Source organism: Dyadobacter sp. HNCC25DJ185 (assembly GCF_056895195.1).
The window spans coordinates 576,715-620,449 of sequence record NZ_JBXHAR010000005.1; the positions used below are offsets into that span (position 1 = coordinate 576,715).

Genomic DNA, 43,735 nt, shown 5'->3' on the forward strand with positions numbered 1-43,735 from the left:
TATCCGCGCCGAGAGCAGCAGACAGCATCACGGAACGCTGGGCCTGGCCATCGCTTATCGACTTGTTCGCCTGCATAACCAAAACCTTACCGTCGAAAGTCAGGAGGGTTATGGGACAACGGTCAGTTTCGACATGGAGTATCCGCTCGTGGACCAGGATTCTCAGACGATCGGTTCCAGCACGCCTGGTGAAAGAACTCTTGTAGGTTACCGCGTTCTCGTAGTGGATGATGAACCTTTGAACATTCTGGTGATAAAAAGGCAGCTGGAACGTTGGTCAGTGATTGCAGATAGTTGTACGGATGGGGTGCAGGCAGTTGAGAAGGTTTCGGACGGCCATTACGACCTGATCCTGATGGACATCAACATGCCGAGAATGGATGGCTTTGAGGCGGCAAGAAGGATCCGGCAAATGGACGATCCTGCAAAGGCTGCGATACCGATAATGGCCGTCACCGCGTCGACGGAGGCAGTTGAGGAGGGTATCGGGCGGTCGCCCGATATCAACGACTATATACTTAAGCCATTGAAAACGGACGAGTTATGGCGAAAAATCTGCTTTTTCCTGGCGGACAAAACTTCTTAGCCTGTCTTCTGTAAGGCCAATTGAAACTCTGTGCCCCTTTCGGGATAGGACCTGACACTGACCCGACAGGCAATGGCCCGTGCCAGGTCGCGAACGAGATGCAGTCCAAGCCCATTTTTCCCTGAAATCGTAGCGTTATCGAAATACAAGATCTCTAGCTGCTGATCCGTAATCCCAGGACCATTGTCGGAGATGGTCAAAATCACCTCCCCGTTTTCATACTTTGCCTGCCATTGAATATGTCCGTTGGGATGGTTACGCACTGCCTTAACGGCGTTACTGGTCAGATTCTGCATGATCGTACGCAGAAAATCCTCATCGGTTGTCACTTTCAGGCCATCGGGCGCCAGATAACTAAACTTTACCTGGGTTGTCCCGGCGAAAAACCTTTGCAAATACTGAAAAAGTGCTTCGATCGGAACCTGCCTGACAACCGGCCTGAACTGCTCCATCTGACTTTTACTCCAAAGCAGCATTGACTCCATGTTATCAAGCAAGTCCTGCGCTGCTTCCGTGATCTTTTGCTGATGCGCAACGGCCTTGTCGGGCGGGAGCAGATCCGGACTATTGCGCTGCAGGTTCAGGAAGCTGATCAGGTTGGCTATCGGGCTGCGCAGGTCGTGGCTCAGAATGGCAAAAAAACGGGTCTTCACCTCGTTCGCCTCGCCCAGCTCCTGATTCAAACGGAGCAAAGTAACGTTGGTGCGTTGCCGGGTACGGCTTTGCTTATAAATTAAGGCCCCAATAACAAGCAAAAGGCCAACGCCGATGATCAGGGCCATTTGCTGGCGTTTCTGTCCGGCAATGGTTAGGTTATTGATCTGAAGCTGCCTGTCGCGCAGTTCGATTTCGCGTTGACTTTCCAGCCCGGCAATCTTGTTTTTAGCCCCCTGAGAGTACAGGGAATCCTGAACAGCCTGATATGCCCTGAAATTTTCATAAGCTCCTTTGTAATCTTTCATGAGCGCCTGAAGTTCCGCCAGATTTCCCCGGAAATGTGCCTGGTTGCTTACCTCGCCCCGGTCGGCGCTGATCCTGATGGCTTCTGTCAAAAACTTTTCCGCCAGTCGCAGTCGCGCGTTCCTGTCCCGAGGTATAACGGTAGAACTATCCGCGCCTGGATACCGTACCAGGTCCATATAAGCGATTCCCAGATTACCCAGATTAGCAACTGCGTCGGGATGATCAGGGTTGATCTGATTCCATAATTGACTGGCTTTGAGTGCATATGCTATTTTTTGTTTGAAATCATGCTGCATGGCAATCGAAAGGTTTCCGTACGTCTTCGCCAATCCATCCTTGTTGTCGACCTGCTGATGCAGGGCCAAGGCCTGAGTCCCATATGTCCGTGCCTTGGGCCAGTCGTGCATTTGTGTGTAAAGAGCGGCCATGCTGGTCATGGAGGCTGCTAATTCGCGGCGTGCATTGATGTCCGGATTATGTTGCTGTTGCCGCAATGCCAGAGACCTACGACCGAATTGAAGTGCCTTCGGGAAGTTCTGCTGAATCCGATATATTTCTGATATGTTGTCGAGGCACAAGCCGATGAGGTAGTTGTCCCCGGTAGCTTCGGCATATTTCAGGCCTTCGAAATAGTAGCGGGTGGCTGCGGCATAATTGGAACGTAGGTTGTGTTCGGTTGCTCCAATGTTGTTGGTGGTGCCAGCCAGATTCCAGTTGTCGCCCAGTTGCTTGTAGATGGCAATTGCTTTCCGATAATAATAAAGGCAAGAGTCGTAATTACCTTTTTCGCTGTAAGCACGGCCGATGTACGTGTTGAAAACACCTATACCCCGGGACCACTTCATGCGGGTTGTGTGCCGTAGCCCCGTCCGACTGTAACGCAGTGCTTCATCGACATTAACAAAAAAAAGTTCATCAACGATGACCCGGTACAATCTGGCCTTTAAGGTGTCGTCAGCTGTTTTTGGGAGTTCATGCAAGAGTGAATCGATCAGTGCCCGTCCCTGTTTCTGCGCGGGAGCAGGTGTTGCCAGTAGTACAGAGGCGAATAACAGAAATTGAAATCGAAAGTGCCACCCATCGTTTTTCCGAAGCAATGTCATAATCAAAGTATTAGAATCGCATATAGCCAGAAATCAGACTACTTAGTTTAGATTGACAGCACATTATCCGGCGCTGATAGAGTCCAGCGCGGAGCGGTAACTGCGACCCACCGGTAATATAAATTGCCGGGCATAGACATTGTGTGTATCAATGCGGTCAATATAATTCCGTTGCACAGCATAACTCCTGTGAACGCGCAAAAAAGACTGGAAAGGTTTGCGCTGTAACAGGTTTCCAATGGACGTCAGGACTGTGTACTGGCGTTCGGAAGTTACTATACGGGTATAGTCCCTCAAACCTTCCAAATAAATGATTTCATGAAAGTTCAGTTTGATCTGCTGGTGGCCGTCCTTGATAAACACAGTATCAGCACCCAAACTCAGGTCGAACAGCCGGGCCTTATTTTTTATTTCAAAAAAAAGCGCAACGCGTTTCATGGTATGACCAAACCGATCGGACCGGATGGGCTTGATCAGATAATCAAAGGCATCGACGGCAAAGCTGTCGGCGGCATAGTCAGGATAGGACGTGATAAATATGCAAACCGGGACCTGCATAAGTTTCATCCGCAATTCCAGCCCATTCAGACCCGGCATGTCAATGTCAAGCAACAGGACGTCCACACTCCGGTTTTGGAGGAAAAGCAAGGCTTCGGCAGCTGATTGAAACACCCCTACGATGTCCAGCGCAGCATATTGCCGGGCATGTGCCTGTACAGTCAGACGATCAATCTCATTGTCGTCGACAATGATGCAGGAATACAACTTCGTTAACATTGTTGCATGTAGTCAGTAACCAAATCAAGAGGACGTTTCCACCAAAATTAAACCTTTTACTCAAACCACGGTATTGTTTGTCGATTCAAAATGTCGTTTGTCGAGTGGTCGTTGCCTGGACCGATGAACTTGTGCAGTTTCGACCTGTCATCTTTGATATGGTCTCATGAAAAAACTCTTTCTTTTACTTCTGTTGGCCGGATGCAGCAGCCCGTCTGCCGATCCGGATAGTGATGACCCTGCCGACCCAGGGCCGCCAGGTACCACCAAGCTGGGCGACGGGCAGCCGGGCGTAGTGGGCTTATCCGGAATTGAAGCCTGGGATCAACTGGCCGGCGCCGAAAAGGAGCGGATAAAAAGCTGGAATACACTTTTCCTGCATCAGTCGGTTGGGCAGGATCTGGAGGAGGGGAGCAAAGCTAACGGCATTCCATTCGAATACTTCGGCGCGCAGGACCTGGTTGATAAAGGCGTACAGGGTAAAGGACTGCGCGGCGGTATTTTTGTCGATGTTGGTGGTATCTCCAATGGCAACCCGAACGAAAAGATGCGTGTTTTCGAGGAAGCCGCTTTACGGAGCAAAGCCACCCTGAAGATTGCGATCTTTAAATTTGGTTATGCGGACATCATGGACAGTAACCGGGAAGTTGTGAAGACCGCCTACAAAGCGTTTGTTGATAAACTGCGCCAACAGATTCCCGGGCTTAGGTTTGTCCATGTTACCCCTCCGCTTGTCTACACGACCTCTCCTGAAGAAGGAAACGCGGCGAAGGCCAACTTGGGCCAGTGGATGAAAGATACCTTCAAAAATACGGATGTGATTTTTGATTTACAGGCGATAGAAAGTCAAGATGGGGCCTGCCAACAGAATAATATACCCCGTATTTGTCCTGAAAACCGCGCCAGCGCCACAGATCCGTCAGAGATAAATGGCGTGGACAGTGACGGGCAGGGACATTTAGGAAAGCGAGCGGGGCAGCGTATCAGCAAGGCACTTTTGTATGCCATTTACCAGACCGGGAAATAACGCGTAATCATCACCAACCATTTCAACACATGCAGCGACGTAATTTTTTGTTCACCTCTGCGCTCACAAGCCTGATTTCCGGTTTGGGAGAGATAAGTGCTGCTCCGGAGACGCCCGGCAGCGATCCGCTGAAACCATTTTACCATCCTCCCCAGGAAAGATTGCAAGCTGGCCCGAGGGGACTAAACATCCGGACCAGGGTTCGGCACGGGCAGACCAACGGGCAGTTTTCTTGCGTGGAGTTTGCAATTGCCGCGAAAAAAATGGGGCCGGCACCGCATCTTCATCAAGAACTCGACGAATTGATGTATGTGTTGGAAGGGACCATAACGGTGTTGGTTGGGGATACAGAATACCAGGTACAGGCCGGCGGGTGGCACTTGCGGCCAAGGGGTATTGTACATACATTCTGGAATGCTACCGATAAACCAGCTATAGGCATCGATTGCTATTTCCAGCAACCCTTCGAAGATTACCTGGAAGCTTCTACGTATACGATTCCCGAATACGCAAAAACGCATGGATTAGCCATGAACTCGCCCGAAATTCAGGCTATGTACAAAAAATTGCATGAACAGTTTGGTATGATCGGCTATCCGGATAAAAGGCAGCCCATTATCGAAAAATATGGCTTGATTGCATAAAAAACTATTTTCCGATGTCCAGGGGTTTTCGATTTTTTCTGTTTTTGATCATGATGGCCATGGTCAGCTGGGGTGTTTATGAATGCAAATACTATTACAGCTACTATTCCGACCTGAAAGACCGTCCGTGGGCTTACAGCCGTGACGAACATGCGCAACTGCTGGTGGGCACCTGGCAGGGTGAATTCAGCGACCCAGATCATATCAACAAAACGATCAGGCTCACGATTGAGCCGCCCGTATCAGACGAAGAACGTGCCAGAAAAGCCGCGCGTATAGCGCGAAAACGGAGCGGGTTTGGCTCTCGGGCAGATAAAAAAAGGTTTGGGGGATTTGCGAGTGTGACCAGCGCACGCGGAAAGGAAGAATACGAAGTCAGTGGCCACGTCCGGACAGAAGACGGTCACCAACTCGGTACGGTCGATTTTTCAACCGTTGATGGCGTGCGTCCAATCCGAAATCATTTTTATCTGCACGAAGCCAGCGCAGGAGGCACCTGGCAGGGCGACGAAGTGATGCTCACCGTGAGTTTCACGTACATTACCGCTACCGGTGCCAGCCACTGGAGCAGCGCAGATCCGCGTTTCAACAAAAAAGTAACCATTCATCTTTTACGCATCAAACCATGAAAAAACTTTTGCCTTTCGTACCATTGTCGGCCGTCCTGCTGGGCAACTCGGGAGCTGGCTGCGGCGGTAAAAATACCAACGATCCACAGCCTGACCGTTTCACGAGCCTGATTGGTAGTTGGGAACTGAAAGAGGCGGAAATTTACACCCAGGATACCGGCCAGCCTGAACGTATGCTGGGCAAATCAAGTGAAGGGCTTGCGTTTATGTTTTATACTGACGGCAAATACGATGGCTGTGTTCTGCCCGGTTCGGAATGGGACAATGCAAGTCAGGGCGGCCAGACAGGAAGCTGGAATTGCACAACAGACAAGTCTGGTCGGTGGGCGTTGAAAGTAACCAAACTGGACGGGAAAAACATCGACGACGGCACGTTGACCTTAACCGCCCCAACGATGAAGGAGCTATTTATCCTGGAAAAACTATTTGTCAGCGCCGCCTCGGGTGGCTCTGCAAATGTAACGGTCCTCGTTGGTGAGACCCCAGCTACAACTGATAGCTACGGCAGCAAATCCTGGGCTGTTTATCACTTTGTCAAAAAATAGCCATGAAGCAAGCCCGTATTTTTTCTTTGCTTTCCGCACTCCTGCTGTTGTTTTCGATTTCCTGCTCGCGTCATGAACCGGCGCCCGCTGATTCAATGGCAGATACCCAGTGGTACGGTACATTTTCATATGCGGGTGAAACGATCACGCGGGTATTTACAATTCAGTTCAGCCAGAACAGCGATTTCATCTGGCAGGATTTAGAAGGGACGTACTCCGGTAAATGGTCGCGTATAGATAATGACGTTACGATCAGTTTCTCCGTCAATGGTATTCAGACCCGCTTTCAGCTTGAAGGAAATGATTTGCTAAGCAACCCCGCCAATCTGAATCATAACGCCTGGACAATCAAGCACCTGGCACGGATCGAAAACGAAACGGCATTAAAGATAGGCACGGTACTTCCCAAGACAAATTGGTCGGGGAGCCTGCAAATCGCGTTCGATGTAGATGCAGCCAATACCCTTCTTTTCAAACCTGGTACCAGTTACCATAGTGGCAGGGGGGATTATAGCACTTCGGGGCCGGTGATCCGGATTACCGGCGCGCACTGGGACGCTACCTATAACATCCTGTTTTTTGGAGTCTTCATCAGTGAGAAAACGTTGATCGGCAATTTTCAACAGAAAGGTTTTGCGCAGACGGCGTACAAGACCTTGACGAGCGAAGAGTTTTTTAGAAAATAGGGCAGTATCGGACGGCCTTCCCACCCTTGGTTGTTTCGCAATTTGTTGACTGGCAGACACGCCCTGAAAAGCAGGGAGAAGCAACCGATGCTGTTGCAGTTCAATTGATGAGAGCTAGGCATTGACAAGCCGTTGGAATAACGATTACTTTCTCAAATCGTGCGCTCTTACGCCATTGTAGGTGGTCATATGCGGAGAGGTTATTGTTTTCTCTCATCTCAATACCGTTATATGGCCCTTTTTAACGATACTCTCAGATCATTCTGACATTCATACAGTCCGCTGATCATGACGCGGATGACTGATGGTACCCCGAGCAGTGCCTGCCTGCAGTCGTTAACGGCGCTTCTGACTTTTTCTGAAGTGTACGGGAGAAACGCCTGTGGTCTTTCCAAACAAACGCGTGAAGTATTTGTCATCTTCAAAACCAAGCGAATAGGCGATCTGCCTGACATTCATTTCCGTGTAGTAGAGCAGGCGCTGTGCTTCTGCGATAACCTCCTGCTGGATGAAATAGGTCAGCGGGAACCCTGTTACGCTCTTCACCGTATCGTTGAGATAACTGACCGAGAAATTCATTTTTTCAGCATATGTTACCGGCTTCTTGATGGTTTTGAAATTTTGCTTTACCAGATGCCGGAACTTATTGGTAATTTCTATACTCCTGTGAGAATGGTTTTGCAGGAGCGTATCTTCCTGCGACTTGCACATCACGCAGATCTGATATATAAATGAGTCCAGAAGCGATCTGGTCAGTTGCGCGTGCAGGAGTGTGTCCTGGTGATTGTCAACCACCGAATGTAAGAGCTCAAATAATTTTGTAAACCATTCGCTCTCTTCCTTACCGAGTGTGATCAGCGCAACTTTTGCGCCCGATCCATCTATGGTCATCTTCGCGTTTTCATTGACCAGTTTCGCATCAAAAACCAGCATCCATCCGCTGCAGTTTTGGTAAGTATCCGATTGATGGATCTGCCCGGGATAGGAAACGAGTATCGATTTTTCACATATCCGCACCGGCTGGAAATCCAAATGAAAGTCCATGTGGCCATTTTCGATAAAGAAACAGCAATAATGGTCGTGGCGGTGCGGCTGCGACATTTCACTGGAATAATCTAAAAGAGGAGGGTGGGCAAAATTGAAAATGGCAACACCCGGATTTTGTTCACCTATTTCATCTAGGTGATACAGTGGAATTTTCTGTGACATGCTTCTAAATTAAGACCAAAACCCATGCGCGAAAATCCTGACGTGAAGTTTATCCATGTTTTTAAATACCTTTCTCAATCCAGATACCATTGGAATATGCCCGGCAATGTAAATCGAAGTAAAGTCCGTCCAATTTTCCTTTTCGACAAAATGGCGTAATGTATCCAGACTATCGGCATTAGGCCTTACGATAAATTCAAACTCAGGGTTATTGCGAATAAGTTCTTCTGGAAATACATGGCCTTTATGCAAAGAAACAACGGCCCTAAGTGGGTGTGTTGTTCTGTCTGTCAACTGTTTAAGCGCCAGAAAATGGCCCACCGCGCTGCCATCACCGAAGCATGCTATTTTTCCGGGCTTCGATGGCAGCCCGGCCGCTGGTGCAGGCGCAAATGTAACGCTATCGCCCACCTTCAGGTTTTTTGCCCATGAGCTTCCGTGGCCTTCGTGCCCCGTCTCGATCAACATTGTGCACATTCTTTTTTTGATATCCCAGCTTGCAGGGGAATAATCCCTATAATGGCCGGGCTCTGCTACCTTGATTTTCAGCCGCGGAATGGTCGTCCATTTTTCCATGTCCACACCGGGCAAATGAAGGTCAATTTCGTGCAGCGACCCGGATGTCCACATTCTGATGCCTGATACATACCCATTTTGCGCGAAAGCCCTGTCTATCAGTTTAAAAACTGCCTTTTTAACTCCATCAACCATGTAGCATTTGTTTAAGAGGTATTTTGTCACCTGTTCATTTCTAGTTCGTCAGCTCTTCGCACAGGAATCCCTGCCTGGTCACAAAATCGGCGATTTCCCTGGCAAGAATACAAGATCCTTCTACGCGCAGTATCTTGTCGCAATCCTCCAAGTCAAAACTGATTTTGAGACTTCTGCAAAACTTGGCCAATGCAGAGATGACGGACTTCGCCTCGACCACGTGGTTTACGTTTGTCTTGAAAACATTCACAACTATCTTATCGCCTGTTACCTGGGGAAATCGCTGGCTTTGAGAGATGCCGCTGGCTATGACCGATGACTTGACCATTTACATAAAGGGAATTTGATCCTGTAATAGAATTACCAAGACAAAGGTATCCGCCGCGACATATCCGGAAAAGTGCCGAAAGACAGGAAAGAGTGGACAATTCGCGGGAATTGTTGTCGGAGGATCGCGCGGACGGCAAGTGGATTTAATGTTCGCATTTTTCAGGCCAACACTTTTCCCGTCCTCAATAATCGCGCTAACTGAAAGCTTCGCAGTTCTCCCAGCATTAAGAACAGGGCTCAAAACGGATTTGCCAGCGCGGACAACCAGGTATTTGAGTAACGGTCTTTTTCAAACCCAGCACTCTGGCGGATATGGTTAGCACTAGTTTTAAAAGGTCGATATAAAATGTCCTCATTACAAGTAGTCTATTTATTTGTGAAAATCTGTGGCCGCAAAAGCGCATTTGTGGCCCACTACTCGACGAAAAGACCGCTAGCACCAATAATTTTCAAATTCTCCTTAGGCATGTTCTCCATTTGAATGTTTTTACCCAAAACTTGCCCAGTCAGCTTGATTGCGCTGAGCGTTACCTCCGAGCAGCCGTTGAAATAAAACATACTTTTGTTGCTGGATTGAGCGGGTAGGGTAGTCGTCCGGAAAATCGAATTATTGCTAAAAATCAGCCCCTGAGTACTTTTTGCAAACAAAACAGGATAGTCAAAGACTTTGAAGACATTGTTTTCGATCCTGATATTGAAATGAACCGGCTTTTTGGGATCCGCCACTTTATTCGAAGGGTTGATGGCAATCACGGCGTTCCCGGGTCCTCCCTGATAAGCGCAATCGACAAACTCATTGTTGCGGATCGTAATATCCCGCACGGGGCCGGATTCATACCAGCCTTCGGCATCGGCTTCAATCAGGATTGCGCTCATGCCAGTCCTGAAAAAAACATTGTTTTCAACCAGCGCTTTGCGGGGTGTGGTGAGCAGGATACCCCGCGTATTGGTTCTTGTAAAGTAGTTGCCCCTGATCAGCACTTCCGGAGTATAAGTCATATTTTCGACACAATCATGTGATTCGAGCGCATCAGGTACATTGCCCTCGAATGTCACCGCCATTTCCCGGCCGCTGAGCCGCTCCACTGATTTGACCTTACCTGTTTCAAAACGGATCATTGTGGCCGAATGCACAAAAGCCACGGTATCACCAGGGAAAAATGCATTGAATCCATAACTTTGCCCATGCATGAACCGTAGTTTCAAACGATCGGGCGCGAGCTTTTCGGTCATACGCAGATTGGTGCCATGCACATTAATCGGGTCATCGTGTGCCCCCGAAAACTGACATTCCTCGACGGTAATCTTTCCACGACAGCCTGAAAAATGCATAAAGTCAGCCGAGGACGCGATGATCCGTTTGGTTTCCGGACGGGGCGCGCAGATCACCCTTCGCATGGTGATGTTTTCGGTATACTGGCTCACGATACCCAGCCCATGCATGTAATGCATAGCAACATTTTCCAGCAGGATATTTTTACTTTCCAGAATAAACATACCCACCTGATCCCGAATAATATCTCTGACCGTCAGGATATTACCAGGTTTTGGCTTAAATTGTTCAGGTGTATCGAAATGCACCAGGTTGGGTCGGATCTCCGTGGCCTTGCTGTTCCCGAACGTCTTCCAATCGCTATATCGCATCGTTTTGATGGTGGTATCATACTCGACAGCGTGAAAATGCGTCGTTTTCCAACCTTCACCATGCCAGATCAGCTTGCCGCCTACAATTGAATACTTTGCGTCGGGATGGATTTCCAAATCCACACCTTTGCCGGTACATGCTACATAACGCATCTCCGACATGGTAGGCCTCTCAAAATCCTCTTCGATGTTTTGCAGCTTCACATTTTCGCAATGGTCCATTACGATTGTGGTCATTTTGCCATGGAAGACAAACAATGAACCGCTCCCATCGATTGTCAGATTTCTGGCATTTTTGAAAAGCATTCCAATCGTTTTGACCTTTGCAGAATCTTCTTGCTCGGTGGAGGTATTGGATACGAAATATTGAGCCCTGATTGCGCCGTCCGGCCAGAAATCGTAGCGGCCTTTGGGGAAAATCAGTTTGGAGTGATTGTCTTTGATGGTTTGATCAATGATCTTTTGAACGCGGGCAGTCACATTCTCATAAGTATCGGGTCTGACGCCAAAGTCGGCAACGGAAATCGTTTGGCTGTTTGCGGCCTGAACTGCAAGAAGGTAAGCCGCGACAAGGTTGAGGAGCCTGGAGAAGGAAATGATAAAAGGCATGAGTTTAGTAATAAAATGCGGCGTGATCAGTCTCATTTCAGACACTTTTCTCCGCAGGGATCTTAATCATAAAGACGTAAAAAAAGCACTCAACAAAACTGTTAAGTGCTTTTCTGAGCCCCCAGTCGGGATCGAACCAACGACCTACTGATTACAAGTCAGTTGCTCTACCAGCTGAGCTATGGAGGCCTTTTTTATTTTGATAACCCTGGTTATTCCGTTATCGTGGTGCAAAAGTAGCGCGAAGGATTATACAATGCAACAGTTTCAAAGTATTTTTTCCTCACTTTTTTCCCGATTTTATATAGCTTCCTGAATAATAGTGAGTTGATGTTTTAACTCATCCAGCTGATTCAGGGCACTATTGATCTTTCTTTCAAACTCTGCCTTCAAACGGTCCGAAGTTTTTGACTTGGCAAAAAACTCGATGTTATTCTGCCATAAAGCGATATCGTTTTCCAATTGGGTGATCTTCCGTCTGATATCGCTTTCCTTCCTGTATAAGGTCCGGTTGCTTTCTCCGTCACGAACTAACTCTACTTCGCTTTCCAGCACGGCCTGCTCTTTTTCTTTGGTAGAAAGCTGACCTATTGCGCTCACATAAGTGTTGATTGCCGCGATATAGCGCTTTTGAATTCCCTGCATGTCCTTTTTGGGAACAAACCCGATAGATGACCATTCGCTCTTAAATGCACTCAGCAGGTTCAGCGACGACTCATCTTTGCTCTTAGCTGCTGCTTCAATGCGGTCTATCAGATCGTTTTTGCGCTTCAGGTTAATTTCAAATTCCTCTTCTACCTCTTTGTTCTTAGCTCTTTTCTGATCAAAGTAGGCGTCGCATGCTTTTTTGAAACGATCGTAAATGGTATCCTTGTATTTCTCTGGTACCTGCCCGATTCCCTTCCACCTTTTCTGTAATTCAATCACTTTTTGGGTAGTGGCAGGATTGTCGTCACCTGTTGCCAGAATGGCTTCCGCTTCCACGCAAAGCTCGGTCTTCAACTCCAGATTTTGCTCTCTTTTAGATTCCAGCTGACGGAAAAATTCACCTTTGTTGTTGAAAAAGGTTTTCAGGGCTGCCCAAAACTTTTTGCTGAGTTCCTTTCCTTCTTCGCGGGGCATAATGCCCTTCAATGCAACCCATTGATCCTGGAAAGCCATAATGTCTTTGGTTTTGGCATTCCATTCTTTTATGCTTCCTGAATTGTAAGAGGTAAAGGGAACGATTGCTTCGTAAATTTTGAGCTTCTGGTCATAATTTTCCTGCATCGATTTCTTCTGCTCTGCAAACTGTCCTCTCTGAGCGTCATATAGGACATCCAAAGCTTCTTTGAAGCGCTGCCAAAGTTTTTCCTGGTCTTCTTTTGGAGCTGGACCTAAATGTTTATAATCTTCGAATATATGGTTGGCTTCATTCAGTATTTCCTTGGTCATCGGCCTGTTTGCCAATGACTTGCCAAGCTCTTCGACCTTTTCGCACAATTCCGCTTTTAAATCCGCATTACGGCGTCTGTCGAGTTCTTTTAATTCAAAATAGATATTTCTGTTGCTGAAATAGCGATCGATCAGCGCATTATAAGTTGCCCAAAGCGTTCCGTTGTGAGGAGAAGCGATATTTCCGGCCTGTTTCCAATCGTCCTGGATCTTTTTGAACTCCTCCCAACTTGATTTTAAACCGGATGCATCCGTCTCTTTTCCCTCATCATCCAAAAGAGCCCTCAGGCGCTGAAGCAAGGCTGTTTTTACATTGAAGTTCTTCTCCTTTTCTTTTTCCTGGCTTTGATAAAAGGAATTTTTCAAACCACGGATCTCCCGGCTTAACGAGTCAATTTTCTGCGTTTCTGCGTCATACTTGTACTCAAAACCTTCTTCGCCTCCCGTATCCGCAATGAAGGCTTTTAACGCAGCCTCTCTGTCACGCAGCTTGATTTGATCCAGGACAGGCCGGATCTCACGCGAAACTGCCTCGGCCTTTTTCAATAGGCCAGGTTTAAGCCCTTCACTCTGAATCGATAAAAGTTCGTTTTCCAACAAGTTAACCAGCTGCTCCTTTGATAGTTGGCTATAATCTACGTCCGAAGCTTCCTCCTCGTGCTCTTCTGTCAACTCGCTGTTAAGATCAATTTCGAGGGTGTCGACCGTCTTTTGTTCCAGGTCTTCCTGCTCTTCGCTCTTGACCCCTTCTTGTTGTTCTTGTGCCATCGTGATGCTTGTTTCGTACGTACGTCTCTTGTGGATTACAAATCTAATAATCTTTCCTCTGAAATGGCTACTTTTGAATTCCTAACATTGAACATATTCACGCAGAATGGACCATAATATTGCAAAAATCAGGCATGACTACCACTTAAAAGGCCTTCACGAAGGTGATTTAGCACCTGACCCATTGAAACAGTTTCGGTTATGGTTTGATGAGGCGGTGAATTCCGGAATCTCCGAAGCCAATGCGATGTTGCTGAGTACCGTTTCCAAAGGTCGGCCGTCGGCCCGTATTGTGCTGCTAAAAGACCTGGATGACCTGGGGTTCTCTTTTTTTACCAACTATGAAAGCAAAAAGGGGATGGAAATGGAGGCCAATCCGCAGGTAGCCCTGACATTTTTCTGGAAGGAGTTGGAGCGACAGGTTCGGATCGAAGGATCAATCACGAAAACGACTGAACAAGAATCAAATGAGTACTTTGCAATGCGACCAAGAGGTAGCCAGATTGGTACCTGGGTTTCTACGCAAAGCGAAGTAATCCCCAGCCGTCATTTCCTGGAAGAGAAGACCAAAGCTTTTGAAGCAAAATTTGAAGGAAAGGATGTGCCGAGGCCGCCTTACTGGGGAGGTTACCGCGTTATTCCGGATTACATTGAATTCTGGCAGGGAAGACCAAGCCGCCTGCACGACAGGCTGGCATATCTTAAGAGTGAGGCTGGAACTTGGAGCATTGAGAGGCTTTCCCCCTAAAACACCGTCCCCCTGAGAGGAACGGCGATCGCTTCTCCCAGGGGGACGTACTTATTGATTGTGCTGACAGATGACCCGCCATGCGCCAGAAATTTTAACGTTCGCTCATCGAGACGAATTCTCTCTTTGGTGCACCCACATAAATCTGACGCGGACGACCGATTGGTTCTTTGTTGGCGCGCATTTCTTTCCATTGCGCTATCCAGCCTGGTAAACGGCCAATTGCAAACATCACTGTGAACATATTGGTAGGAATGCCCAAAGCACGGTAAATGATACCTGAGTAGAAGTCCACATTCGGATAAAGCTTGCGAGCCACGAAGTATTCATCTTCGAGTGCCGCTTTTTCAAGGCTTTGTGCAATTTCCAGGACAGGGTCGTTGATCCCGAGCTTGTTCAATACATCATCAGCCGCCTTCTTAATGATGCGCGCCCTCGGGTCGAAATTCTTGTAAACCCGGTGGCCAAATCCGAACAAACGGAAACCGCTGCTCTTGTCTTTAGCCATGTTGATATATTTTTGCGTATCGCCGCCGTCGTTTTTGATTGCCTCGAGCATTTCGATCACTTCCTGGTTCGCGCCGCCATGGAGCGGCCCCCAAAGTGCACTGATACCGGACGAAATAGAGGAATAGATATTGGCGTGAGACGAACCAACCAGCCTCACCGTCGAGGTGGAGCAGTTTTGTTCGTGGTCGGCATGCAGGATCAATAACTTGTTCAGCGCCGCCGATACAACCGGATCTACGTGGTATTTGGCCACGGGCAGTGAAAACATCATGTTCAGGAAGTTCGAGCAATAATCCAGGTCGTTCTGAGGATAGTTGACCGGATGCCCCTGTGATTTTTTATACGACCAGGTCGCAATGGTTGGCAATTTGGACAACAGCCGGATGATATGCAGCTGCGTAACTTCCTCCGTATTTTGCTCCGTCGTGTCCGGATAAAACGAGCTCATTGCACTCACCAGGGATGACAGGACGCCCATTGGATGCGCATTTACCGGAAATCCTTCAAAAATCTTGCGCATGTCCTCGTTTACAAGTGTATGTGTCCGGATTTCATGCTCAAATTCAGCAAATTGCTTTTCAGTAGGAAGTTCTCCGTAAATCAGCAGATAGGCCACTTCCAGAAACGAGGCCTTTTCGGCCAGGTCTTCAATCGAATATCCTCTGTAGTTTAGTATGCCTTCTTCACCATCCAGAAAAGTGATGGCACTCTTGGTAGCGCCTGTATTTTTGTAACCTGCATCAATTGTTATGTATCCCGTTTGGTCACGTAATTTTGCAATATCTATCGCCTTTTCATGTTCACTTCCTTCAATTATGGGGAACTCGTACTTTTTACCATCAAGGGTCAATTCAGCTATTTGGGACATATAATTAAAAATAAAATTAAAAAGGTTAAAGACAAGATAGATGCAAATCAGGCCAGTTTAATGCAAAGATTTTCCGAGTTACTGATTTACTTATCCAACGAATTAATTTTGTGTTAAACCGGCCAGAATTAACCATTTTTCGAACCGACACAAGCCGCAATATCCTAAAAAAAGCGTGTACTTTCTATTATAATCTGTGTTTTATTTGTGAAAATTCCTTCCTTAAACAATAATATTTCATAATAGGAAGGAATAATGCTAATATTCTCCTGTTTTCCCGGTCGGTCCAAAACGCCTGTTCGTTGTGGGCTTAAATCTCAGGCTTTTGTCCATTTTCATGCGTTGGCTGCATCTCTTTCTGCGCCACTCCGGCTAGGATTCTTTTGAGGAAGTAACGTGCATACAGTCCTGTCAGGATCACTGGCAGCAAATGTGCCCCATAGATAAACGCTTTCCCTGTGATCTTATAAGCAAAGGAGGAAAATGTGATGTAAACGTACATGAACCACCCGATTGCAATCACGATTAGCAAGAGGTAGGCAGCCAATGCAGTCTTTTGCTTCAAAAACCTGTAAATCAATTCGCAGAGCAACAACGAAAACCCCACAACCAGCGCCACCGTCAGTACAGCCCGGGGGAAATTCCTGATATAGGTATGCTTGTAAACCAATACCCCGATTTTCCCGATCAAATTCGGATGCGCAAGCAGGTAGGCATCTGTAATACTTAAAACTAACAGCAATAATAAGCTGCTCAACTTCCTGTTCATTTTCGTATGACGTTTTTTTATTAGCAGTACTCTTACTTGATACCCGTCAATTTGTTTTTAAATTCCCTGTAACGGTCAATAATGGAGCCAATTTTCTTCACCTCATTCCACTCCTCTGGCAGCCAGTTGATTACCAGCCCTTCCTTTTCCATTTTACGAAAAAAGGTCATTTGGCGCTTCGCAAAACGGTGGATCTCGGCTTCCAGACGGTCTTTCATAAAGTCGTAGCCGATTTCTCCCATCAGATATTGGGTAACATATTTGTATTCAAGCCCGTAATAGATCAGCTGCTCAGAAGTCAGGCCGCTGCTTAAGAGCGATTTCACTTCCTCTGTCAAGCCGTTCTGAAGTCTGGTGTGCAGGCGTTTGCTGATACGCTCCCTTCTGACCCCGACCGGAGGGTTCAAGCCAAAAATAATCGCCTGATATTTTGGGGTTTCGGATGAAAACGAGCGCGACTCGCCGGGATTTTCCAACAGGAACGCCGCAATTTCTATGGCGCGGATCAGCCTCTTTCGGGTCGAAATGTCTGCCAATGCGTGATAGGGACTGTCAAACTCGCGAAACTTTTCTAAAAGCTCTTCTTTCGAAAGTGTTTCCAACTCGCTTCTCAGCTGTTCGTCGACTGGAATAGCAGCGTATGCGTGGCCTTTTAACAGTGCATAAATATAGAACCCGGTCCCTCCGCAGACAACAGGCACATGGCCATTTGTGGCAATGCATTCGTATGCTTTTTCAAAATCATGCTGAAAATGATTGACATTGTATTGGTCGCCAGCTTCCAGGATGTCGATCAAATGATATGGGATTACCTTTTCGCCGACAGTATATTCTTGCAGGTCCTTGCCTGTGCCAATATCCATTCCTTTGTAAACCTGCCGGGAATCGGCGCTGATAATTTCGCCGCGTAATTCGGCGGCAACTCGGGTGGCCAGATGCGTTTTTCCCGAAGCCGTGGGGCCTAGGATAATGAGTAAAGGCGGCCTGTCAGGCATCTGATCCATTAGTTTTAGCACTGGTTTTCCTCACAAACTTAATACTTCCCATATTGAAAACTTCCAGGTCGTGGTTGTCGGTAGCTTCATCGGTGCCTGGCTGCGGAGCGATTAAGCGGGATGATCTGACCAGATTAACCGGGTTGAGATAAAAGGGTTGCGGTGATTTGTACCCGCTCACTTCAAAACCCACTTTGGCATAACTGCTCCCTTCCGACCATTCGAGGTCGGCATAGGTCATGATATCATGCGGACTTTTGTCGGTGATGAAAGCGCGCAACAATTTATCCAGTCCTCCGATCACGTTCGTTCCCAGGAGACTTGCGAAGCGGACCAGTTCGAAGGACTTAACATCTTTACCTTCAACCCGAAAAATACGCGGGTAACTAAACGTCGCAACAGCTACCAGCAATTCGTCGGATGTGCGGTCTGCTGGAAAATCGATGTTCAATATTCTGAAATATTGTTTTGGTAAAAACAGGCCGAACTGCGTCTTCGAAGGGATGGAACCGTTCAGGTGATTGATGTCAAGAAACGCGGACGTAGTCGCTTTGTCAATTCGCCGGGCCTTTGTCAGTCTGGCGGGTATTTTTTGTGAAAAGCCCAATAACGCTAGAAACCTGGACTGAACAATCCGCTTTTTGGCTGTCCAATAATCTTCCCACAGCAGGATACATTTGATCTGGTCATTTCGGCTGCATTTAACCTGTTGAAAACAAACATCCAAAGCTTCCCTTGAGCCAAATACCTGCCATTCGGCAAGACCGACCAGCACAAGCGTCAGCACGGTCCCGCCATTGCCGGATACCTCCACCGACCAGGAAAAATTATTTCCCAGTCCAGCAGACCTGCATCGGAACCCTTTGGTAGCAAACCAATTGCATACTTCGTCGGGAAATTGGCTCTCGGACTTCAAAAACTGGATGTTAATTTGAGGCGGCAATTTATGGGCTGCGTTCCTCAGTAACAAAAAAAGATGCCGCCAGGATGGTTAATCTCCACGTTGCTGTGCGGCCTCCCAGCCAATCAATGCCTTTTTGCGAAGGCTCCCCCAACGGTATTCACCGAGTACACCTTCTTTGCGTATCACTCGGTGGCAGGGGATGAGATAAGCGATCGGGTTGTCGCCCACGGCGGTACCTACCGCTCGCACTGCTGAGGGATTGCCTATGCTTTTTGCAATCTGCTGGTAAGTGGTAACTGCACCCTTGGGAATACTGAGTAATGCTTCCCATACTTTCAACTGAAAATTAGTGCCCTGAACCAATATGGGCAACTTTTCGGGGGATTTCGAGGCAGGTCCGAAAATGCGTCCTATCAATTGTTCCGTCATTTCCTGATTTGGAGATATGCTCGCATAATGCCACTTCTTAGCTAGCTGGATTAACTGCTCGTCCTTCGAAGTTTCGTCAACGAAAGCCATCGCGCAGACTCCCCTGTCTGTTACCGCGATGAAGCAATGACCAAAAGGCGTTTCATGAATACCATAGCGAATGTCAAGTCCCTTTCCCGAGCTTTTGAATTCTTGTGGCGTAACTGCTTCGATCGTTGTAAAATGGTCGTAAACCCGGCTTTGGCTCGATAAGCCTGCGAGTTCTGCCAGTTCTGCCAGGTTGGATGATTCCTTGATCTTCTCCTTAAGATAACCTGCCGTAATGTATTGGAGAAATTTTTTGGGACTTACCCCGGCCCACTCTGTAAAAACCCGTTGAAAATGAAATTGGCTGATGCTTACTTCTTCGGCCACTTCAAACAGTGACGGCTGCTCTTTTGCGTTTGCGACTATGAATTCGATCGCCCTGGCAATTTTTTCGTAATTGTAAGTTTGCTGGTCCATTGGAATATTAATTTGTTGAACAAATTTGGCCCATATCTTGAACCTGTTCAACCTGAAACTTGCTCATCTACATCATCAGAAAGCGTTTCGCGCAGCACAAACCAATCGGGAGATATAATAATGGAAAGAGCTCCTCTCGGAGCTCTTTGCTATCGGATCAATAATCCTTTTTGCCGTCTTTTTTTGCCTTCTTATCGGCGCGCTTTTCTTTGAGGGATTTCTCGGGCTCCTTTTTGGTGCTTCCTTTATCAAGATTTTTACCTTTTGCCATGACTACTGAGTTTTGAGATTAGCGTTTTACAAATAAACTGAAATAGTAAGAAAATCTGTATCCTGCATGACCGAATTATTGGTTTTGCGTGATCCAGTCCATGATATGGTTCGCCCTGGCCCCGGACTCTCCACTGCTGGGGCACAGGCCTTCTCCACGCAGCTCCTTCACAATGGAGTCAATAAGCTGTTGCTGAACATGCTTGGGATATGGAATATGAAAAACCTCAGTACCTTCCGCAGTTTCCACTTTAATGTCGAATTTTTCGAAAAATGAAAAGGTAATGCGGCCTTTTGACCCGATGATTTGCGCCATATCCTCACGTTGCTCTTTATTGATCGTATAACACCAGCTGCCTTTGCCGAGAACACCCGATCCGAACTCGAAACTGGCCATGACAATATCGTCCGCCTCATACAATCCAGCCTGGTTCCTGGCAATTCCGGTTGCATATTTGACGGGGCCAAAAACGTATTCAAGGAAATCAAACTGGTGCGAAGCGAGATCATGGAAGTGCCCACCGCCGGAGATTTCGGGATTGACCCTCCAGCGTGGTTTGGGATTTTCGCCCACTTCCTCGTCGTAAGGCTGCCATTGGAGACAAATGTCCACAAACCTCACATCTCCGATCACCTTCTGATCGATCAGCTCTTTTACCTTTTTGAAATAATCCAGCGACCTGCGATAATAGGCTACAAAAACAGGTATGCCTGTTCTCTTGCTCTCCTCGTTGATCCGGTCGCATTCAGCACCGGTCCTTGCCATTGGCTTTTCAATGTAAACAGGTTTGCCGGCAGCCATGGCTTTGAACGCAAGGCTTTCGTGGGCATCGGGCGGGGTGGCGATATAAATCGCGTTGATATCCGGGTCATTGATCAAATCGTCGGCATCGGCATACCATTTGGGAACGCCGTGGCGGGCAGCATAATCAGCTGCGAGCGCGGCATCCCTGCGCATTACCGCAACGAGGGTGGAATTGTCGACCAGATTGAAGGCAGGACCGCTCTTGACTTCAGTAACATTCCCGCAACCAATAATTCCCCATTTAATTTGATCCATAATCAGGCGTTAAGATTTGAACTAAACAATCAGCTTAATAATTATTTAATGAAGGAAATCTACTTTAAACGTATAGCAACATTTTGAACCAAAATATGGAAACGCAAACCAATAACCCGCTTCATGGAAAGACCCTGGAGGCAATTCTGAATGAACTGGTGGCGTATTATGGATGGGAACAAATGAGTTACCACGTGAATATCAACAGCTTTCAGCATGACCCGAGCGTAAAGTCAAGCCTTAAATTTTTGAGGAGAACGCCATGGGCACGAAAGAAAGTGGAGGACCTTTACCTCAAAATGCAGGAACGAAAATAAAAAGCAATTGAAAATTAGCTATCTACATCCATTAAGTTGAAACATTATGCCTTTTGTAGATTATTATCAAATACTGGGTCTGGACAAAACAGCCGATGAAAAAGCCATCAAAAACGCTTACAGAAAGCTGGCGAGAAAGTACCATCCGGATCTTAACCCCAACGACAAGGAAGCTCAGAAGAAATTTCAGGAACTGAACGAGGCCAATGAAGTGCTGAGCGACCCCGAAAAGAGAAAGAAATACGACCAGTATGGAAAGGACTGGCAGCACAGCGAAGAATTCGAAAAAGCCCGCCAGGCAAGGGGAGGTGCCGGCAGGCAGGAAGGCCAATGGTATTCCGGCGGAGGGGCTGACGGGTTTTCCGACTTTTTCGAATCTATGTTCGGCTCAGCGAGCGGCTTTGGCGGCGGCGGTCGCCAGGCCAGGTTTCGCGGGCAGGACTACCAGGCGGAGGCACACCTTACATTGAGGGATGCTTACGAAACACACAAGCAAACGTTGACAGTGAATGGGAAAAATATCCGCATCACCGTTCCCGCAGGTATTGAAAACGGGCAGACCATCAAGATTCCAGGTCACGGTGGAAAGGGATCCAACGGCGGTCCGGACGGCGATCTGTACCTGACTTTTACGATACAACCCGACGAAAAATTCAGGAGATCTGGAAATGATCTGCATTATAAGGCGGACCTCGACCTTTATAAGGCGGTTTTGGGAGGCGAGATGGTGATCGAAACTTTGAGCGGAAAAGTAAAGCTCACTATTAAACCCGAAACCCAGAATGGCAGTGTTGTCAGGTTAAAAGGAAAAGGTTTTCCGGTTTACAAAAAAGAAGGAGAGTTTGGCGACCTGTACGTCACGTTCGATGTAAAGATACCGACCAATCTGACAGACCGGCAAAAGGAATTGTTTACTGAATTATCTAAATCTTAATCCATACAAACTATGGAAAATGATCAATTGATAGCCATTGAAACTTTCTGCACTTACTATGGTGTCGAATATTCATTTGTAGAATCACTGCAGAATAATGACCTGATTGAAACCGTTCTTGTAAACGACCACCGGTTTCTTCAGGTACCGCAATTGCATAAGATAGAGCGGATGATCAGGCTTTACCATGATCTGGACATTAACCTGGAGGGCATTGCGGCCGTTCATACGCTGCTTAATCGTATTGATTATCTGGACAGGCAGGTTCTTTTGCTAGAGAACAAACTGAGGTTCTACGAAGCGGGAAGGTAACATATATCAGTCTTTCAGGAATAACAGGTGTATCTTTGTCCGTTTTTTAGCATTGCAGCCACTTTCCAATGGTCTGCGGAATCTGTTATTTATGAAATTCGAAGATTATCACATTGCCGGGGAAATTAAAAGAAGCCTGGAAACATTGGGCTTCAAACGTCCGACGGACATTCAGTTCAAGGCTATCCCGGCGATTATGAAAGGGGAAGATGTACTCGCAATTGCCCAGACCGGGACAGGCAAAACAGCGGCGTTTGCTATTCCGGTTATTGACAAGCTCCATAAGCAAAAGACTTCCAGCCGCTCCGAGGGGATCAAATGCCTGGTAATGGTGCCTACGCGGGAGCTGGCTATCCAGATCACCGAAGTATTCAACACAATCGCGGAACACACACGGGTCAGGACCCTCAGTTTATTCGGTGGGGTAGAACAGGACCCGCAGATCGCGAGGCTGGAAAAAGGCATTGACGTGCTTGTCGCTACGCCGGGCCGTATGTTTGACCTGGTCAGTCAGGGACATATCAATTTCAGCCGCATCGAAATACTGATTCTGGACGAGGCCGACCACATGCTGGACCTTGGGTTTATCAAGGACATTCAGGATTTGATCAAATTTCTGCCCAAGAACCGGCAAACCCTGTTTTTTTCGGCTACTATCAATGAAAAAATAAAGAAGCTGGCTTATTCTCTGGTACGCAATGCGATCAGGATACAGATCTCGCCGAACAATCCTGTTGCCAGAAATATTAACCATTCCGTGGCTTTTGTTGAAATGGACGACAAGCGATTCTTTTTAGAGAGGGTTATTAAAGAAAACCCCGACAGCAAGATCCTCGTTTTTGTCAGGACGAAGGTGCGCGCCGAGAGAGTTTTTAATGCATTGGAAAGAATGGAGATCAAAAGTCTGACCATTCATGGTGATAAAGAGCAGGCGGACCGGCTGATTGCAATGAATGAATTTAAAAAAGGGAATGTAAAGGTACTGATCGCAACGGACGTCAGTGCGAGGGGAATTGATATCCCCAATGTGGACTACGTGGTGAACTACGATCTACCGGAGCAACCCGAAAATTACGTCCACCGGGTAGGAAGAACAGGCAGAGGGACACAGAAAGGATTGGCGGTTTCATTTTGCAGTGCCGAAGAAAAGCCCGTATTGGAAGAAATTCAGAAGTATCTTGATAAACCCATAGATGTGTTGAAAATAAGCAGCACCGATTACAACCAGACGCTGGACTTCACTGCGGATACCACAGATGATCTCAAATCGCTGATGCAGGAAGTAGAGGATTACCAAAACTTCAAAAAGAAAAAGAAAAGGAAATAATCAGAGCTTTACCATAAAAAAGGGGGTTGCAGATCATTTCCGCAACCCCCTTTTTTATGGTATATCCGTTAAATCCTATTCTTCAAACTTATCAGCCAGGATCTGGCCCCGAATTTCTCCATAAATAAATGTCGTGGTGGGGATATTCACATACAGCAATCCTTCGATCAACATCGTCTGCTGCTCGACAGTCAGTTTCTTGGTACCCTGAACCTGATTTCCGGTAGGGTTGTCTTGCAGCGGGAACAACAGCGGGCCTGCTTCCCACGCGGGGTTCGCGCTGTGAATGTTAACCGAAGTAGGTACTATGTTCTGGTAGGTAATGTTGTATTTGAGCTCCATAGTTACCTTGTTGTACTCGAAAACCCCAGTTCCCTGACCGGCAGAAGTTGCCTTGGGGACAGTCGGGCTACTATTAATGACTGCAGAAAATTTGACAATGTCGTTTTTGTGAGGTCCTTCTTCTTTACAGGAAGTGACAAATCCCAACATCAAAACTCCTGCGATCAATAGTAAAAAACTTTTCATTGGCTTTTTCATACAGCGTTTAATTTAAAAATGTAACCCCTAAATATACATACAAACTCCTATGCAGCAAAAATGATACCACCTCAACTCAAATATTCCACAGGTCACTTTTCCGGATGTAAACAATTCTGTTGTTCCAGATCACCCGGTTCCAGTGGTCCACAGAGCCGACGATAGTCAGCTTATGCCCCTTGCCAACCCGCTCAACCACAGCAGATGCGGAGGAGGGTTCGTCCCTGAGAAAGGTATTTTCATTGATAATAATACAGGTCTGATAAAGCGACGGAATGTTTAAGATTGCGAGCAGCAAAAGCAGATAAACAACTATAGAAACTTTGTGAATCTGCAGAATAGGCTCCATTCGTCTCACTTTTGTAACCATGATAACCACGATGTAGGTACCCAAAGTCAGCAGCAATATGGGAATGTAGTCGCCATATCTTCGGTAAAATATGATGAAGTAATTATAATCGTCGAATTCGTAGCCAATTAAATTCTGCTCACCAGCCAGCTTATCCATTTTTTCGAACAAACGTCTTGAAGGGTTTATGAGGGCAAGTTTGCTGAGATAAAAGAGGCAGTCCGTGTAATTGTTAGTCTTTTCGGACAAAAAAGCCAGTTTGAGCAGATGGCCCGGGCTATTTTTTTCCTGTCTGCTGAAGTTTTTTTTATAAAGCAGTAACGCTTCGGGGTACTTCGACATAGCAAACAGAGAATCAGCCATTTTTAATTCCTTCTTGTTGGCTGAGAGAGCAGGTGAATAAGCCAAAACAATACTCATCACGATCCAAGGCAGCAGGTATTTCTTACTTAGAGCTTGCATTATACTATTAAGAATTCTACTTTTGCATCGCAATTACGGAAAAGGCTCCGGTTAATCCAACAAATTGCAAATCTCAAAGCAAGTCAAGTGATAAGTTAAGATTCCGTAGCTCAGCTGGTAGAGCAATACACTTTTAATGTATGGGTCCTGGGTTCGAATCCCAGCGGGATCACCTGAAGAAATAACAAAAAGCATCAAAAGCCTGCTAATCAAACGATTAGCAGGCTTTTTTCTTTTTCGGATTACCCCAAAATATTCAATTTTCCACAAATTTTTGGTGAGTTCAAAGATCTGCAAATTTTACTCACCAGAATCGTTACAACTCATTGTGTAACAACCTGTTTATGCCGTAAACATCTTGTGCTGATTAGGCTTGCAAGACTACTTTTGTTCAACTTTTTAACCTGAAAAAGGGTATGAAAACAATGATCAGTCTGCTTTTCTATTTGAAGAAGCCGAAAAATTATCAAAAAGGGCCGGTGCCGATTTACTTTCGGATTACGGTTAATAAAAGCGGAAACAATCAAAAACAAATTTCTAGGCATTGGCCCGAAGCAGCGTTTTCTAATGGCAGTGATCGCTGATCACAACGAGCTTATGAAAGCATTGGTCGGCCAGGAATATGCGATTGGAACTCTCAACCGCTATCGAGTTTTGGAGCGCCATACCATTGCTTTTTTGAAAGCGCATTTCAATACGACCGAATTTGATATCAGCCGCATCGATTTCGCTTTCATAGCCGATTATGAGTTCTACCTACGCTCAGTTCGGAAGATGGGCAACAATGCGGTTGTGAAGCATATGAAGATGTTCCGCAAGATCGTCAACATTTGCTTAGGCAACGGCTGGATGAACCTTGATCCTTATTTGAACTTCAAAGGCAAGTTTAAGAAGGTTAACAAAGCAATCCTTACCAGAGCTGAGTTGGACTTAATGGCCGGTAAAGAATTTGCTAGTGATCGGCTCGCCCAGGTTCGCGACACTTTTCTTTTTTGTTGTTTCACCGGCCTGGATTATTCGGATGTTCAGAAGCTCGAAAAAAGCCAGATAGCAAGAGGAATTGATGGTGAACAGTGGATTTTCAGTCAGCGGACGAAAACGAATGTCAAATCGCATATTCCGATGCTACCAGAGGCGCTTCAAATCATTGATCGATACAGAGACCATCCGCTTTGTGAATCTCGCAGCCTCGTATTGCCAGTGCCGAGCAATCAGAAGATGAATGACTACCTGAAAGAGATTGCCGTGATCTGCGGAATTAACAAGGTTCTCACTTCACACGTGGCTTGGCATACGTTTGCGACGACTGTCACGCTGCAAAATGGTGTTCCGATTGAAAGCGTTTCCGAAATGCTTGGACATACTAACATTCGTACGACGCAGATTTATGCGAAGATTCTCGACACGAAGGTTAGCGCTGCACCTTCTCTCTCACGACCCCTCCGGTTTGTGAGAGGGGATCGCGAGAGAGAAGGTGAAAATAGCAAGGCGAAAAGATAATTTGCGGGACTATTCCGTGTCTCAGGAAATTGGTAGACCTTTCCTGCCATCAGCCCCTTATAATGACGTTATCGTCTGACGGTGAATCAACCTATTGCAAACCGTTAGTAATGATTAACAGACAAGAGCTCCGACCTTATCTGTTCGGCTCCTTTTATTGCGTCGGTGAAGCCAATAATTCTTCCAGGGGTTGTGCTAAAACGATAAAATTTTCCGTCTTGGAACACAATTGTATACAACGGTAAAAATGGCAAGATTGGTCTAATTGTCTTCAAATTCTCTTTTCGATACCGGATCTCACCTCGAACATTAACAATCACTATGTTCGAATGGTCGTACTTTACACCTGAGAATGCAAAGATTAAATACATCCACAATAACAAGGATGACATAAGAAAGATGAATACCCATATGTCACTGTTGTCGCTGATAGCCGAGACAAATAGCCAACAGAAAATTATGCATATCACTATCAGAATCAATCTGATCTGCAATACTGAGCCTTTTGCGCCAATATATTTATACACCTTATTTAAGTTTTTGTAAGTGCAACTTAATCAAGATACATCATTTTGCATAGTTTAGATTGAATCTCAGATCCATCATTCCCTGAACGAGCTTATCACTTTTCCTTTGTGCGTTTGCCAAGTAGATTCACAGCTTTTAAAGTATCGATTGCCTCTTACCCACAATCGGCCAGATGTCAGATTGTGTCACAATCTAATCTGGCCCGGCCAAACGCTCCGAAGTCGCTGGCGGGAGATTTTTATAAATTTTCCTATATTGAGGATTCCCACAATTGGCATGATAGGTGAATTATTTGGGCAATCAAAATAAATCAGATGGTGCACTTGATGATAAAATTCGGAAGCGAGAAGAACATCAAAAGTATGTTTGACGAGGAATACTTGTTTTTCTCTGCACAAAGGTCATTTAGAAAACAATTAGATGAAATTGGAAGAACGGATCCAGCGGAAGGAAATTTAGCCATTCACAATATTACATCTGGAAAGTTAATGTTACCGACAGGGGATATCACGCTAGATATTGTTAGTGGGCAGGTTTTCGAATTCCTAGCAGAAGACCATAAGCTCTTGTGCTCATTGTATCGGCCTGAACTGGACCAGGACTACCAAATTATCGATTTTGATGAACGCATGCTCGCATTCGGGCCGTGTGCAATGATAATTCACGACATTCGTGGATTTTTTGCACTGCTATTTGGTTCTTTCAAACAATTGGGTCTGGAATATTCCAGCCGCCAAGCAACTTATTTTGATTCGCAGCTTTTGAATGGTGAAATTTCGGTTCATCACAAAGATCTGCGCTACGCATATCAACGTGAGCATAGAATTATGACATGGATTCCTGACGTTGAGTTTTTCAAATTGCCTTTACCAGGAATGCAGACCTTTGTGAGCATTATCGACTCATGCGACGTCCCCCATTTGAAAATTTCGGTTACAAATCGAATTGCTAATTGAAACATAGAGTTAGCAACTTGTTGCTTCAAATTTCATTATGCCTATCTTTGAAATAATTGCAAGCCAATCCCTGCAATTTGGTGAGTGACAAGGTGAGTAGAAAATTTGCTAGGGCTTAAATAATTGATAGACAATTTGTTACTTCAAAAAGTATGACCTCAGCGGATCACCAAAAGCGCCTCAGGGCGCTTTTCTTGTTTAAAATAGCCTTAAAATCAGCTTGTTTGAAGATTTGTGAATCATTCCCGATCAAAGCAACCTCTCCAATATAGGTAACCGAATTTCCGAAATTAGAGTGTGCCATTCGCTCGCTTATGCCGGAGTTACAGCCCGGCACTTTCGGTCGCTGCTGACGGCCAGGCTCGCGGACAGCAGGTCACGACAAAGGGTCGGGTACGAAGCGGGCATCTGGCATGCATGTTACTAGTCGCGCCGGGGGCGAAAGTTTCCGTTTTTCATCATTTCCTCCATTTTCTTTTTCATGATCTCCTGATATTGCGCTTCGGTGATGGTCTTGCCGCTCTTGGGTGCTTTCAATTCGGAGGACTTGGGTTTGCGCCATTGCATTTCCGAAACAGTGTACACGGTTTCTCCGTCGTTGATCTCTACTTCCAGGATCAACCCCGGCAAGCCGCCGTAGCGCTCCGGACCAATCGGTACGGGAATATCGGGACTATACCACGCCACTACCGAACGTGAACCGTTCCGGTTTCCGCCGTTCCTGTTGTCTTCCGGCGGCGCGCCGGGCGCTCTCATCATCATGGGCTGGAAAACCTGCATGGTATCCGTGAAAGAAGCCTTGTGGCAAACAAAGCCTTGAATGGTTCTGGTTTCCTTGCTCGGTTTCCATCGCTGGTTAACGAGGGTATCTGCAACACGGTATTCGTCGCCAAAAGCATCCCTCGCTTCTATCCGCTTCCGCTCGGTGAGCTGCGTGTAGACCTTCGTGTTGGAACGGCCGAATGGCATCGGTCCGCCCGGCCCCCCGGGCCCACCGGGTCCGCCCGGAAATCCGCCGCTTTCACCTTCGACCACCGCAGCGGGCTCGTACAAGGCTTCTTGCGCCGTAAATGCCAATTGAAACTGACTTGTAATGCTTTCCGGCATACGCGCCTTCATTGCTGGATCCATGTTCTGCATTCTTCTGCTGAGATCGGTCTTCTGCCGGTATATAAGCACGCCTTCGGTTTTTTGCGCAACCGCTGAAAAGCTCGCTGCGCTGAGTATTATAAAAGCTAATTTTTTCATTGGCTCAAACGGATTTGTGAACCTGGCAAAGCTAAAAGATTGGCCTGTTAACTAACCTTACAATAAGGTTAATCAAGGTTAATACATGTTCCCATCTCCTGGAAAGGAGGTATCTTTGAATGTATGCGGTCCTCTAAAATCTTATCGTCGAACCAAATACTGGTCGGTCTGATCGCCAGTTGTTTGCTTGTTCTCACCATTTTCCTGGGCTGGTGGCTAACGCACGGGTATCATGAGCAGAAGAGAATTCTGGCCGTGGAAGCCGGTCTGCCTCTTTTTCGGTCAGTCAATGCCTTACAGGACAGCCTGATCATGCGGCGGTTTATCAGGCCCTTCGAAGACTCGGTGAGATCGTCCGGCAAACCTCTATCTTCAATAGCGAACGGCCGTGACAGCCATAGGTTTGATACCCCGCGTCACGCGTTTGGCGAACGGGACCATAACCCGGGCAGGGATTCGGTGATGTTGCGGCCGCGGCTGCGTCCTATGAACGAGGATGGTGAGTTCAACGACTTTCCAAGACCACCCCGCTCGTATCTTATGGCCAGGGTTATGCCCGCCTTATGGGAAAAACTTTCGCGCAGCGAGGTTCGGGATTCCTTGCGGTTGAACGAACTGCTGGACCGTTTCAGATTGGAACTGGACTCTTCCAGGATCGACGTGGATGCCTACCTGGTACGTTTGCCCGAGCCAGTGCGTTCGTCGGCCGACAGCCTGCACACCGCTTCGTACCAGGCTGGATTACCTCCGCGCGATTTTTACGCAGCCTATCTGATCGGTTACCAGTGGATTTTGATTCGGCGCCTGCTCCCTCAGATCCTGTTCTCTCTATTTTTGCTCGGTCTCACATCCGTGGCCTTTCTTGTCGTATTTCGGAGTTTAAAACAGCAGCGACGCTTGACCGAACTGAAAAACGACTTTATCAGCAATATGTCCCACGAATTGAAAACCCCCATTTCGACGGTAGGGGTGGCCATCGAGGCCCTGGCCAACTTCGATGCCCTGAAGGATCCCGCCCGGACGAAGGAATACCTGACAATATCCAAAATGGAACTCAGCCGTTTAAGCCTTCTGGTTGACAAGGTAATGCGTACCGCGTTGTTCGATCAGCAACGCCAGGTGTACCATTTTGAGCGCATCGATGTCTCATCTTTGATTGATGAAATCCTGCATTCCCTCAAATTTCAGTTCGAACTGAACAACGCCAGCGTGGAATTTGAAAAATCAGGCTCGGATTTTACGCTTTCCGCCGACCGCGTACATTTTATGAATGTGGTTTACAATCTGATCGACAACGCGATGAAGTATACCGACGGTCCGCCCATGATCCATATTTTACTGGAAGGCCGGGGAAATGAGCTGCGTCTTAGCGTACGCGATCATGGCATTGGGATCGCTCCCGCATACCAAGGCCAGATTTTTGAAAAATTTTTCCGGGTCCCCACCGGGAACATCCATAATGTTAAGGGGCATGGCCTCGGTTTGAGCTACGTTAGTCAGGACGTGCGGGCTCACAATGGTACCATTACCCTTACCAGCGAAATCGGGAGAGGCAGCTGTTTTGATTTAATTTTTTACAGATGAAAACCAAGATATTATATGTGGAAGACGAGCCTTTTCTGGGCAGGATCGTCAAGGAAAGCCTCGAAAGTCGGCAGCTGCATGTGCACATGGTCGCAGACGGCCTGGCTGTCATGTCCGAGCTCGAACAATTCGTTCCGGATCTCTGCGTGCTGGACGTGATGCTGCCCAACCGGGACGGGTTTGCGATCGCCAGAGATATTCGCCTCCGCTATCCGCATCTTCCTATTCTGTTTCTGACCGCCAAAACACAGATAGAAGATGTTGTGCACGGCTTTCAGGTCGGAGGAAACGATTACCTGCGGAAGCCGTTCAGTATGGAAGAACTGCTGGTTCGTATCCAGAACCTTTTGCGTATGAACCAGCATTTACCCGATCAGAGCGTTTCCGGGGCGATCGCATTGGGTAAATATGAATTCTACCCTCAGAAATACAAACTTACGCTGAATGAAAGCAACCGCAAATTATCCAATCGTGAAAACGAGCTACTCCAAATCCTCTGCGAGAACCGGCACAAAACGATCGCCCGGAAGGATATCCTGATGAGGGTCTGGGGCGACGACTCGTTCTTTAACTCCCGTAACCTGGATGTGTACATTACGCGCTTGCGGGAATACCTGAAAAACGACGACAAACTCCAGATCGTCACCATCAAAGGGGTTGGCTACCATTTTATCACTTCCTGAAACCGGCTGCGTTTTACATGCGGTTCATCATCATAGGTCCACCGAAACCATCTGGTCCTGTTCGCCGGTTATTCCCGCCCATGCCCGCCTTGTTTTTCAGTGAGTAAGTAAAGGTCAGCAGGAAATAGCGGGCCAGCGACCGGATGCGCTCTTCCTGGTAGTAGTTGACCTGTGCCGACCTGTTCACGACCACGTTGCGGTTGAGCAAGTCCGTGGCGCTGAGTTTCAGCTCGCCCACGTTCCCTTTCAGCATGTATTTTGTGATCGAAGCATTCCAGATCGGAATTTTCTGGTTGTAATCCTGCCCGGTCAATACCTGGTAGTTAATGGAGCTGCCTACCGACCAGGTACTGGTCACATTCCAGTTGGCATCTGCGGTATAGCGTTGTGTGAGGTAGTTCTGGTTCATCGACGATTGCAGTGAATACCTGGTTTGGTTCAGCGAAAGGTTTGCTCCGAGGTTGAAATCAAAATGGGTATCGTTCCGATAGTCCAGACGGGAACCAACATTGGAAACCAGCGTATTAGTCCTGTTTTGCACTTCGTTGGTAATGCTGATGCCCCGGTTATAGGTCATGCCGAGGTTCGCATTGAACCGCATTCCCTTCAACCGCTGAATGGGTGTACCAAAACCGACAAACGTATTACCCTGAATATTGTTCGGCACGTTGACGGACTGCGTAGTCGTTACCAGCTGATCGCTCACCGACTGCGAAGTCGAAATCTTGTTTGTAGTGTAAGTCAGAAATGCGTTCCCGAAGAAATTACGGTACCTGGTCGTGTTAAAGGAAAAGTAGTTCAGCGCAAAGGAATGGCTGTATTCGGGCTTCAAATCGGGATTTCCCATACTGATATTCAACGGGTCCGTGTTGTCGATGATCGGTTGCAGCTGGGTGAGGCTGGGCTGGTTGATGCTGGTCCCGTAGGTAAAATTCAGATTCCGGTTGTTCGACAGATTGTACATCATCCGCACATTGGGCAGCAGGTTGGTGTACCGCCGCTGGATCTTCGAATCGGTCAATGGAAACTCTCCCACCAGGTTGGCGTCCTGCAGACTCACGCCGGTCGATATATTGATCACGGTTCCGACAAAACGATAGTTCACGCCCCCCTGATGATAGTTGTACTGGTTGTCGTATCGGTTGGTCAGCTGGCTATTGAGGGTAGAAACGTCCCCGTCGATATCGTAAACCCGACGATCAGTGTTGTTCAGGTTTCCCTGGAACGAGTAATTCATTTCCAGAAAAGTCCGCTTGGTCAATGGCTCGATATAAAAGGCAGTGATGCCGTAGTTCAGTTTGCCATTTTTCTGAGCATCGTTCTGAAGCGTGGTATCCGCCGTGTCGGTGTCGTAATATTGGTTTAATGTGTTGATAGTCCCGTTTCGCTTGTCGTTATTGAGGCCGAAGATCAGATTGGTGGTCAGGGTGCGCCCTCTCTTCGCAAAGCGGTGACGGAACGCGAGATTGGAGCTCAGCGAATAAGCGTCCCCATGGTAGTTGTTCGTCCGGTCGCCCTGGTTTTGCAGATTGCGGTTGGTGGTATAGGTTTGGGTGAGACTCTTGATATAATAGTCGCTGCCGGTGACGGATGCGGTATTGACCGATCGGATCGTATTCACCGAATCCAGCTGGTGCTCGACATTCAGGCTCAGGCGGTGATTCTGGTTCTTATTGGTAGAATGGCTGTTCTGCGAACTGCTGTAGTTGCCGGATTGCAGGTAGTTTTCCTTGTTCAAGTCCTTCTCAACCAAACTGTTAACGGAGTTGATCAGGTAGTTGCCATCGACCTTGGTCTTTTTGCTCAGTTGCTGGTAAAAATTCAACCCGCCGGAGCCCGAGGTAACAAAGCCTGAGGAGGTCTGACCGCCCTGGTTGACCGGCTGGGGTCCCGATGAGGCACTTCCGTTGCTACCGGCCGATGCAGCGCCGCCCCGCTGGGTGCTGCCGCCAGAAGAACTGCTTACTGATGAAAAATTGAAATAATCGTTCATCGTAAACCCTTGCTGGTTGATGTTGTTCAAAGTGCCCACCAGCGAGAATTGCTGATCTTTCGTAAAGCGGTTCAGGTTAAGCCGGGCCGCATAGCGGTCCTGGTCGCCTACTGCGCCGGAAGCGGTCCCGAAGAGCCCTTTCTTGAATTCTTCTTTCAATTCCAGGTTGATGGTCTTCTCGCGTGTGCCGTCGTCCACTCCCGAAAAGCGCGATTGTTCGGATTTACGGTCGAATAACTGGACCGCTTTGACGGCCTCGGCTGCAAGGTTCCTGGTGGCCATTTTAGGGTCTGTCCCAAAGAATTCCTTTCCTTCCACCAGAATACGCTGCACCTCCTTTCCATGAGCCTTGACGGTACCGTCACTTTCCACTTCTACGCCTGGCAACCGTTTTAGAAGTTCCTCTACGGTAGCATTCGGACGGGTTTTGAACGAATCGGCATTGAATTCGACCGTGTCGTGCCGCATGGTGACGGGCGCCTTTTCGCCTTTGACGACAACCTCGTTCAGGTCTTTACTCCTGGGCTTCATTCTGATTATCCCGAGGTCAGCTTTGGTTGCAATTTGCTCATAATCGACATAGTTGATATGCGTGACGCGGATCAGATAAGACGGCAGACTCAGGTTCTGGAATGCGAACTCACCCTTGGCGTCGCTGCTGGAGAACTGGATCAGTGTGGAATCCTGGGTATCGAGCAGGAGGACAGACGCACTTGGAACGGCGACTCCGGAGGTGTCGGTGAGTTTGCCCTTCAAATTCCAGGGGGCTGTTTGGGCCGAGGCGGAAATGGAAAGGGTTAGGAATAGTAAGTCGAACAGAGGCAGGTAGCTGATTTTCATTGCAGAAGGTTTCCTACTGCGAAAGTATTTCCAGAATACCGATAAGTCGGTTAACCAACCTTTCTTTAAGGTTAAATAAGGTTAACAGCCGGAACCCGGTTTCCGTTTTTGCTAAAAGCGACCGGATTTGCCGGATAAAAATAGGATTGCTTATTAACCAAAAGCGGCACAGGAAGCTGTTTTGAAGTATTTGTGTAGACTGAAAGGATTATGACAGACAATGTAAAAGGCTTCAAAATTAACCTTTTGAAATTGAACGCAGGTACACAATCCCGGCAGTGCCCGAAATGAGCGAAGCCAGCAAAATGCCATACTTAGCTGCGTCTATGTGTTGAGCATCTTGGAATGCCAGGTTGGTAACAAACAATGACATGGTAAAGCCTACGCCAGCCAGTAGCGCAACACCCAAAATGTGCTTCCAGGTAACCTGGTAGGGCAGCTCCGCGATGCCTGACTTTACCATCAGCCATGTAAAACCGAGCACGCCCGTCAGCTTCCCGACAGCCAGCCCGACCATCACACCGGCACTGACGGGGTTGATTAAGGCTGTAAAAAAGTCGCCACCAATATGCATGCCCGAATTGGCCAATGCAAATACCGGCATGATCACAAAAGCAACCCATGGGTGAAGGCCATATTCGATCTTTTGAAGCGGTGTCTGCGCGTCGATGCTGATGCGTTTGATTTCCTCTATAATCTGGTGCTGCTCCGACGTCATCAGTGGGCCGTGTAGCGGAATTGCCGCTTCAAATTCTTTTGAATTCGCGCTGACACGATCCAGATATTCTTTTTCATCGATCCTTGTCCTGGCAGGAATCATGAAGGCGACGAGTACGCCTGCTATGGTAGCGTGCACACCCGAAAAAAGAAAGCAGGCCCAAACGGCTACCGCCAGCAAAAGGTAAAATAACGTATGCCTGATCCCGAGCAGGTTTCCGGCTAATATCACGACCAGCAACCCGGCCCCAATCATTAAATAACTGAATTCAATATGGGCCGTATAAAAGAACGCGATCACCAGCACCGCGCCCAGGTCGTCTGCAACCGCCAGGGCGGAGAGGAACACTTTTACCGAAGCAGGAACATTCTTACCCGAAAGCGACAGCAGACCCAGCGCAAATGCAATGTCGGTGGCCATGGGAATACCCCAACCGCTGGCCGATGCGAGTCCGGCATTGAGCAGAAAGTAAATCAATGCAGGTACAAGCATCCCGCCTAGAGCAGCCACCATTGGCAAGGCGGCTTTTTTTGCACTGGAAAGTTCCCCGGCCATAAATTCCCGCTTTAATTCAAGCCCGATCACGAAAAAGAAGATCGCCATCAGCCCGTCATTGATCCAGATATGCAGCGGATGGGCGAAAACATTCCCTGCGAAACCAACTGAAAGACTGGTTTCCCATACACGGTGATAAGATTCCGCATACATGGAGTTTGCCCAAATCAACGCGGCTACTACGCTCATGAAGAGAACAATTCCGCTGGTATATTCCTGACGGATGAATCTGCTGACAGGTTTGACGACGACATCAATGGGTGCTTTGGGCATGATAAGGAGATTAGGGACAGGTACAATGTCGGCAAATATAGCCTTATATGAGGTTTCAACGGAGTTTTAAGGCATTGATCCGAATCGCATTGCTTCTGAGGCCGGACCGCAACGCGGAAGCAACCGCATTTGGGAACTAAAACAGGCTTCTCCATTTACCTATTCATAATTCCTGGAGACTATCGTTCGACAAGATTGAACCTCTTCAAGAGTAACTCGCGTCGGCCGTCGGGTATGGTCAATTCATGGGATGTCAGATACAGTGTTTCTTTCCATATTTTCTGAACGTGGTTCAGGTTAACGGTTTCTGAGCGCCCCAGTTGAAAGAAGCACGAAGGTAGTTGACTGGAAAGCCGTCCCAACTTAACCGAGACAAGAAGGGAGTCTGAATTCGTTATGTGGTGACGCTGGAGCTCATTATCGGTCAGGAATAGATTTGCGCTTTTTGCCGCTGCCTTTATGTAGATGATCTCGGACGACCTGATATTCACCAAGCCGTCTCTTGTCGGGAATGCGAGAAGCCCTGGTTCGGCCCTTTCCGGGTTTCCAGTCAGACCTTCCTCGTAGTTATTGAGGGCCAGATCAATTTGCGCCGATAATTCTCGAATACGCAAGGGTTTTTGAAAGAAAGCCGAGGGATAGGTCTCCCTCATGCGTTGCTTCACTTCGTAAGGGGAGTTCCCGGTTATATAAATGATAGGGATCCATTTGATTTTCAAAATTTCCGTCGCGGTAATGATCCCATCTTCCGGACCATCCAGCTTCATGTCGATTAAAGCCAGATCAACATTTCCCTTTTTCATGATGCTCATGGCCGACGCATAGTTCTTGGCAACGCCGGCGATTTTCCAGCCGTGCAGTTTCAGGCTCGCCTTGATGTCGGCAGCAAGGAGCAGGTCGTCTTCGACAATGAGAATATTTTTGTCTGGGTTCATAGGAGTGCCAGGTCGGTTTGATTTGGATTTAAAAGTCGGACAAGGTTTTTATCCACAGGAAAGGAGAGTTCAAAACGGCAGCTGCGATCAGACCGGAATGTATGTTGTCCTTCGAGTTGCTCCGAAAGCATGTCAATCAGTTCTAATCCGAATCCACTTAAAATGGTTTCCACATCGAAACCGGGGCCGTTGTCTTCAAAAAGGAAGTAAACTTTATCCGAAAGAACGTACCAGCTCAGATGCAGGGTGGGGGCGGGGCTTATAAAAGCATATTTACAACTATTGGTCATCAGCTCATTGACAATTAATGCAAGAGGGGCCATTTTCTTTACGTGCAGGAAAAGGGGCTCGACATCCATCGATAGCGTAACACGTGTTAAGTCGTAAACCTTGAGAACACTGCGTATAAGATCCCCCAAATACAATTTGACATCGACATACATCGGCATCGTATCCTGATAGAGCCGCCGGTGTATGAGAATAATTGATTCGACCCGAAGCAGACTTTCCTCGAGGAGTTTGGCGGCAGCCGGGTCTTGCGATTGATGCGATTGCAGGCTGAGGAGATTGGATACGAGCTGAAGATCGTTTTTTGTCCGGTGACTCTGCTCTTTTACCAGATTCTCGTTGTATTCGCTCAATGTTCTGAACTTTAAGTAAAGCTTATTATGCTTCCTATAAAGTTTACCGTACAGGAGCGCGGCAATTGAAGAGATAATGAGAAGTAAAGCGCCGGCGTAAAGGATACGATTTTTTAAAGCCGCATTGCTTTTCAGCAGAGCGACTTCTTTCTGTTTGCCAACCAGGGCTACTTCTTTAAGTTTTACTTCTTCGCTTCTGCGGACCCCTTCGACGGCTTCGTTCCGGTATCGGACAAATGCACTTTCCCTCGCTGCTTCGAGTTTAATCCGGTAGTTAAGGGCTTGTTTCCATTCCTTCTTTTGTTGATGGTATTCTGCCAGGCTACGCAACAGCGACACCCCCAGGGTGGGTTTGACATCCGGGTTTACAAGCAACTTCTGGGCTTCAAGTAACCACGGATGGGCACTTTCAGGATCCTTGTTTCGAAGATACTGGTCTGCTATATCGATTGCTAACTCTATACTGTTCGTCAGCAGGCCTTGTTTTTGGTCTAACTTCCATGCTGTAATTTTAAAGGACAGGCTTTCATCAATATTGTTTTCGTGTCTCGAACAAATGCCAAGGTATCGGTACATCTGTCCTTCATCCAGGGGAGAATGCAGTACCTGAGCCAGTTCCAATGATTTTCTGAAATTTGCTTTGGCTTTATGCAAGGAAGACTTGAACCTGGTCTGCTGGTTAGCGGTGCTCTTTTCCCACGCGAGTAAGTGACTTGTTCCTAATGCGCCATGAGCACTCATCACGCCTTTGGACGAGCCGGCTTTCCTGAAATGGATCATTGCTAACTGTGCATTCCGTATCGCCGCCGGTGGATTATCCAGAATAAACTGGATCTCCTGCAATCTCAGGTAGATCTTCCCAATGTCTTCAAAATTGCGCTGGTCTTTACGTATGCGAAGCGCTTTTTGAAGCCAGGTCTCGGCAATGGCGTAGTTCCCCAGATTGATGTGCCGTTTTGCCATCAGGTAGGAGGCTTCTGCTATTCCTGCCGAGTCTCCGTTGGCGACCGCTTCGTTATAAGACTTGATGTCCCGTCTGAGCCTTACCATGAGGCCCTCTGGCTTGTCTTGCGCCGGATTCTGGGCCTGACAGAAGAAACTGGTCAGCAGAAATAGGTACAATATCGTGGCGACGAATCCACAGGGAGCACGCCTTGCAAGCATTGATGACGTTGAGTTAAAGGTGACAGATTGAATGTTCTATTGGTCAATATACGAAGGAAAAGCCCGGAAAACCGCGTCCGAAACAGGTTTCGGAGAAATTGTAGCAAGCGACGTTTATATCTTCAAAGGCGAATTTGGGCAGATTCAAGGCTATTATAACCGGATTCGCGACCTGCCGGTCCATTGCGTTCATTGATACGCTTTTTTTGAAATGTGAAGGTTAAGCAGTCGGAAATCGTGTGAAGTCCGTGGCAGTTCCGCCTGAATAATCCCAACCCCTTCACGACCGATTTATCCAGCATAATCCACTACCAACAAATGTTTTTATCAACGTTATCCAAGTCAATGCGCCTTCATTTGGCCGCCACTCTGATTATTGCATTTTATTCCGTGCGGTTTGCGAACGCGCAGACCAAGTCAGAAGTATTGACGAATCAGAAAGTAATCTCGCTGGTCAAAGCGGGTTTGGACAAGTCCATTATTTTGACGGCCATTCATTCCAGCGATGCGCAATTCGACGTCACGGTTACCGGGCTCTCTAACCTGGCAGCCCAGAAAGTTCCGACCGAGATTATCGCGGCGATGCAGGAAAGGCAGGGAAATCCGAAAAGTGAGAAACCGGTCGGCGGAGGAAGTGTCACCGATCATCCTGGTGCCGGAAAATTGCCGCGCATTGATGTAGTTAATCAGCTTTTTGCATTCAAGAGTGCCACCGGGAAGGCGGAGCCTTTGGAAAAGGGGTTGGCGAATATGGCTTTTAAAGCCTCGCCACTGGGAACAAAAGCGCAGTATGAAATAGAGGGGATGAAGGCTTCGTATCGCATGGTACAAGGAGATAGTTTGCTGTTTCTGGTGAATACCGGCGGACCGGCACCCGAATTTGTTCTCTATAAATCAAAGCCCCAAAAGAACAAACGTATTGCCGTCACGCTGGATGGAAAGATAACTGGCGCAAAAACAGGGAACAATACAATCGCGTGTACGATTCTTTCATTTGGGAATGCCACATATAAGGTTGTACCATCGGCGAAGCTGGAAAAAGGGGAATACTTCTTCGCAGGTAAGCCTGTAGGCAGCTCCAATTCCATTGACATTTACGCGTTCGGTATCGACTAGGTCAGCATCATCAAAGTTTCGCCTGGGGGTATTTACACTGCCGGACTCGCCATTCACTGAAAACAGAGTTGCATCGGGAGTGCGTCTGGAAGGGTTTATTGCAAATGATTGATAAACTTGCAGGAAGCCTTATTGCAGATCCTTCTATCCATTCCATCGAATCCAACCGGGCGGAACAATTTTAATTGAAGCTTAAATGATGAGGTCGGCTTTATTGCTGATATAAGAAAAATTTCCGTGATGTGTATGAAAAGCAAAACTACCCTGGTACTGGCAATCGGTCTCTTTTTCAGCACTTTTAGCTTAGCGCAGAACCCTTACATCGGACTTTGGCAGGGATATTTCCACTATGTTTTCGCGGACGGTACCACGCAGACGAGCAAATTTCAGCTGTATTTTCATCAGATGGTCGCAGATACCTTGTATGCGAAGGTGATTGCCTACGACCCGAAGGATTCGACAAAGGTGTTGGGAATATCAGACTCGTTTTCAGCCGGATTTAGACGGGAGTCCAATATGTTCTACTATTTTGGATTCGCCGACAAAACGCCAAAAAAGAAGATCAAGGGACTATATCTTTTCAGATTTTCAGACCCGGGGAATAAAACCATTCTTGGTGAATTTTTCCCGGAAGTCAAGAGGAAAAATGATCCGGGGATCACTGCGAAATTTCACCGTATCAAATCCCGGGAACAACAAGACGCATTTGTGGCCTATTTCCGGGAGAAATTTTATGAAGGAAGGAAGAAAAATCTCAGTTATCTGAATTGCGAATGTGACGACAAAGTATACGGCATTATCAAAGGCTATATTGACGAACCTGAAAAAGACAGGCAAACAGGGAGCAGGTCAGGCGCATATAGTAACGGGCAAAGTATCAGGGAAATGAGCTCTCTATCGCCCTCGGCTAACTTGATCAAAATACATCGTGAAGTGATTCCGTTTCCGTCGGTGGCACTCGCAAAAGGTTTTGATAATATACTTTACACCGTTACCTCCAATTCATCGAGCCAGCCCGAGCCGGTATACGGTTACAATCCAGCTACCGGCAAAGGAGCCTATACACGCTGGAAACTTCCTGTCCCGACGGTGGGCAATGATCGCTTTGGCGTATGGCTGTCGGGTGGTACAGACAGATCCGGGAATTTGTATTTTATGACCGAACCAGCTGACAAGCTCGTCAAGATAGATCCCGTGACAGACGAGGTTTCCGTTGTCTGGAGCGAAAGCCCAATAGGAAAACGGGCTAATTCCTTCCATAATAATCCTCTTTTCAAATATGATTTTGGATTTGGAAACTTTTGCTTTGACGAAAATGGATATCTGTACATGGTGACGAGCAATACCGGCAAAATTGTAAAAATCGATATCAGCCATACGCCCAAGATCGTCGAAATGTTTGCGATAGATGGTCTGCCAGAAACAGGACTGCTGGCCGAAGGCTTCAGTTACGGCGACATTTTGATCCAAAGAGACGTTTTGGGTATCAGTCGCGCCTACGTTACCGGCAGATACGAGATTTTTGAAATCGATTTGGTCGGGAAACGGGTGATCAGGGCGGTGGCACAGTTTCATAATGCTGATCTGGCAGGTTGTAATATTTTCAGAAAAGTGAAAAATACGCCAGCCAGAGATGAAAAGGTAGTCGTCCCCAACGCTCCAAAGCTTCCTGAGTTGTCTGTGCGACAGCCGTCACCCGCACCTGCCAAGGCTTCGATCCTCGATATTGAATTCGTGCAAAGTAAGGACGAGTTTATAAACGAGCAGGCTGCCAGGCTTGAAATTAACAAATGGATCGAGATGATGACAGCCAATTCCGACATGACGATCATGATAAGCGGGCATACCGACGACGTAGGAGATCCGGATAAAAATAAACAGCTATCCAAATTGCGCGCGATAAAGGTGAAAAACTATATGTTAAGCAAAGGTATTGCTCAACGCAGGGTAACCGTGGAAGGATTTGGAGGAACGAAGCCCAGGGTTCCCAATGATTCGGATGCCAACAGGGCAAAAAACAGACGGGTTGAAATGATGATCACTTCAAGGTAATTCTTCATGTCACAGGTTTAGGTTATTCTTGTAATTCAATACAAATCAGCATTGTTTCGAAGAGCGCTGGTATAGGGGAAACTTTTCTATCTATCATCAAGATTAAAGACAACGCCCTGGCGCTGATCGCATTTGATTACGGTATTGGGTTGGTAAGTTGGAATACCTACTCGTGGGTAAATTCCTTAGGCGTCAATTCCGCTTTCGAATTTCAAACTGTCCTTGCATATTTTAACAATGACACCCGGCTAGTAGTAAAAAAATCTGAATGGGATTCCGACGTTTATGAGGTATATAAAAAAATAGAGATGCAATTGCCTGGATAAGCGATTGATCATTGCCAGCTGCCAACTGAATTTAAGGGCTCTATATTCGCCTTTCAAGGGCATTTGGGGAAAATTTCGTGGAAATCTTTCTGTAAATGGAGCACGTTTTAAAAAAAAATTGGATTTTTTTAGAAACGTAAATTTTTCATTTACAGTAGTTTTAATACCTGTTGACCCGCATGGTATAAAAAATACAGCTGCGGAAGTTTGGTTCATTTCATTAAAATTGTACTTTTGCACCACGTTAAGCGAAAGCAGTAACGTTAAATGATTCCGTAGCTCAGCTGGTAGAGCAATACACTTTTAATGTATGGGTCCTGGGTTCGAATCCCAGCGGGATCACTTGAAGAAATAACAAAAAGCATCAAAAGCCTGCAAATCAAACGATTGCAGGCTTTTTTCTTTTTCGGATTACCCCAAAATATTCAATTTTCCACAAATTTTTGGTGAGTAATTCGGTGAGTTCAAGGATCTGCAAAATTGACTCACCAGAATCGCTGTAACTAATTGTATGTGAAGATGTTTACGACGTAAACATCTTGTGCTGATTAGGCTTGCAAGACTACTTTTGTTCAACTTTTTAACCTGAAAAAAGGGTATGAAAACAAAGATCAGTCTGCTTTTCTATTTGAAGAAGCCGAAAAACGATCAAAAAGGCCCGGTGCCGATTTACTTGCGCATTACGGTTGAAAGTAAGAGAGCAGAATTTACGACCGGGCGTGAATGCGAGCCTAGTCGGTGGAATGCGGTCGCTGGCAGAGTATCTGGTGCGAAGGAGGCTGTAAAGTCGGTGAACGTTTATCTCGGCAACCTCGAACAGCAATTGTTAGATGCACAAGATGCATTGGTTCGTGACAATGCTTTGATAACAGCAGAAATAATTAAAAACAAATTTCTAGGCATCGGCCCGAAGCATCGTTTTCTAATGGCAGTGATCGCTGATCATAACGAGCGTATGAAAGCACTGGTTGGCCAAGAATATGCGATAGGCACATTCAACCGCTACAAAGTACTCGAACGTCACACGCTAGCATCTGAAAGGCAACTTCAATACGAGCGATTGTGACATCAGCCGGATCGATTTCGCTTTCATCGCCGATTATGAGTTTTATCTGCGCTCGGTTCGTAAGATGGGTAACAATGCGGTGGTAAAGCACATGAAAATGTTTCGTAAGATAGTAAACATTTGCCTGGGTAATGGGTGGATGAACCTTGATCCGTATTTGAATTTCAAAGGCAAATTCAAGAAAGTTGACAAAGCTATCCTTACGAGAGCTGAGCTGGACTTAATGGCCAGTAAAGAATTTGCCAGTAATCGTCTCGCGCAGGTTCGCGACACTTTTCTCTTTTGTTGTTTCACCGGCCTGGCCTATTCCGACGTACAGAAGCTCGAAAAAAGTCAGATAGCGCGAGGAATTGACGGCGAGCAATGGATTTTCAGCCAGCGGACTAAAACGAATGTGAAGTCGCATATTCCGCTGCTGCCCGAAGCGCTTCAAATTGTTGACAGATATAAAGATCATCCGCTATGTGAATCTCGTGGCATTGTGCTGCCTGTGCCGAGTAATCAAAAGATGAATGACTATCTAAAAGAGATTGCTGTGATCTGTGGGATTGACAAAGTTCTCACTTCACACGTTGCCAGGCATACGTTTGCGAC

40 protein-coding genes and 3 tRNA genes (1 of these 43 cut by a window edge) are annotated in these 43,735 nt (G+C 47.0%); 22 read left to right on the top strand and 21 right to left on the bottom strand.

Features of this window, described 5'->3' with window-relative positions; genetic code table 11:
- Window positions 1-586, top strand: the 3' portion of a protein-coding gene (locus AC1XUF_RS17290) for a response regulator (protein WP_483343072.1). It extends 1,067 nt beyond the left edge of the window; the window shows 586 of its 1,653 coding nt (coding positions 1,068-1,653); its start codon lies off the left edge, out of view; the stop codon is at window positions 584-586.
- On the opposite strand, the gene AC1XUF_RS17295 is transcribed toward AC1XUF_RS17290, so the two are convergent.
- Complete coding sequence (locus AC1XUF_RS17295) at window positions 583-2,652, bottom strand: tetratricopeptide repeat protein (protein WP_483343073.1); 2,070 nt, start codon at window positions 2,650-2,652, stop codon at window positions 583-585. The two genes, AC1XUF_RS17290 and AC1XUF_RS17295, sit on opposite strands and share 4 nt — an antisense overlap.
- A 63-nt stretch (window positions 2,653-2,715) precedes the next feature.
- Window positions 2,716-3,429 carry a LytR/AlgR family response regulator transcription factor gene (locus AC1XUF_RS17300; RefSeq protein WP_483343074.1) on the bottom strand — a complete coding sequence of 238 codons (714 nt, stop codon included), beginning with the start codon at window positions 3,427-3,429 and terminating at the stop codon, window positions 2,716-2,718.
- Window positions 3,430-3,595: 166 nt separating this feature from the next.
- On the opposite strand from AC1XUF_RS17300, the gene AC1XUF_RS17305 reads away from it, so the two are divergent.
- The 5 genes from AC1XUF_RS17305 to AC1XUF_RS17325 are packed head-to-tail and all read left to right on the top strand — an operon-like array spanning window position 3,596 to window position 6,960.
- On the top strand, window positions 3,596-4,456 hold the full coding sequence (locus AC1XUF_RS17305; protein ID WP_483343075.1) for a hypothetical protein: 861 nt from the start codon (window positions 3,596-3,598) through the stop codon (window positions 4,454-4,456).
- Between the two features lie 29 nt (window positions 4,457-4,485).
- On the top strand, window positions 4,486-5,100 hold the full coding sequence (locus AC1XUF_RS17310) for a cupin domain-containing protein (protein ID WP_483343076.1): 615 nt from the start codon (window positions 4,486-4,488) through the stop codon (window positions 5,098-5,100).
- 14 nt (window positions 5,101-5,114) lie between these two features.
- A complete protein-coding gene (locus AC1XUF_RS17315; RefSeq protein ID WP_483343077.1) occupies window positions 5,115-5,729 on the top strand; it encodes a hypothetical protein in 615 nt (204 codons plus the stop codon).
- Complete coding sequence (locus AC1XUF_RS17320) at window positions 5,726-6,274, top strand: hypothetical protein (RefSeq protein ID WP_483343078.1); 549 nt, start codon at window positions 5,726-5,728, stop codon at window positions 6,272-6,274. The genes AC1XUF_RS17315 and AC1XUF_RS17320 overlap by 4 nt, the downstream gene beginning before the upstream one ends.
- A gap of 2 nt (window positions 6,275-6,276) precedes the next feature.
- Window positions 6,277-6,960, top strand: coding sequence for a hypothetical protein (locus AC1XUF_RS17325; RefSeq protein ID WP_483343079.1), 684 nt, complete (start codon window positions 6,277-6,279; stop codon window positions 6,958-6,960).
- Window positions 6,961-7,296: 336 nt separating this feature from the next.
- On the opposite strand, the gene AC1XUF_RS17330 is transcribed toward AC1XUF_RS17325, so the two are convergent.
- The 6 genes from AC1XUF_RS17330 to AC1XUF_RS17355 form a co-directional block, all read right to left on the bottom strand.
- On the bottom strand, window positions 7,297-8,169 hold the full coding sequence (locus AC1XUF_RS17330) for an AraC family transcriptional regulator (RefSeq protein ID WP_483343080.1): 873 nt from the start codon (window positions 8,167-8,169) through the stop codon (window positions 7,297-7,299).
- A gap of 9 nt (window positions 8,170-8,178) precedes the next feature.
- The gene (locus tag AC1XUF_RS17335) at window positions 8,179-8,880 is read right to left on the bottom strand and encodes an SIP domain-containing protein (RefSeq protein WP_483343081.1); all 702 of its coding nucleotides are present in this window, start codon (window positions 8,878-8,880) and stop codon (window positions 8,179-8,181) included.
- A gap of 40 nt (window positions 8,881-8,920) precedes the next feature.
- Window positions 8,921-9,208: a hypothetical protein gene (locus AC1XUF_RS17340; RefSeq protein WP_483343082.1), complete on the bottom strand. Its 288-nt coding sequence runs from the start codon at window positions 9,206-9,208 to the stop codon at window positions 8,921-8,923.
- Between the two features lie 416 nt (window positions 9,209-9,624).
- Window positions 9,625-11,499, bottom strand: coding sequence for a right-handed parallel beta-helix repeat-containing protein (locus tag AC1XUF_RS17345; protein ID WP_483343083.1), 1,875 nt, complete (start codon window positions 11,497-11,499; stop codon window positions 9,625-9,627).
- Window positions 11,500-11,579: 80 nt separating this feature from the next.
- Window positions 11,580-11,652 (bottom strand) — tRNA-Thr (locus AC1XUF_RS17350).
- 111 nt (window positions 11,653-11,763) lie between these two features.
- Window positions 11,764-13,665: a DUF349 domain-containing protein gene (locus AC1XUF_RS17355; protein ID WP_483343084.1), complete on the bottom strand. Its 1,902-nt coding sequence runs from the start codon at window positions 13,663-13,665 to the stop codon at window positions 11,764-11,766.
- 106 nt (window positions 13,666-13,771) lie between these two features.
- On the opposite strand from AC1XUF_RS17355, the gene pdxH reads away from it, so the two are divergent.
- On the top strand, window positions 13,772-14,413 hold the full coding sequence (pdxH, locus tag AC1XUF_RS17360) for a pyridoxamine 5'-phosphate oxidase (protein WP_483343085.1): 642 nt from the start codon (window positions 13,772-13,774) through the stop codon (window positions 14,411-14,413).
- Window positions 14,414-14,507: 94 nt separating this feature from the next.
- Here pdxH and AC1XUF_RS17365 read toward each other — a convergent pair whose 3' ends face one another.
- From AC1XUF_RS17365 to AC1XUF_RS17390, 6 genes are all read right to left on the bottom strand, one after another.
- The gene (locus AC1XUF_RS17365) at window positions 14,508-15,791 is read right to left on the bottom strand and encodes a citrate synthase (protein ID WP_483343086.1); all 1,284 of its coding nucleotides are present in this window, start codon (window positions 15,789-15,791) and stop codon (window positions 14,508-14,510) included.
- 310 nt (window positions 15,792-16,101) lie between these two features.
- Complete coding sequence (locus AC1XUF_RS17370) at window positions 16,102-16,560, bottom strand: hypothetical protein (protein ID WP_483343087.1); 459 nt, start codon at window positions 16,558-16,560, stop codon at window positions 16,102-16,104.
- A 32-nt stretch (window positions 16,561-16,592) separates the two neighbouring features.
- Window positions 16,593-17,564: a tRNA (adenosine(37)-N6)-dimethylallyltransferase MiaA gene (gene miaA / locus AC1XUF_RS17375; RefSeq protein ID WP_483343088.1), complete on the bottom strand. Its 972-nt coding sequence runs from the start codon at window positions 17,562-17,564 to the stop codon at window positions 16,593-16,595.
- A complete protein-coding gene (locus AC1XUF_RS17380) occupies window positions 17,548-18,471 on the bottom strand; it encodes a hypothetical protein (RefSeq protein ID WP_483343089.1) in 924 nt (307 codons plus the stop codon). Before AC1XUF_RS17380 ends, miaA begins: the two co-directional genes overlap by 17 nt.
- 75 nt (window positions 18,472-18,546) lie before the next feature.
- Window positions 18,547-19,392 carry a methylated-DNA--[protein]-cysteine S-methyltransferase gene (locus AC1XUF_RS17385; RefSeq protein WP_483343090.1) on the bottom strand — a complete coding sequence of 282 codons (846 nt, stop codon included), beginning with the start codon at window positions 19,390-19,392 and terminating at the stop codon, window positions 18,547-18,549.
- A 346-nt stretch (window positions 19,393-19,738) separates the two neighbouring features.
- The gene (locus tag AC1XUF_RS17390; RefSeq protein WP_483343091.1) at window positions 19,739-20,722 is read right to left on the bottom strand and encodes a Gfo/Idh/MocA family protein; all 984 of its coding nucleotides are present in this window, start codon (window positions 20,720-20,722) and stop codon (window positions 19,739-19,741) included.
- Between the two features lie 95 nt (window positions 20,723-20,817).
- Between AC1XUF_RS17390 and AC1XUF_RS17395 the strand changes: the two genes are divergently transcribed.
- The 4 genes from AC1XUF_RS17395 to AC1XUF_RS17410 all read left to right on the top strand — a co-directional run bounded on the left by AC1XUF_RS17395 (window position 20,818) and on the right by AC1XUF_RS17410 (window position 23,612).
- Window positions 20,818-21,039 (top strand): VF530 family protein, encoded by a 222-nt coding sequence (locus tag AC1XUF_RS17395; protein ID WP_483343092.1) that lies wholly within the window; start codon window positions 20,818-20,820, stop codon window positions 21,037-21,039.
- Window positions 21,040-21,085: 46 nt separating this feature from the next.
- Entirely contained in the window at window positions 21,086-21,973 is an 888-nt protein-coding gene (locus AC1XUF_RS17400; RefSeq protein WP_483343093.1) for a DnaJ C-terminal domain-containing protein, read from the top strand.
- A gap of 12 nt (window positions 21,974-21,985) precedes the next feature.
- Window positions 21,986-22,285, top strand: a complete 300-nt coding sequence (locus AC1XUF_RS17405; RefSeq protein ID WP_483343094.1) for a chaperone modulator CbpM — start codon at window positions 21,986-21,988, stop codon at window positions 22,283-22,285.
- Window positions 22,286-22,376: 91 nt separating this feature from the next.
- Complete coding sequence (locus AC1XUF_RS17410) at window positions 22,377-23,612, top strand: DEAD/DEAH box helicase (protein ID WP_483343095.1); 1,236 nt, start codon at window positions 22,377-22,379, stop codon at window positions 23,610-23,612.
- Window positions 23,613-23,687: 75 nt separating this feature from the next.
- Here the strand turns inward: AC1XUF_RS17410 and AC1XUF_RS17415 are convergent, their stop codons facing one another.
- Both AC1XUF_RS17415 and AC1XUF_RS17420 read right to left on the bottom strand, forming a co-directional pair.
- Window positions 23,688-24,152 (bottom strand): CHRD domain-containing protein, encoded by a 465-nt coding sequence (locus AC1XUF_RS17415; protein ID WP_483343096.1) that lies wholly within the window; start codon window positions 24,150-24,152, stop codon window positions 23,688-23,690.
- Window positions 24,153-24,228: 76 nt separating this feature from the next.
- Window positions 24,229-24,963 carry an SH3 domain-containing protein gene (locus AC1XUF_RS17420; RefSeq protein ID WP_483343097.1) on the bottom strand — a complete coding sequence of 245 codons (735 nt, stop codon included), beginning with the start codon at window positions 24,961-24,963 and terminating at the stop codon, window positions 24,229-24,231.
- A 99-nt stretch (window positions 24,964-25,062) separates the two neighbouring features.
- Between AC1XUF_RS17420 and AC1XUF_RS17425 the strand changes: the two genes are divergently transcribed.
- The 3 genes from AC1XUF_RS17425 to AC1XUF_RS17435 all read left to right on the top strand — a co-directional run bounded on the left by AC1XUF_RS17425 (window position 25,063) and on the right by AC1XUF_RS17435 (window position 27,947).
- A tRNA-Lys gene (locus AC1XUF_RS17425) sits at window positions 25,063-25,135 on the top strand.
- A gap of 395 nt (window positions 25,136-25,530) precedes the next feature.
- Complete coding sequence (locus AC1XUF_RS17430; protein WP_483343098.1) at window positions 25,531-26,463, top strand: site-specific integrase; 933 nt, start codon at window positions 25,531-25,533, stop codon at window positions 26,461-26,463.
- A gap of 890 nt (window positions 26,464-27,353) precedes the next feature.
- On the top strand, window positions 27,354-27,947 hold the full coding sequence (locus tag AC1XUF_RS17435; protein ID WP_483343099.1) for a hypothetical protein: 594 nt from the start codon (window positions 27,354-27,356) through the stop codon (window positions 27,945-27,947).
- Window positions 27,948-28,370: 423 nt separating this feature from the next.
- On the opposite strand, the gene AC1XUF_RS17440 is transcribed toward AC1XUF_RS17435, so the two are convergent.
- The gene (locus AC1XUF_RS17440) at window positions 28,371-29,195 is read right to left on the bottom strand and encodes a GLPGLI family protein (protein ID WP_483343100.1); all 825 of its coding nucleotides are present in this window, start codon (window positions 29,193-29,195) and stop codon (window positions 28,371-28,373) included.
- A gap of 123 nt (window positions 29,196-29,318) precedes the next feature.
- On the opposite strand from AC1XUF_RS17440, the gene AC1XUF_RS17445 reads away from it, so the two are divergent.
- The gene (locus AC1XUF_RS17445; protein WP_483343101.1) at window positions 29,319-30,779 is read left to right on the top strand and encodes a sensor histidine kinase; all 1,461 of its coding nucleotides are present in this window, start codon (window positions 29,319-29,321) and stop codon (window positions 30,777-30,779) included.
- Window positions 30,776-31,462 carry a response regulator transcription factor gene (locus tag AC1XUF_RS17450; protein ID WP_483343102.1) on the top strand — a complete coding sequence of 229 codons (687 nt, stop codon included), beginning with the start codon at window positions 30,776-30,778 and terminating at the stop codon, window positions 31,460-31,462. The genes AC1XUF_RS17445 and AC1XUF_RS17450 overlap by 4 nt, the downstream gene beginning before the upstream one ends.
- A gap of 13 nt (window positions 31,463-31,475) precedes the next feature.
- Here the strand turns inward: AC1XUF_RS17450 and AC1XUF_RS17455 are convergent, their stop codons facing one another.
- The 4 genes from AC1XUF_RS17455 to AC1XUF_RS17470 all read right to left on the bottom strand — a co-directional run bounded on the left by AC1XUF_RS17455 (window position 31,476) and on the right by AC1XUF_RS17470 (window position 38,581).
- Window positions 31,476-34,295 (bottom strand): outer membrane beta-barrel family protein, encoded by a 2,820-nt coding sequence (locus AC1XUF_RS17455; RefSeq protein WP_483343103.1) that lies wholly within the window; start codon window positions 34,293-34,295, stop codon window positions 31,476-31,478.
- A 238-nt stretch (window positions 34,296-34,533) separates the two neighbouring features.
- Entirely contained in the window at window positions 34,534-35,841 is a 1,308-nt protein-coding gene (gene nhaA / locus AC1XUF_RS17460) for a Na+/H+ antiporter NhaA (protein ID WP_483343104.1), read from the bottom strand.
- Between the two features lie 179 nt (window positions 35,842-36,020).
- On the bottom strand, window positions 36,021-36,776 hold the full coding sequence (locus AC1XUF_RS17465) for a response regulator transcription factor (RefSeq protein WP_483343105.1): 756 nt from the start codon (window positions 36,774-36,776) through the stop codon (window positions 36,021-36,023).
- Window positions 36,773-38,581 carry a sensor histidine kinase gene (locus AC1XUF_RS17470; protein ID WP_483343106.1) on the bottom strand — a complete coding sequence of 603 codons (1,809 nt, stop codon included), beginning with the start codon at window positions 38,579-38,581 and terminating at the stop codon, window positions 36,773-36,775. Before AC1XUF_RS17470 ends, AC1XUF_RS17465 begins: the two co-directional genes overlap by 4 nt.
- Window positions 38,582-38,612: 31 nt before the next feature.
- On the opposite strand from AC1XUF_RS17470, the gene AC1XUF_RS17475 reads away from it, so the two are divergent.
- The 6 genes from AC1XUF_RS17475 to AC1XUF_RS17500 form a co-directional block, all read left to right on the top strand.
- Window positions 38,613-38,777, top strand: coding sequence for a hypothetical protein (locus tag AC1XUF_RS17475; RefSeq protein ID WP_483343107.1), 165 nt, complete (start codon window positions 38,613-38,615; stop codon window positions 38,775-38,777).
- A 149-nt stretch (window positions 38,778-38,926) separates the two neighbouring features.
- Entirely contained in the window at window positions 38,927-39,697 is a 771-nt protein-coding gene (locus AC1XUF_RS17480; protein ID WP_483343108.1) for a hypothetical protein, read from the top strand.
- Window positions 39,698-39,943: 246 nt separating this feature from the next.
- Window positions 39,944-41,749 carry an OmpA family protein gene (locus AC1XUF_RS17485; protein ID WP_483343109.1) on the top strand — a complete coding sequence of 602 codons (1,806 nt, stop codon included), beginning with the start codon at window positions 39,944-39,946 and terminating at the stop codon, window positions 41,747-41,749.
- 595 nt (window positions 41,750-42,344) lie between these two features.
- Window positions 42,345-42,417: transfer RNA gene (locus AC1XUF_RS17490), tRNA-Lys, on the top strand.
- A gap of 256 nt (window positions 42,418-42,673) precedes the next feature.
- The gene (locus AC1XUF_RS17495) at window positions 42,674-43,141 is read left to right on the top strand and encodes an Arm DNA-binding domain-containing protein (protein WP_483343110.1); all 468 of its coding nucleotides are present in this window, start codon (window positions 42,674-42,676) and stop codon (window positions 43,139-43,141) included.
- A gap of 25 nt (window positions 43,142-43,166) precedes the next feature.
- Window positions 43,167-43,735 (top strand): tyrosine-type recombinase/integrase (locus AC1XUF_RS17500; RefSeq protein ID WP_483343116.1); only part of this gene is annotated, 569 nt, incomplete at its 3' end.

Bases quoted from the DNA above. Each gene is read 5' to 3' on its own strand.
- AC1XUF_RS17295 (WP_483343073.1), bottom strand. From the start codon at position 2,652: ATGACATTGCTTCGGAAAAACGATGGGTGGCACTTTCGATTTCAATTT.
- AC1XUF_RS17300 (WP_483343074.1), bottom strand. From the start codon at position 3,429: ATGTTAACGAAGTTGTATTCCTGCATCATTGTCGACGACAATGAGATT.
- AC1XUF_RS17305 (WP_483343075.1), top strand. From the start codon at position 3,596: ATGAAAAAACTCTTTCTTTTACTTCTGTTGGCCGGATGCAGCAGCCCG.
- AC1XUF_RS17310 (WP_483343076.1), top strand. From the start codon at position 4,486: ATGCAGCGACGTAATTTTTTGTTCACCTCTGCGCTCACAAGCCTGATT.
- AC1XUF_RS17315 (WP_483343077.1), top strand. From the start codon at position 5,115: ATGTCCAGGGGTTTTCGATTTTTTCTGTTTTTGATCATGATGGCCATG.
- AC1XUF_RS17320 (WP_483343078.1), top strand. From the start codon at position 5,726: ATGAAAAAACTTTTGCCTTTCGTACCATTGTCGGCCGTCCTGCTGGGC.
- AC1XUF_RS17325 (WP_483343079.1), top strand. From the start codon at position 6,277: ATGAAGCAAGCCCGTATTTTTTCTTTGCTTTCCGCACTCCTGCTGTTG.
- AC1XUF_RS17330 (WP_483343080.1), bottom strand. From the start codon at position 8,169: ATGTCACAGAAAATTCCACTGTATCACCTAGATGAAATAGGTGAACAA.
- AC1XUF_RS17335 (WP_483343081.1), bottom strand. From the start codon at position 8,880: ATGGTTGATGGAGTTAAAAAGGCAGTTTTTAAACTGATAGACAGGGCT.
- AC1XUF_RS17340 (WP_483343082.1), bottom strand. From the start codon at position 9,208: ATGGTCAAGTCATCGGTCATAGCCAGCGGCATCTCTCAAAGCCAGCGA.
- AC1XUF_RS17345 (WP_483343083.1), bottom strand. From the start codon at position 11,499: ATGAGACTGATCACGCCGCATTTTATTACTAAACTCATGCCTTTTATC.
- AC1XUF_RS17355 (WP_483343084.1), bottom strand. From the start codon at position 13,665: ATGGCACAAGAACAACAAGAAGGGGTCAAGAGCGAAGAGCAGGAAGAC.
- pdxH (WP_483343085.1), top strand. From the start codon at position 13,772: ATGGACCATAATATTGCAAAAATCAGGCATGACTACCACTTAAAAGGC.
- AC1XUF_RS17365 (WP_483343086.1), bottom strand. From the start codon at position 15,791: ATGTCCCAAATAGCTGAATTGACCCTTGATGGTAAAAAGTACGAGTTC.
- AC1XUF_RS17370 (WP_483343087.1), bottom strand. From the start codon at position 16,560: ATGAACAGGAAGTTGAGCAGCTTATTATTGCTGTTAGTTTTAAGTATT.
- miaA (WP_483343088.1), bottom strand. From the start codon at position 17,564: ATGGATCAGATGCCTGACAGGCCGCCTTTACTCATTATCCTAGGCCCC.
- AC1XUF_RS17385 (WP_483343090.1), bottom strand. From the start codon at position 19,392: ATGGACCAGCAAACTTACAATTACGAAAAAATTGCCAGGGCGATCGAA.
- AC1XUF_RS17390 (WP_483343091.1), bottom strand. From the start codon at position 20,722: ATGGATCAAATTAAATGGGGAATTATTGGTTGCGGGAATGTTACTGAA.
- AC1XUF_RS17395 (WP_483343092.1), top strand. From the start codon at position 20,818: ATGGAAACGCAAACCAATAACCCGCTTCATGGAAAGACCCTGGAGGCA.
- AC1XUF_RS17400 (WP_483343093.1), top strand. From the start codon at position 21,086: ATGCCTTTTGTAGATTATTATCAAATACTGGGTCTGGACAAAACAGCC.
- AC1XUF_RS17405 (WP_483343094.1), top strand. From the start codon at position 21,986: ATGGAAAATGATCAATTGATAGCCATTGAAACTTTCTGCACTTACTAT.
- AC1XUF_RS17410 (WP_483343095.1), top strand. From the start codon at position 22,377: ATGAAATTCGAAGATTATCACATTGCCGGGGAAATTAAAAGAAGCCTG.
- AC1XUF_RS17415 (WP_483343096.1), bottom strand. From the start codon at position 24,152: ATGAAAAAGCCAATGAAAAGTTTTTTACTATTGATCGCAGGAGTTTTG.
- AC1XUF_RS17420 (WP_483343097.1), bottom strand. From the start codon at position 24,963: ATGCAAGCTCTAAGTAAGAAATACCTGCTGCCTTGGATCGTGATGAGT.
- AC1XUF_RS17430 (WP_483343098.1), top strand. From the start codon at position 25,531: ATGGCAGTGATCGCTGATCACAACGAGCTTATGAAAGCATTGGTCGGC.
- AC1XUF_RS17435 (WP_483343099.1), top strand. From the start codon at position 27,354: ATGTTTGACGAGGAATACTTGTTTTTCTCTGCACAAAGGTCATTTAGA.
- AC1XUF_RS17440 (WP_483343100.1), bottom strand. From the start codon at position 29,195: ATGAAAAAATTAGCTTTTATAATACTCAGCGCAGCGAGCTTTTCAGCG.
- AC1XUF_RS17445 (WP_483343101.1), top strand. From the start codon at position 29,319: ATGCGGTCCTCTAAAATCTTATCGTCGAACCAAATACTGGTCGGTCTG.
- AC1XUF_RS17450 (WP_483343102.1), top strand. From the start codon at position 30,776: ATGAAAACCAAGATATTATATGTGGAAGACGAGCCTTTTCTGGGCAGG.
- AC1XUF_RS17455 (WP_483343103.1), bottom strand. From the start codon at position 34,295: ATGAAAATCAGCTACCTGCCTCTGTTCGACTTACTATTCCTAACCCTT.
- nhaA (WP_483343104.1), bottom strand. From the start codon at position 35,841: ATGCCCAAAGCACCCATTGATGTCGTCGTCAAACCTGTCAGCAGATTC.
- AC1XUF_RS17465 (WP_483343105.1), bottom strand. From the start codon at position 36,776: ATGAACCCAGACAAAAATATTCTCATTGTCGAAGACGACCTGCTCCTT.
- AC1XUF_RS17470 (WP_483343106.1), bottom strand. From the start codon at position 38,581: ATGCTTGCAAGGCGTGCTCCCTGTGGATTCGTCGCCACGATATTGTAC.
- AC1XUF_RS17475 (WP_483343107.1), top strand. From the start codon at position 38,613: ATGTTCTATTGGTCAATATACGAAGGAAAAGCCCGGAAAACCGCGTCC.
- AC1XUF_RS17480 (WP_483343108.1), top strand. From the start codon at position 38,927: ATGCGCCTTCATTTGGCCGCCACTCTGATTATTGCATTTTATTCCGTG.
- AC1XUF_RS17485 (WP_483343109.1), top strand. From the start codon at position 39,944: ATGAAAAGCAAAACTACCCTGGTACTGGCAATCGGTCTCTTTTTCAGC.
- AC1XUF_RS17495 (WP_483343110.1), top strand. From the start codon at position 42,674: ATGAAAACAAAGATCAGTCTGCTTTTCTATTTGAAGAAGCCGAAAAAC.